We start from the raw sequence: 56,606 nt of genomic DNA, 5'->3' as shown, positions 1-56,606 counted from the left end.
ACGACCAGGCCCACGCCGTCGAGGAGGCCGGGCAGGTCCTCGATCGGCAGGCGGGAGGGGTTGGCGAAGCGGTACGGCACCGGACCGGCGGCCGCGCGAGCGCTGAGCAGGTCGGTGTCGGACGTCGACAGGAGCAGGATGCGGGGCTGCGCGGTGCGCTCCCCGGACGAATGCGGCATGCGTCGTCTGGCCTTCCTCGGGGTCCGCGCCCCGGGCGGTGAAAGACGGCGGGAGTTCCTGGCTCGTCCGGCCTCTTAGTGGCCGGATTCACAGTGGCGGGACCGCGCCGGGTTCGCACCGGGCTTCCTCCCCTGTCGCCGTCGTGGCGGCGGCGGACCGGACGATCCACCTGGTCAGCATAGTAAGGGGCGGCGCAAGAGGGCAGGGCATACAGCCGGTGTGATGGTCGGTATGCTCGCCGCCGTGTCCACTCCTCCCCCGCTTTCGTCCCCGCACGCCGCGCCGGTTCCGCGGCACCGCGGTGACGCCTGCCCGGGGTCGCTGCGGCTGCACGCCGCCGACGACGGCGCGCTGGCCCGGGTCCGCGTGCCCGGCGGTGTCCTGACCGTCCGGCAGGCGCACGCCCTCGCGGAGGCGGCCCGGCGACTGGGCGACGGGGAGCTGCACCTGACCTCCCGCGGCAACGTCCAGTTGCGCGGACTCGGCGACGCGTGCGGCGGCGAGTTGGCCGGTCTGCTGGACGAGGCCGGGCTCCTGCCGTCCCGTGGGCACGAGAGGGTGCGCAACATCGTGGCGTCGCCGCTGTCCGGGCTGGACGGCAACGGGGTGCGCGAGGTGCGGCCCTGGCTGTCGGCGCTGGACGCGGCGCTGTGCGCGAGCGGGGCGGCGCGCGGACTGTCGGGGCGGTTCCTGTTCGCGCTCGACGACGGGCGCGGCGACATGACCCCGCTCGGCGCCGACGTGACCGTGCGCGCGACGGCCGACGGCGGTGCGCTGATCCGCCTGGGCTCCGCGCCGGAAACGCTGCGGGTCGCCGGGGACGACGCTCCGCGAGCGGCGCTGCTGGCGGCCGAGGTGTTCCTGGAGTGTGCCGAGGGGTCCGCCGAGCGGGTCTGGCGCGTCGACGATCTGGGGCCGGCGCACACCGGGTTGGCTTCCGCCGTACGACACCGCCTCGCGGCGTCGGGGATCGACTGCACCCGGGGTCCGGGCGACGCGGCCGGGACCGACGCCACCCGGCCGCCGGGCAACACGGAGGCCACCGACACCACCCAGGACCCGAACGGCCCGGCCGGAACCGACGCCACCCGGGACCCGAGCCGTACGCCGGGCCCCGGCAGCGCCCGGGAACCGATCCCCGCGCCGGGCACCGTCGGCACCCGCCCCCCGGGCAGCCCGGCGGCCGCCGGCGGGCCCCGTCCCGGGATCGTCGGCTCGGCCCTGTCCGTCCATGTCCCGCTGGGGCGCCTGACCACCCCGCAGTGGCGGGAGTTGACCGCGGTCGCCCCCGGTGAACTGCGCCTCACCCCCTGGCGCGGCGTCGTCGTCCCCACCGCGGACATGACCGCGTCCGAGCGGAGCGCCGCCCTCTCCCGCCTGGCCGCCGCGGGCCTCGTCACCGACCCCGCCTCGCCCTGGCCGGGCGTCGGCGCGTGCATCGGGCGGCCGGGGTGCGGCAAGTCCCACGCGGACGTCCGAGCCGACGCGACCCGCGCCCTCGGCGCCGTGGGCGGTGCCCGCCTCCCGCTGTACTGGTCCGGCTGCGAGCGGCGGTGCGGGCACCCCCGGGGCGACCGCGTCGACGTGACCGCCGTACCGGGCGGCGGTTACCGCGTCACCCGGACCGACGGCGCCGGACGGCAGTCCCGCACCGTCGCGGTCCACGACCTGTCCGACCTCGCCACCGCCCTGGCGGCGATCACCTCATGAGCCGTACCACGACGACCGAGAGCAGCGAGACAGCACCGTGACCCCCTACGACTACGAGAAGGACGGCGCGGCCATCTACCGCGAGTCCTTCGCGACCATCCGCGCGGAGGCGGACCTCGCGGCGTTGCCCGCGGACGTCAGCCAGGTCGCGGTCCGGATGATCCACGCCTGCGGCATGGTGGACCTCGTGCGCGATCTCGCGTACTCGTCCGGCGTGGTGGCCCGCGCCCGCGAGGCCCTGCGCTCCGGTGCGCCCATCCTGTGCGACGTGCGGATGGTGGCGAGCGGCGTCACGCGCAAGCGGCTGCCCGCGGACAACGACGTGCTGTGCACCCTGTCGGACCCGGCCGTCCCCGAGCTGGCGGCCAGGCTCGGCACCACGCGCAGCGCCGCCGCCCTGGAGCTGTGGCGCGACCGGCTGGAGGGAGCCGTGGTCGCCGTCGGCAACGCGCCCACCGCGCTCTTCCGGCTGCTGGAGATGATCGAGGAGGGGGCGCCCCGCCCGGCCGCCGTCATCGGCGTGCCGGTCGGCTTCGTCGGCGCCGCCGAGTCCAAGGACGCCCTGGCCGCCCACCCGTCGGGCCTGGAACACCTGGTCGTCCGGGGCCGCCGCGGGGGCAGCGCCATCGCGGCCGCCGCGCTCAACGCGATCGCTAGCGAGGAAGAATGAGCGGCAAGCTGTACGGGGTAGGGCTCGGGCCCGGCGACCCCTCCCTGATGACCGTGCGGGCCGTCGAGGTCATCGCCGGGGCCGACGTGATCGCGTACCACAGCGCCCGGCACGGCCGGTCGATCGCGCGTTCCATCGCGGCCCGGCACATCCGCGCCGACCACGTCGAGGAGCCGCTGGTCTACCCGGTCACCACCGAGACCACCGACCACCCCGGCGGCTACCAGGGCGCCATGGACGACTTCTACGCCGAGGCGTCCGCCCGGCTCGCCGCCCACCTGGACGCGGGCCGGACGGTGGCGGTCCTGGCGGAGGGCGACCCGCTCTTCTACGGCTCGTACATGCACATGCACAAGCGGCTCGCCGGCCGCTACGACACCGAGGTCGTCCCGGGCGTCACCTCCGTCTCCGCCGCGGCGGCCCGCCTGGGCACGCCGCTGGCCGAGGGCGAGGAGGTGCTGACCGTCCTGCCCGGCACCCTGCCCGAGGAGGAGCTGACCGCGCGGCTCGCCTCGACGGACGCGGCGGTGGTGATGAAGATGGGGCGCACCTTCCCCAAGGTGCGGCGCGCGCTGGAGGCTTCCGGCCGGCTCGACGGGGCCCGGTACGTGGAGCGGGCCACCATGGCGGGGGAGCGTCTCGCGGAACTGGCCGAGGTGGACGCCGAGTCGGTGCCGTACTTCTCGGTGGCGGTGCTGCCGAGCCGGGCCGACGCCGTGGCGGCGGAGCCCGGGCCGGGTGCCGTGGGCGAGGTCGTCGTGGTGGGGACGGGGCCGGCCGGCCCGCTGTGGCTGACGCCCGAGACCCGCGGCGCGCTCGCCGCGGCGGACGACCTGGTCGGCTACACCACCTACCTGGACCGGGTCCCCGTGCGCTCCGGCCAGCGCCGGCACGGGTCCGACAACCGGGTCGAGTCCGAGCGTGCCGAGTTCGCCCTGCAACTCGCCCGGCAAGGGCGGCGCGTGGCCGTCGTCTCCGGAGGCGACCCGGGTGTCTTCGCCATGGCCACGGCGGTGCTGGAGGCCGCGTCGGCGGACGCGTACGCGGACGTGCCGGTGCGGGTCCTGCCGGGGGTGACGGCGGCCAACGCGGCGGCCGCGCGGGCGGGCGCCCCGCTCGGCCACGACTACGCCACGATCTCCCTGTCCGACCGCCTCAAGCCCTGGGAGGTCATCGCGGAGCGGCTGCGCGCCGCGGCCTCGGCGGACCTGGTGCTGGCGCTGTACAACCCCGGGTCGCGGAGCCGGACCTGGCAGGTGGGCAAGGCACGCGAACTGCTCCTGGAGCACCGGGCCCCGGACACGCCGGTCGTGGTCGCCCGGGACGTGGGCGGTGCCGACGAGCACGTGCGGATCGTGCGGCTGGCGGACCTGGACCCGGCCGAGGTCGACATGCGCACGATCCTGCTGGTCGGCTCCTCCCAGACGCGGACCGTACGGCGTGGGGACGGCGAGGAGATCGTCTGGACGCCCCGCCACTACCCGGAGACGTGAGGCCCGAGCCGCCCGGCGGAGGTCCGGTCCGCGTGGGCCTACCCGGAGACGTGAGGCCCGAGCCGCCCGGCGGAGGTCCGGTCCGCGTGGGTCTCCCGTACCCGGCGCACGGCCTGCTCGGGACCGGTCACCACCGGCACCCCCGCGGGCGCCGGGGGCCTGCGCACCACGACCACGGGCACGCCGGCCTCCCGGGCGGCCGTCAGCTTCGGCGCGGTGGCCGCTCCCCCGCTGTCCTTGGTGACCAGGACGTCGATCCGGTGCCGGCGCAGCAGCTCGCGTTCCCCGTCGAGGGTGAACGGGCCGCGGTCCAGCAGGACTTCCATGCGGGGCGGGTACGGCGGCTCGGGCGCGTCGACGGACCGGACCAGGAACCAGAGGCCGGCCAGGTCCGCGAAGGCGGACAGGTCCGTCCGGCCGGTGGTCAGGAAGACCCGCCGGCCGAGGGCGGGCAGCAGCTCGGCGGCCCGGGCCAGGGAGTCCGTCTCGTGCCAGACGTCGCCGTCGACCGGCTCCCAGCCGGGGCGGCGCAGCGCGAGCAGGGGAACATGGGCGGTGGCGGCGGCCCGTGCCGCGTTGAAGCTGATGGTTGCGGCGAAGGGATGCGTGGCGTCGATGAGCAGGTCGACCGTGTGCTCCCGCAGCCAGGCGGCGAGACCCTCCGCTCCCCCGAAGCCGCCGACGCGCACGTCGCCGGGCGGCGTGCGGGGCGCGGCGACCCGTCCCGCCAGCGAGTTCGTCACGCGCAGCCCGGGCAGCGCTTCGGCCGCCAGCCGTTCGGCGAGGCGGCGGGCCTCGGTGGTGCCGCCGAGGATCAGCACGTGCACGAGTGGTCCTTCATCCGAGTCCCTTCCTGGACGTGAGGCATGAGCGGCGAGGCCGAGGGCGGCCGCAGCGCCCAACTGAAGCACACCGGGCTGCGCCACGGCTGGACCACCGGTGCCTGCGCGACGGCGGCGACGACGGCCGCGTACACCGCGCTGCTGACCGGCGACTTCCCCGACCCCGTCACCATCACCCTGCCCAGGGGGCAGACACCGGCGTTCGCGCTGGCGACCGAGGAGCTGACCGACGCCCACGCGACGGCGGGGATCGTGAAGGACGCCGGTGACGATCCGGACGTCACCCACGGCGCGCTGGTCCGGGCGACGGTGCGACGGCTTCCCGCGGGCTCCGGCGTCGTCTTCCGGGCCGGGCCCGGCGTCGGCACCGTCACGCGGCCCGGTCTGCCCCTGCCCGTCGGCGAACCGGCCGTCAACCCGGTCCCGCGCCGGATGATGCGGGACCACGTCGCTCTCGTCGCCGAGCGGCACGGCGGCAGCGGCGACGTCGAGATCACCCTCTCCGTCGACCACGGCGAGGAGATCGCCCGGTCCACCTGGAACCCCCGTCTCGGCATCCTCGGCGGCCTCTCCGTCCTCGGCACCACCGGCATCGTCGTCCCCTACTCCTGCTCGGCGTGGATCGACTCGATCCGGCGCGGGGTGGACGTGGCGCGGGCCGCCGGCCGTACGCATGTCGCCGGGTGCACCGGGTCCACCTCGGAGAAGACGGTCGTCGCCGAGTACGGGCTGCCGGAGGACGCCCTGCTGGACATGGGGGACTTCGCGGGCGCCGTGCTGAAGTATGTCCGCCGGCACCCGGTGGACCGGCTCACCGTCTGCGGCGGCTTCGCCAAGCTGTCCAAGCTGGCCGCGGGCCACCTCGACCTGCACTCCGCACGCTCCCAGGTGGACAAGGGGTTCCTGGCCGGGCTGGCCCGGCGCGGCGGTGCGGGCGAGGCCCTGGCCCGGGAGGTGGCGGAGGCCAACACCGGCCTGGCGGCGCTCCAGCTGTGCCGGGCGGCCGGGGTGCCGCTGGGCGACCTGGTGGCGGTCGCCGCCCGTGACGAGGCGCTGTCCGTGCTGCGCGGGGCGCCCGTGGCGGTCGACGTGATCTGCATCGACCGGGCGGGCACGGTGGTGGGCCGCAGTGCCGTCGCCGGGGCGCCCGGCCCGGCTGCCCGGTGACCGGACCGACCCGCAGGCGGTTGCCGTCCGGGTCGCGCGGGGCCGGCTCCCGCCCCCACGGCAGCTCCTCGGGCCGGACACCGAACTCGGCGGCGACGGCGTCCAGGTCGGCGGCCCTCAGGTACACCAGGGTGTCCGGTCGCGCGTCCCCCTCGTGCTCCGACGGGTACAGCCGGACCCGGCCGCGGGTGACCTCCGTGAACACCGGGAGGCCCGGTTCGAAGCGGTGCTCCCACTGCTGGACGGAGCCCAGCCGCGCGTACCGGCCCACGGCCGCGGGGGCGTCCCGCACCCGCAGCACGGGGACGGCCTCCTCACCGGGCCCGGGGCTCAGCAGACATGGCGCTCCCGCTCGGGTGAGTACAGGTGGCTGTCGCGGAACTGTTCCGCTCCCAGGGTCCGCCCCACCATGATCACCGCGGTGCGCACGATCCCCGCCCCGGTCACCTTCCCGGCGATCTCGTCGAGGGTCCCGCGGATGATCAGTTCGTCGGGGCGGGAGGCGTTCGCGACGACGGCCGCGGGGCAGTCCGCCCCGTAGTGCGGCAGCAGTTCGCCGACCACCCGGTCCACGTACCTGGCGGCGAGGTGGAGCACGATCAGCGCACCGCTGCGGCCGAGGGTGGCGAGGTCCTCGCCCTCGGGCATGGCGGTGGCCTGCTGGGCGACCCTGGTGAGGATGACGGTCTGCCCGACCGTCGGGACCGTCAGCTCCCGCTTCAGCGAGGCCGCCGCAGCGGCGAACGCCGGCACGCCGGGGACGACCTCGTACGGCACCCGGGCCGCGTCCAGGCGCCGCATCTGCTCGGCGACCGCGCTGAAGACGGACGGGTCGCCGGAGTGCAGCCGGGCCACGTCGAGGCCCTGCTCGTGCGCGCGGACCAGCTCGGCGGTGATCTCGTCCAGGGTGAGCTGCGCCGTGTCCACCAGCCGGGCGCCGGGCGGGCATTCGGCCAGCAGCTCGCGCGGGACCAGGCTGCCCGCGTACAGGCACACCTGGCAGGCGGCGAGCGTCCGGGCGCCCCGCACCGTGATCAGGTCGGCGGCTCCGGGGCCGGCGCCGATGAAGTACACGGTCATGAGTCTGCTCCTGGGGAGGGGTGGAGGGGCTTGGTGACGGCCCACTGGGTCACGGGCATCGCCTGCCGCCACCCGGTGAAGCCGCCCACGGGAACGGCGTGCGCCACGGCGAGGCGCACCAGTTCGCCCCCGTGGCGGGTGCGGGCCTCGGCCAGCAGCGCCTCGGACTCCAGCGTCACGGTGTTGGCGACCAGCCGCCCGCCGGCGGGCAGCGCCTCCCAGCAGGCCCGGAGCAGTCCGGGCGCGGTGAGCCCGCCGCCGACGAACACGGCGTCCGGCCGGTCGAGGTCCGCGAGCGCGCCGGGCGCGGCACCGGTGACGACCCGCAGGCCGGGTACGCCGAGCCGGTCGGCGTTGCGGACGATGCGCTCGGCGCGGACCGGGTCGCGTTCGACGGTGACGGCCCGGCAGGAGGGGTGGGCGCGCATCCACTCGACGGCGATCGAACCGGAGCCGCCACCGATGTCCCACAGCAGCTCGCCGGGGGCCGGGGCGAGCGCGCCGAGGGTGGCGGCGCGGACGTGCCGCTTGGTGAGCTGCCCGTCGTGCTCGTACGCCTCGTCGGGCAGTCCGGGGACGGCGCCGAGGCGCAGCGCGCCGGGAGCGCGGCGGCACTCGACGGCGACGACGTTGAGCGGGTCGCCCGGGGCGTGCGGCGGCCAGGCGTCGGCGGTGACGGCCTCGGTCGTCCGTTCCCGCGGACCGCCGAGCTGCTCCAGCACCCGCATCGGGCTGGGTCCGAAGCCCCGGTCGCGCAGCAGGGCGGCGACCTCGGCGGGCGTGCCGGCGTCCGCGCTGAGCACGAGCAGCCGCCGGCCGTGGTGCAGGGCCGCGGCGAGGCGGGCGGCGGGGCGGCCGACGAGGGTGACGACCCGGACGTCCTCGACGGGCCAGCCGAGCCGGGCGCAGGCGTGGGAGACGGACGAGGGGTGCGGCAGCACGTGCACCGCGCCGGGGCCGAGCACCTCGGTCAGGGCGCGTCCGATGCCGTGGAACATGGGGTCGCCGCTGGCCAGGACGGTGAGGCGGCGGTCCGCGTGCGCGGCGAGCAGGCCGGGGAGCGCCGGACGCAGCGGGGAGGGCCAGGGCACGCGCTCGGCGGCGCACTGCGGCGGCAGCAGAGCGAGCTGACGCGGGCCGCCGACGACGGTCTCCGCGTCGAGCAGTGCCCGGCGCGCGGTGTCCGGCAGCCCGTCCCAGCCGTCGGCGCCGATCCCCACGACGGTCACTGCGGCGGGCGGGGCGGAACGGTCGGCGGTCACGGCTCGGTACCTCGGGGTTCCTCGCGGTCGAAGAGGGCGTCGGTCAGGCACTCTACGGGGCGGCCACCTGCGCGGAACCGTTCGGGTACGCATCCGCGGCGAAGTTGTTGCACACTGTGCGCAACAACTTATGCAGGGCAGGAAAGGGTGGTCGATGGGGTCTGCGGTGGTGCTGGGCATCGAGTCGTCCTGCGACGAGACCGGCGCGGGCCTGGTCCGCGACGGACGCCTGCTCGGGCACGCGCTGGCATCGAGCATGGACGAGCACGCCCGCTACGGCGGAGTGGTCCCCGAGATCGCCTCCCGCGCCCATCTGCACGCGCTGCGCCCGGTCGTCGGGCGGGCACTGGAGGAGGCCGGGCTGCGACCGTCCGACATCGGCGCGGTCGCCGTGACCACCGGCCCCGGACTCTCTGGGGCGTTGCAGGTGGGCCTGGCGGGCGCGAAGGGCATCGCCTACTCGCTCGGTGTCCCGCTGTACGGGGTGCACCACCTGGCCGGGCACGTCGCCGCCGACACCCTGGAGCACGGTCCGCTGCCCGACCCGTGCGCGGTACTGATCGTCTCCGGCGGCCACACCTCCCTGCTCCTGGTCCGCGACCTCGCCCGGGACCGGATCACCCACCTCGGGGACACGCTGGACGACGCGGCCGGGGAGTGCTTCGACAAGGTCGCGCGGGTCTTCGGGCTGCCGTATCCCGGCGGTCCGGCCATCGACCGGACAGCGCGAGCGGGGGATCCTCGCGCTGTCCCCTTCCCGCGCCCGCTGCCCGGCTCGTACGACTTCTCGTTCTCGGGGCTGAAGACGGCCGCCGCCCGCTGGGCCGAGGGTCACACGGGCCGCGCGCTGCCGGTGGCCGACGGGGCCGCCTCGCTCCAGGAGGCCGTCGCCGACGTCCTGACCCGCAAGGCGGTGGCCGCGTGCAAGGAGCACGGGGTGGGCACCCTGGTCGTGGTCGGCGGGGTCGCCGCCAACTCGCGGGTGCGGTCGCTGGCCGAGGAGCGCTGCCGGGCGGCGGGCATCGAGCTGCGGGTGCCGCCGCTGCGGCTGTGCACCGACAACGGCGCGATGATCGCCGCCGTCGGCGACCTCCTCGTCCGCGCCGGTGCCCCACCCGCCCCGCTGGACGTGTCGGTCGACCCGTCGGCGCCGCTGGAGTACGCCGCACTGCACCCCGTCGCCGCCCTGCACCCGGTCGCCGCCGGGCGGGCGGCGACCGCCTGACACCACCGGCGTCGCCACGGTCGTCACCGCCGCCCGGAGCGCGGCCGGGACGAACGTCTCCGTAACGGCGAAGCGGTGTGCTCCGACGGCAGGGACGGGGCTCCCCGGAGTGGAGTGCCCCCGGCGGGCTGCCCAGGTCGGCCGCCTGCCGGCCCACCCCGGGCAGCCCCTCCGCCCCTTCCCACCCGCCTTCCGACCCGCCCGTCGCCCGCCCGTCGCCCGCCCGTCGCCCGCCCGTCGCCGGCCCGACGTCGGCCCGACGTCGGCCCGTCGCCGTGCCGCGCCGCCCTGACCGACACCCCTGGACCGGATACCCCTAGGGGGTATACATTCGGGGCATGGACCACAGCGCGCACCACTCCGGTACCGGGCACCACCCCTCCACCCCCGCGGGCGGGCAGGATCACGGACACGCGCACGGGCACGCGCACGGCGCGACGTGGGCGACGGCGATGCGGGCGACGCTGCACTGCCTCACCGGGTGCGCCGTCGGCGAGATCCTCGGCATGGTCGTCGGCACCGCGCTGGCCTGGGGCAACGTGCCGACCATGGTGCTGGCCATCGCCCTGGCCTTCGTCTTCGGCTACTCCCTCACGCTCTACGCGGTACTGCGTGCCGGTGTGTCGCTGAAGGCCGCGCTCAAGGTGGCGCTGGCCGCCGACACCGTCTCCATCGCCGTGATGGAGCTGGTCGACAACGGGATCGTCGCCCTCGTGCCGGGCGCGATGGACGCGTACCTGTCGGACGGGCTGTTCTGGTACGCCCTGCTCGGCGGCTTCGCCGTGGCGTTCGTGATCACCACGCCGGTCAACCGGTGGATGATCGGCCGCGGCAAGGGCCACGCCGTCGTCCACGCCTACCACTGACCGTCCCCGGCCCGCCGCCGCTCACCCGTCGCCGGTCCCGGCCCGCGGGTCGGCCGTCAGGCGGTGGCGCGGGCCGGCGGCCCGGGTGATGGCCGACTCCACGGCGGCGACGCGGTCCGCGAGGAGGCCCAGCGCGGCGACGGCACGGGCGAGCGGGTCGTCGCCGGGCCCTCCGAGGGTGCGGGCGCGGACGTGGGCGGCACGCACCTCGGCCCAGCGGGCGGCCTCCTCGGAGGTGAGCGTGCCGCGCAGCTCGGCGAGCTTGAGCAAATTGGCCTCGGCGCCGTGGGTGAGGGTCTGCGCCTCGGCGGTGTAGTGGTCGTCGAGTACGGCGGCGCGTTCGGCGTCGTTCATGACGGGCCGGACGCGCTGGGCGATCTTGTTCATGTTGCGGTAGGAGCCCTGGAGCCGGAAGGCGGGCTCGGTACGGGTGTCGTCCGCCTGGGCGGCGGAGGCGATGTAGGCGGCGTTGACGGCCAGGACCGTCTCGCGGACGGCCACGAGGTGGCGCAGGACGGACAGGACGCGCTCCAGCTCGGCGGGCGGGTGGGCGAAGGCGAGGCGGTCGGCCCGGGCGGTGGGGTCCCCGGTGGCGAGGCGCACGAGCAGCTCCAGGTCGGCCCGGTCGCCGCCGGCCAGCGGTGCCAGGACCGGGTTCGCGGTGAGCGCGTTCTCCAGGAAGCTCAGCGCGAACGCCTCCTCCTTGCCGGTCAGGACGTCGCCCAGGTTCCACACGTCGGCCCGGTTGGCGAGCATGTCGGGGACCTGGAAGCGGGCGCCGGACTCGGTGTACGGGTTGCCGGCCATGCAGACGGCGAAGCGCTTGCCGCGCAGGTCGTAGCTGCGCGGGCGGCCGTCCCGCACGCCCTCCACCCGGCGGGTGGCGTCGCACAACGGGATGAACTGCTGGAGGAGTTCGGGGGACGTGTGCTGGATGTCGTCGAGGTACAGGAGGGTGTTGTTCGCGGCCGCCAGCGCGAAGTTGATCTTCTCGACCTCCCGGCGTGCGGTGGCGTTCGGGGCGTCGGCCGGGTCGAGCGAGGTGACGCCGTGGCCCAGTGCGGGGCCGCTGACCTTCACCAGCATCAGGCCGAGCCGCTCGGCGACGTACTCGACCAGGGTCGTCTTGCCGTAGCCGGGCGGGGAGAGCAGCAGCAGGAGCCCGCCGGTGCCGGTGCGCCTGCCGTCGCCGGTCGTGCCGAGCTGTTTGGCCAGGCTGTCCCCGACGAGCGGGAGGTAGACCTCGTCCACCAGCCGGTTGCGGACGAAGGCGGACATGACGCGCGGGCGGTGGTCGTCCAGGCGCAGGCGCTCGCGTTCGGCGTCCACCAGCGCGCCGCGGCGCCGCTGGTAGGCCCGGAACCCCGGCACGTCCTCGGCCGCGAAGCGCGCGGTACGGGCGAGGAACTCGTCGAGACGCAGCGGCAGCCGGCCCCCGGTGATGCGCGGGTGGGCGCCCAGCAGGCCCTCCGCGGTGGCCGTCGGAGCGGCGTCGCCCTCGTAGCGGGGCAGGTCGGGACAGAGTTCGGCGGCGACCGCCTCGGCCAGGTCACCGGCGGTGAGACCGGTGCCGGTCGCGGTGGCGTACGACGAGATCCACGCCCCGGCGAGCTGCCCGCGGGCGGCCAGGCCGTCGAGCGCGGCCAGGTCCTCGTCGTAGGCGGGGCTGCCCACCGTGCGGCGGAACTTGTCCAGGAGCGTGCGCGTCCCCGCCCCGAGGACGAACCCGTCGGGGGCGGTGGTCAGTTCGTGGAAGAGGTACGAGGCGGCGGCACGGGCGGCGTCCCCACCGGAGCCCGACGGCTCCACGAGGAGGCCGAGCACGCCGGCCTCGGGGCCGGAAGCCCCGGCACGGCTGACGTGACCTGCGTGGCTCTCGTGACCCGCGTGACCCGCGTGACCCGCATGGCCCCCGTGACCCGCGTGGTCTGCGCCCGACCGGGCCACGCCCCCGACGGCCCCCGCCGCCCCCTCGACGGCCCCCGCCGCGCCCCCGAGCGAACCGGCCGCTCCCGCCACCGGACCGGCGGCCCCGTCGGCCGGGTCCGTCCCGCGCGGCGCGCCGCCCGCACGGCCGGGCGCCGCCGATCCCCGCCCCGGACCCAGCCACGCCCCGACGGCCCGCGCCAGCTCCTCCTCCAGGTCGCCGATCGCCGCCGGGAGGCCGAAGGTGTCCCGGGCGCGGGCCAGGGAGCGGGCGCGTCGGGTCCACGCCTCGCGCGCGTCCGGCGTGGTGCCGTGCGCCCAGAAGAGCTGCGCGGCCGCCCGCGCGGCCGGTTCGTGGACGAGCGTCCCGGCCCTCTCGTACAGGGGCAGCAGCGCCCTGAGGACGACGGTCGCGTCGTGGTCGTGCACACCCCGCTCGTAGCCCTCGTCGTACGCCTCCCGCGCGGCCTCGCGGACCAGGGCGGCCAGGTCGTCGGCGCCGGCCAGGGTGCTCGCGCCGTGCTCCCGCAGCAGGCGGGCGGCGAGGTGCTCGGCGCGGTAGACGGCGGGGGACTCCGAGGGGAGGGTGCGGTCCCAGTGGGTGCGGCCGGCCGCGAGGTCCGGGTCGGTGACCGGTGAGCGGTAGTCGGTGCCGGTGAGGGCGAAGGCGAGCCCGTCGCCGTCGGGGACGAGGGTGAGGTCCAGGGGCTGGGTGTTGACGGCGAAGCGGTGGGCGCCCAGGCGCAGGGTGCGGCCGTCGTCGGCGTACAGGTCGGTGCGGTCGCGCAGGGCGCGGGCGGCCTCCTGCCGGGCGGAGGCGAGACGCCCGTCGAGTTCCTCCGCGCGGGCGGTGTCGCCGAGGGCGCGCAGTTCCTCGGCGGTGCGGCGGACCTTGGCCGGCATGGGGTCGGAGGCGAAGTAGGTGCTGACCGCGTCGGCGTCGGCCAGAGCGGCGCACCGCCGGGTGATCGTCTCCAGGATGCGGGCGGCGGAGGCGGCGAGCTGTTCGGCGCGGCGGGCCCGGGTGTCGGCGAGCGCCTGCTTGCGGGCGGTGAGCGCGTCGTACATCTCGGCGCGCTTGCCGGCGAGTTCGGTCAGGAAGCCGTCGAACTCCGCGAAGCGGGACTCCAGGTCCTCCAGGCGGGCGAGCAGCCGGGCCAGTTGGTCGTCGCAGCGCTCGGGGGTGTCGGCGGCGGCGAGCGCGGCGGTGACGGCCTGGCCGAGCAGCGCCGTCTCGGCGGCGAACTCGGCGCGGCCCTCCCGGCCGACGAGGGCGCGGCGGCGGGCGTCGAGGGTGGCGCGGGCGCGGTTGACGCCGCCGAGGACACCGGAGACGCGCTCCAGCAGGGCGGTGCGGACGGTAGCGTCGCCCGTGTCCAGCTCGGCGACGACGTCGGTGACCGTCCGCAGTCCGTCGGCGAGTTCGTCCAGCCGGGCGGCGACGGGCCCCGCCTCGGCGACGGTGCCGATGGCTCCCGCGTCCGCGACGAGCCGTTCGACGTCCTCACGCTGCGCGTCGAAGGCGTCCTCGCGGGTGAGGAAGGCGACGGCCCGCCGCCCCAGCTCGGCGAGGGACGCCTCGGTCTCCTCGGCGAGGACGTCGATGCCGGGCAGGTCGGCGTACCGCAGCTCCTTGACGTTCAGCAGGTGACCGTGGGCGTGCCGCAGCTCGGTCAGTCCCCGCACCCAGGCGGCGGCTTCCCGGGGCGCCTCGCCGCGCAGCCGCCGGACCACCGCCGCGATCCGTTCGGCGGCCTCGTCGCGGGCCTCGGCCGCCCGCCGGGTCAGGTCCCGTACGGTCTCGAACTCGGCCAGCACCTGCTCGGCCGTCTCCCGCACGGCGGCCAGCGCACCGGCCAGGCCGCCCAGCTCCTCCTCGCCCAGCCAGTGGTGGCCGTCGGCCGCGCGCACGCACGACGCGGCGAGCGCCCGGTAGCCCTCGGCCGTGGTGATCCCCTCGCCCGCCGCCCCGGCGACGGACAGACAGGCGGAGATGCCGCGCACGAGGTCGGCGTTGCCCACCCGGGCCAGCGGGCCGTCACCGGCGGGGGCGTCGGCGGCGTACGTGTCGGAGACGTACGGCGAGTGCCACAGCTGCACCGGGTGCACCTGGGCCGGTTCGTCGCCGTCCGCGCGCAGCACGGTGAAGGTGCCGTCCTCCGCCAGGGCCCAGCCCCGGCAGGCCAGCGGGTTCACGACCTCCTTGCGGATGGTGTTGTACGACAGCAGCAGGCCCCGGCTCTCGCCGCGCGCGTGGAAGGCGTACAGCACGTCCTCGCCGTTGGGCGAGCGCACCTCGCGCTCGAACTCCAGGCCCGTCGCGTCGAGTTCGTACGTCTTGTGGACGCCCGTGGCCAGGCAGTAGCCGCCGGGGAAGACGATGCCCTGGTCGTCGGGCAGCCGGCGGCAGGCCGCGCCGACGCCGTCCAGCCGGACCACCGACTTGGTGAGGGTGTTGAACACCAGGTGGCGGTCGGTGTCCTCCTTGTAGGGCCGGACGCGCAGCAGGATCAGCGCGCCGACCCGGGCGTGCGCGATGTCGGCGTCGGCCAGGGACTGGAGGGGCTCGTCGACGGGCTCGGAGTAGATGCCGTCGGCCGTCTCGGTGTCGTCCTCCAGCTTGACGGTGAGGGTGCCGCCCACCGCGCTGACGCAGAACTCGCCGCGCACGGAGACGTGCGGGTGGCGGCCCAGGACGTGGTCCTCCCGGGTGGCCCCGGTCCACTCGAAGTCGTACGGCGCGGGGAACACGTCGTCGCGTTCGCCCCGGGCGTCCAGGAAGGCCGCCCGCCCGTCGTCGGTCAGCTCCCAGCGCAGGACGCGGATGTCGTCGGCCTTCTCGCCGGTGCGGAAGACGGCCAGCAGCCTGCCGTCGACGGGGCGCAGCCGCAGCAGCCGGGCCTGCCGGTAGTAGCGGTGCAGGTCGGTGAACTCCCGTACGAAGGCGGGGTCGTCGAGCAGCCCGGGCACGGCCGACCCGGGCAGCGGGTTCAGGTCGCGGTCGTACAGGGTGAGGACGTCCGCCACCGCGGTCCCCTCGCGCCGGGCCGGGCGGCCGGTGGAGCCGAGGAGCAGGACGTCGCCGACGGCGACGACGTCGCAGGGCACGCCGGGGTGCTCGGTGCGCAGCCGCCCGGTGGAGGCCAGTTCGAGGCGAGCCGACCCGAACTCCTCGACACGGCGGGCGTTGAGGAGTCGGGCGCGGTGGGCGAGGTCGGCGGCCTGTGCGGCGAGCCGGTCGCGCAGCACCTCGTACGCGCCGGCGTCGGCGGCGTCGCGGGCTGCGTCGTCGGCTGCGTCGCGGGCGCCCGCGCCGGTGGTGGTCGGCGTGCCCGTCTCCGGAGCGGTGGCCATGAGCGGTCGGTCCCTTCCAGGATGCGGGGGGGGTGCCCGGTGCCGCCGATCCCCGCGCGGCGGCACCGGCACCCCGTCTGTGGTGGCCCGTCGGGCCGGCCGGTCAGGCCCTGGCCGTGCCGTTCAGGGCGGTGAGCGGCGTGTCGGCGAGGCCCAGTTCACCGGCGTGGTCGAGGAGACGCTGCACCTGCCCGGCGTCCGTACCGGCCGACTTCATCAGCTTCATCAGCAGCGCGGACACCGTCAGGTTCTGCACGTCGGACGTGGAGAACGAGCCCAGCACCCGGGTCAGGTCGTCGGTGAAGCCCGACGAGCCGTCCAGCCAGGGCCCGGCGAGGGCCTGCGCCGTCTCGGAGTGCTTGACGAACCCGTCGATCCCCTTGCCGAGCGAGACCGAGGACACCAGGCGGTCGAAGAAGACCGAGTCGCCGCCCACGATGTCGATGTCGGCGTTCTCCAGACCGGTGGCGAGCACCGTGGCCTGGGCCTCGGCGACCTGCCGCTGCACGTCCAGACCGGCCAGCCGGATGTCCTTCTCCGCCTCCAGGCGCAGCCGGTACTCCTCGTGGCCGCGCGAGGCGTCGTCCAGGGCGGCCATCGCCGCGGCCTTCTCGGTGAGTCCCGCGGCCTCCGCCTTGAGCCTGGTGCCGATGGCCTCCGCCTCGGCGAGGGCCTTGGCCCGCGCCCCCTCGGCCTCGGCGCGCATCCGGGCCCCGGTCGCCTCCGCCTCGGCACGGCCGGCCTTCTCGATGACCTCCGCCTCCTTGTCGCGGACCTGGACCGCGGCCAGCCCCGCCGCCGCGGCCTCCGCCTGGACGCCCTCGGCCATCCGCAGCTTGGCCCGCGCGTCCAGGTCGGCGCTCTTCAACCGGGCCTCGGCCAGGGTGAGTTCCTCGGCGGCGCGATGGGTGGCCGCCGCCTCCGCCGCCTCCGCGGCCTTGATGTCCTTGACCAGCCGCTCCTGCGCCTCCGCCTCGGCGGCGATGATCACGGCCTGCCGCTGCCGCTCCGCCTCCTCCACGGCGCGCAGCTTCTTGATGGACTCCTCCTGCTCGGCGACCGTACGGTCCACGGCGACCCGCTCGCGGACGACCTCGGCGATGTTCCGCTTCTCCGCCTCGACCTCCTTCTCGGCGGCGATCCGCGTCAGCTCGGTCTCCCGCTCGCGGCCGATGGCCTCCAGCATGCGGTCCTTCTCGATGCGCTCGTTCTCGACGGCGATGACCCGCTCGCGGTTCTTCGCGGCGACCGCGACCTCTCGGGCCTGGTTCTCGCGCTGCACGCCGAGCTGCTCCTCCGTGCGCAGGAAGGCGGTCTGCGCGCGCAGCCGCTCCTCCTCCACCACCCGGGCCGTCTCGGCCTCCTCGCGGGCCCGGCTCGTGTCGATCTCGCGCTTCTGCTTGATCTCGGCGTCCGCCTGCCGGCGCTCCAGCTCCAGCACGGCCTCGCGGGCGTCGACGTTCTGCCGGGTGATCTCCTTCTCCTCCGTGCGCCGCGCCTCGTTGGTGCGCACGTGCTCCACGGCCGTCAGCTCGGTGATCTTCCGGATGCCCTGGGCGTCGAGGACGTTGGCCGGGTCCAGCTGGGTCAGCGGCGTCTGCTCCAGGTAGTCGATCGCCGCGTCCTCCAGGTGGTACCCGTTGAGGTCCACGCCGATGACCTCGATGATCCGGTACCGCAGCTCCTCGCGCTTGGTGTAGAGGTCGGTGAAGTCCAGCTGCTTGCCGACGGTCTTGAGCGCCTCGGAGAACTTCGCGTGGAACAGCTCCTGCAGCGTGTCCCGGTCGCTGGCGCGGGCCGTGCCGACCGCCTGGGCGACCTTGACGACGTCTTCGACGGTCTTGTTGACCTTGACGAAGAACGAGATGCGGATGTCCGCGCGGATGTTGTCCCGGCAGATCAGCCCCTCCTTGCCGGCCCGGGTGATCTCGATCGTCTTCACCGAGATGTCCATCACCTCGGCCTTGTGCAGCACCGGCAGCACCATCTGACCCGTGAAGGTCACGTCCACCTTGCGCATCTTGGAGACGATCAGCGCCTTGCCCTGCTCCACCTTGCGGAAGAGGCGCGAGACGCCGAACAGCACGAGGGCGACGAGGAGAAGGCAGACGACAGCGAGGACACCGATGACTTCCATGGGACACGTCCTTACGGCAGGAGACGGCTGGGGCGGTGGCCGCCGGTGCGAACGCCGTGGCCGCGCGGTCCTGTCGGGACGCGGAGGCGGAGGCGAGAGGCGGACCGGTGGCGGCCGCCCGTGGTGCGACGGCATGTTCCGGCGGGCGACGGCGGGTCCGGGCCGTCGGCCGGGGTGAGGTGGTGACTCAGACGGTGGGCACGGCGGGGACGCCGCGGCCGGCGCGGCGCTCGTGCGCCGCGGCATCGGCGGGGCGGGGCCCACGGCCGGGTTCGTCGGGGTGGAGCCGGTGAAGCGGGCGGACGAAGGAACCGTTCGTCTTCTTCGTCGCCATCGTCCGCCCCCTCCAGCAGTGCTCCCCTTGGCCCCAGGATGCGCGAGAGCGGCCTCCGTGCGCATTGCCGGTTTCCGGAAATGTTCACCGGGGCTTGAATGCCGGTGAGCCGCCGACGGGTTGGTCGGAACCCGTCGACGGCTCAGGTGTGACTCGGGCGCCGCGCACACTCCGGCACCGTGGCCGGCCAGGTGCTCAGGGCGCCGGGCCCGGCCCGGGGACGCTCAGGGCGCCGGGCTCGGCCCCGGGACGCCCAGCGCGGCGAGCCGCTGCGCGAAGGGCGTGACCTCCTCGAAGGAGTCCCGCCGGGGCAGCGGACGGTCCGCCGACGGCCGTGACGACCCCGACAGCCCCGCCATCAGCGCCGCCAGCTCGCGCGCGGCCCGCCCGATCCGGGCGTCGAGCCCTTCCGCGCCCCAGTCCTCGGAGGCGGCGTACACCCCGGTGGGGACGACGACCGCCTTCAGGTAGGCGAACAGCGGCCGCAGCGCGTGGTCCAGCACCAGGGAGTGCCGGGCGGTGCCGCCGGTCGCGGCGATCAGCACCGGCTTCCCGGTCAGGGCGTCCTCGTCGGTGACGCTCAGCGCGTCGAAGAACGACTTGAACAGCCCGCTGTACGACGCCGAGAACACCGGCGTGACGACGATCAGCCCGTCGGCCGCCGCGACCGCCTCGAAGGCGTCGGCCAGCGCCCGCGCGGGGAACCCGTTGGTGAAGGTGTGCGCGATCTCCACGGCGAGGTCGCGCAGCTCGATCACCCGCACGTCGGCCGGGGCGGGCTCGGGCGCGGTGGCGGCCGGGGCGGCGACGGCGGCCAGCCGGTCGCCGAGCAGCCGGGTGGAGGACGGGACGCTCAGCCCCGCGGAGACGACGACGAGCTTCATGCGCGTGCTCCTTCCTTCTCCCGGCCTTCCCGGCCGGCGGCCTTCGCCGCCAGCAGGGACGCGTGGGTCGGCGCGTCCGGCACGTTCGCCGGACGGTTCTTGGCGAACTCCTCGCGCAGTACCGGGACGACCTCCTCGCCGAGCAGGTCGAGCTGCTCCAGGACGGTCTTCAGGGGCAGCCCGGCGTGGTCCATCAGGAACAGCTGGCGCTGGTAGTCACCGGCGTAGTCGCGGAAGGCGAGGGTTTTCTCGATCACCTGCTGCGGGGAACCGACGGTCAGCGGCGTCTGCTCGGTGAAGTCCTCCAGCGACGGCCCGTGCCCGTAGACGGGGGCGACGTCGAAGTACGGCCGGAACTCGCGCACCGCGTCCTGGCTGTTCTTCCGCATGAACACCTGGCCGCCGAGCCCGACGATCGCCTGCTCCGGCGTGCCGTGCCCGTAGTGGGCGTAGCGGGCCCGGTACAGCTCGACCATGCGCTTGGTGTGGTCGGCGGGCCAGAAGATGTTGTTGTGGAAGAAGCCGTCGCCGTAGTACGCGGCCTGCTCGGCGATCTCCGGGGAGCGGATGGAGCCGTGCCACACGAAGGGCGCGACGCCGTCCAGCGGACGCGGGGTGGACGTGAAGCCCTGGAGAGGGGTGCGGAACGTGCCCTCCCAGTTCACGACGTCCTCGCGCCACAGGCGGTGCAGCAGGTTGTAGTTCTCGACGGCGAGGTTGATCCCCTCGCGGATGTCCTTGCCGAACCAGGGGTAGACCGGCCCGGTGTTGCCGCGCCCCATCATCAGGTCCACCCGGCCGTCGGCCAGGTGCTGGAGCATCGCGAAGTCCTCGGCGATCTTCACCGGGTCGTTCGTGGTGATCAGGGTGGTGGAGGTGGAAAGCACGAGCCGCTCGGTGCGGGCCGCGATGTAGCCGAGCATGGTCGTCGGCGACGACGGCACGAAGGGCGGGTTGTGGTGCTCGCCGGTCGCGAAGACGTCGAGTCCGACCTCTTCGGCCTTGAGCGCGATGGCGACCATGGCCTTGATGCGCTCACGCTCGGTCGGCGTACGGCCCGTGGTCGGGTCGGGCGTGACGTCGCCGACGGTGAAGATGCCGAACTGCATGATCGCTCAACCTCCAGGTTGTTGACTGTTCAACTATACCCGTGGAACGGAGCGCCTCCGGTCGTTATTCCGCAGGTCCACCGCCCGGCGAGTACCCGGCGCGATCCCCGTGCGCCGGCGGCGTGCGAAGCTGCCCGCATGCTCGTCCTGCGCTCCGCCGCCCTCTTCGTCGTCGCCGCCCTCTTCGAGATCGGCGGCGCCTGGCTCGTCTGGCAGGGCGTGCGCGAGCAGCGCGGCTGGCTGTGGGCCGCGGGCGGGGTCCTCGCCCTCGGTGCCTACGGCTTCGTCGCCACCTTCCAGCCCGACGCCCACTTCGGCCGCATCCTCGCCGCCTACGGCGGCATCTTCGTGGCCGGCTCGATCCTGTGGGGCGTGGTCGCCGACGGCTACCGCCCGGACCGCTGGGACATCGCGGGGGCGCTGGTCTGCCTGGCCGGGATGGCGCTGATCATGTGGGCCCCGCGCAACGGCGGCTGACCACGGCTGACGGGCACAGCTCCGGTCACGACTGACGACCCGCCCCCGGGTCACGACTGACGACCCGCCCGCCGGCCACGGCTGACGGCCCCCGGGTCACGACTGACGGCCCCGCCCGCCGGCCGGGGAGACCCGCCACGGCGGCTGACTACCCTGGTCGGCGACCGTCGCACCGTCCTCCGTACGCACCAGGAGCAGCCCATGGCCACCGCAGCCGCCCCGTCCGCCGCCTCCCGTATCGCCGTCGTCACCGGCGCGAGCAGCGGCATCGGCGCCGCCACGGCCCGCCGGCTCGCCGCGGCCGGGTACCGCGTCGTCCTCACCGCGCGCCGCAAGGACCGCGTCGAGGCGCTGGCGGAGGAGATCCAGGCGGCCGGCCACCAGGCGACGGCGTACCCCCTGGACGTCACCGACCGCGAGGCGGTCGACGAGTTCGCGACGGCGTTCAGGACGATCGGCGTGCTGGTCAACAACGCGGGCGGCGCGCTCGGCGCGGACCCGGTGGCCACCGGCGACCCGGACGACTGGCGCCGCATGTACGAGACGAACGTCATCGGCACCCTGAACCTCACCCAGGCCCTGCTCCCCAAGCTGGAGGCGAGCGGCGACGGCACGGTCGTGGTCGTCTCCTCGACCGCGGGCCTGTCCACCTACGAGGGCGGCGCGGGCTACGTCGCCGCCAAGCACGGCGAGCACGTCCTCGCCGAGACCCTGCGCCTGGAGATCGTCGGCCGCCCGGTCCGCGTCGTCGAGATCGCGCCCGGCATGGTCAAGACCGACGAGTTCGCCCTGACCCGCTTCGGCGGCGACCAGGACAAGGCGGCCAAGGTCTACCAGGGCGTCGCCGACCCGCTGACCGCCGACGACGTCGCCGACACCATCACGTGGGCGGTCACCCGCCCCGCCCACGTCAACATCGACCTGCTGGTCGTCCGCCCCCGCGCCCAGGCCTCGAACACGAAGGTGCACCGGGAGGCGTAGGGGGCGTCGTCTGGATCTTGCCGAGGGCCGGCCGCGGGCCGACGACAGGGCCCCCGTCGCCCGGAGCCGGCCTGATCCGAACGGCACCCCCCAGGACCGGCCCGTGCGGGCCGGCCCGTCAGCCCTTCACGCAGACGACCTGCTTCAGCTTCGCCACGACCTCCACCAGGTCGCGCTGCTGGTCGATGACCTGCTCGATCGGCTTGTACGCGCTGGGGATCTCGTCCACGACACCGGAGTCCTTGCGGCACTCCACGCCCCGCGTCTGCTCCTCCAGGTCCTTGGTGGAGAAGCGGCGCTTGGCGGCGTTCCTGCTCATGCGCCGGCCCGCGCCGTGGGAGGCGGAGTTGAAGGACTTGGCGTTGCCGAGGCCCTTGACGATGTACGAACCGGTGCCCATGGAGCCGGGGATGATCCCGTACTCGCCGGACCCGGCCCGGATCGCCCCCTTGCGGGTGACGAGCAGGTCCATCCCCTCGTAGCGCTCCTCGGCCACGTAGTTGTGGTGGGCGCTGATCTCCGGCTCGAAGACCGGCTTGGCCTTCTTGAACTCCTTGCGGACCACGTCCTTCAGGAGCGCCATCATGAGGGTGCGGTTGTACTTCGCGTACTCCTGGGCCCAGAACAGGTCGTTGCGGTACGCCGCCATCTGCGGGGTGTCCGCGACGAACACCGCGAGGTCGCGGTCGATCAGGCCCTGGTTGTGCGGGAGCTTCTGGGCGATGCCGATGTGGTGCTCGGCCAGCTCCTTGCCGATGTTGCGGGAACCGGAGTGGAGCATCAGCCAGACAGAACCGGCCGTGTCCGTGCACACTTCGACGAAATGATTTCCGGATCCGAGCGTTCCCATCTGCTTTCCGGCCCGCTCATGACGGAACTTGACCGCCTCCGCCACCCCGTCGAAGCGCCCCCAGAAGTCGTCCCACCCGGCCGTCGCCAGCCCGTGGAAGCGGCCCGGGTCGACCGGGCTGTCGTGCATGCCCCGCCCCACCGGAATCGCCTGCTCGATCTTCGAGCGCAGCCGGGACAGGTCGCCCGGGAGGTCGTTCGCCGTCAGGGACGTCCTCACCGCCGACATGCCGCAGCCGATGTCGACGCCCACCGCCGCCGGACACACCGCGCCCCGCATCGCGATCACGGAACCGACCGTCGCGCCCTTGCCGTAGTGCACGTCCGGCATGACCGCCAGGCCCTTGATCCACGGCAGGGTCGCGACGTTGCGCAGCTGCTGGAGCGCGCCCTCCTCGACCGTCGCCGGGTCGGCCCACATCCGGATCGGCACCTTCGCGCCCGGCATCTCCACGTACGACATCTCGTCCTCATTCCCCCGGAAAACATACAGAAGTCTCGAAGCGCAGAACCGGCGCCAAGGGCAGCCAAAGGGACGACCGACCGGCGTTCACGGCAGCGCGTGCGATACACATTGTCTGCAGGGAGCGCCCCCGTGCGGCAAGCGAATAACCAGCGGGGACACTGGAGTCCCGACATCACAGCCACCCCGGCGAGAGGAGCCGCACCGTGCAGCGGAAGGCCTACGTACCCGGCGTCGCCGTCCTCCTGGCGGCGTTGCTGGCCGGCTGCACCGGCGGCTCGGAGGGCGGTGCCACGGCGGACAACTCGAACCCGGGGGAGCCGGGTGTGGCGACCGAGGCGGCCGAGCCCGGCAAGTACCGCACCCTTCCGGACCCGTGCGGCGCGGTCGGCCACAAGGCGCTCGACGCCCTCCTGCCCGGCATCGAGGAGATCACCGACGAGGAGCAGCGCGAGCGGGCGTACGCGGGTGAGCCGACGCTCGCCTACGACACCGACCGCAAGGTCGGCTGCCGCTGGAAGGTGGAGTCGGCGCAGGCCACCGACCACCTCTTCGTCGACTTCGAGCGGGTGGTGTCCTACGACGGCTCCGTGAGCGACGACAACGAGGCCGAGCAGCTCTTCGCGAAGCAGGTGGAGGCGGCCGACCTGCCCGAACCGGTCGTCTCCGAGTCCGGGTCCACCGCCTCGGACTCCCCCTCCGGCAGCCCGTCCGCGTCCTCGGGCGAGCCGTCCGCCGGGTCGGGCGGCACATCCTCCGCCCCCTCCTCGTCGGCCTCGTCCTCGTCGAGCGCGTCCCCCGGCACCCCGCCCGCCGAGGTCCAGCCGCGGCTCCTGGACGACCTGGGCGACGAGGCGTTCGTGGACGACGCGCTCAGCAGCTCCGGTTCGACGGCGAAGCGGCGCACCGTGACTGTGGCGTTCCGCACGTCGAACGTCATGGTGACCATCGAGTACGCGGAGCAGTCGGCGACGCTCGGTGTCGTGCCGGACAGCGGGGAAATGCAGGACAAGGCGCGGAAACTGGCCTCCCAGCTGGCGGATTCCCTGGGCGGCTGAGGCCCGCCGGGGCGCCCCCGCGCCCGCGCACGGCGCCCCGGAAGCGGGACCGCGCGTTTTACTCACCGCGTACCGTGGCCCCTCGGACCCGTTCCGAACGCAGGAACCACGAGTGCCATGAGTGAAGGAACCATGCAGCGACGAGCCCAGCGTGCCCAGCGAGACCCGCAAGCGAAGCGAGCCAAGCGACTCACCCGCGTCCTTGTCGGCGCGGCCGCCGTACCCGTGATGCTGGTGGCAGCCGGCTGCTCCTCGGACTCCGGCTCCGAGGACGGCAAGGACAAGGCGGCGCAGGAGTCGGCCGCGTCCAAGTCCGCGAGTCCGTCCCCGACGGTGCGCGCGGCGGCGTTCCGGAAGCTTCCGGAGCCGTGTTCGACGGTGACGAAGAAGACGCTGGACGACCTGGTGCCGAAGGGCGGAACCGGGGACGAGGGTTCGTCGAACGACACGACGACGCGGGCCGGTTGCTCCTGGGACAGCCTCGACGACAACGGCGTGAAGGGTTCTCAGTTCCGCTGGCTGAGCGTGTCGATGCTGCGCTTCGAGTCGGACGTGACGCGCGGCGAGGGCGACAAGCTGGCGCACGACTACTACCTCAAGCAGCTCAAGGACACGCAGGGTGCGGAGGGCGCGAAGAGCGTCAGGACCGACCCGGTGAGCGGCACGGGCGACGAGGCGTCGGTGGTGCGCTACGACCTGAAGAAGAAGGAAGGCACCTTCAAGCAGCAGACGGTCGTGGCGCGGGTCGAGAACGTCGTCGTCACCCTCGACTACAACGGTGCCGGCCTGGCGGGCGACAAGACCCCGGACGCCGACGACCTGGTGAAGGACGCCCAGAAGGCGGCCAAGGAGGCGGTGGCCGCGGTGACGAAGGCCAACGCCGCCGGCGGCGACGCCGGCAAGCCGAGCGGCTCGCCCTCCGGGTCGTCCAACAAGGCCCCGTCTAAGGCGCCGTCGGAGTCGTCTTCGACGTCGTCCTCGAAGGCGCCCGCGAAGGACAGCTGACGGACCCTACGACCCACCGGCCACCCGTCCCCCGCACACATGTGCCACTCTGTTGCGCGCAACAACACGCAATGGGAGGGGAGTACGGGTGGCCGCGCCACTTCAGCTGACACGGACGCATCGTGTTCTCATCGGCATGGTCGTCTTCGGTGCCGTCGTGATCGCCGGCATCGGCTTCGCGGGTTCGTACGCGGCGGTGCGCGAACTGGCCCTGAAGAAGGGGTTCGGGAACTTCAGCTACGTCTTCCCGGTCGGCATCGACGCGGGCATCTGCGTACTGCTGGCGCTGGACCTGCTGCTGACCTGGATCCGCATCCCCTTCCCGCTGCTGCGGCAGACGGCGTGGCTGCTGACGGCGGCGACGATCGCGTTCAACGGCGCGGCTGCCTGGCCCGACCCGCTGGGCGTGGGCATGCACGGGGTCATCCCGATCCTGTTCGTGGTGTCGGTGGAGGCCGCCCGGCACGCGGTCGGCCGGATCGCCGACATCACCGCCGACAAGCACATGGAGGGCGTCCGCCTCACCCGCTGGCTGCTCTCTCCGCTGCCGACGTTCCTGCTGTGGCGCCGTATGAAGCTGTGGGAGCTGCGCTCCTACGAGCAGGTGATCAAGCTGGAGCAGGAGCGGCTGGTCTACCAGGCCCGGCTGCGTTCGCGGTTCGGCCGCGCCTGGCGCCGCAAGGCGCCCGTGGAGTCCCTGATGCCGCTGCGGCTGGCCCGCTACGGCGTCCCGCTGGCGCAGACCGCCCCGTCCGGCCTGGCGGCGGCCGGTATCGAACCGGCCCTGCTCCCGCCCGCCCCGCGCCCCCAGGAGGCGGCCCCCCGGACGCCGCCCGCGGGCGGACAGCGGGCCGAGCTGGCGGGCGGCGGGGACGCGGAGCCGGTGCGGGAGGAAGGACCGGCAGCGGAGCAGAACCCGTGGCTGCACGCCCGGGACCCGCAGTCGGTCGAGTACCACGGCGACTACGACCCGACGTACGACCCGGACCAGTACGCCCAGTGGGAGGCGGAGCAGCGCCAGGCCGACCAGTACCGGCAGCAGTTCGAGGAGGAGCCTCCGGCGCAGGAGCCCGCCCCGGAGGAGACCGGCGGCTTCCCCATACCGGTCGGGCCGCACCGCACCCGCGAGCTGGGCGAGGGCGGCGGCACCCCGGAGCCGGAGGGCCCGGACGAGAACGACTACTACCAGGTCTTCAAGCAGTCGCTCGGCAACGGCAGCGGCTACCCCACCCCGCGCGAGTTCGCGTACGACGTCGAGGCCACGTTCGGCGTCTCCCTCCTGGACGCCGACGCCAAACGCATGGTCCTGCGGTTCCAGGAGCGCCACGGCGCGGAGCTGGAGGACGAGCACATCGCCTGAGCCCGGCGGCGCCGCGTACGGCGAAGGGGGGCGCCCGGTGATCACCGGGCGCCCCCCTTCCTCGTGCCGTCCGTCCGGGCTACTCCCCGAGCAGGGTCCGCACCCGGTCCTGCCCCACCGCGAGCAGCAGGGTGGGCAGGCGCGGGCCGGTGTCGCGGCCGACGAGCAGGTGGTACAGGAGCGCGAAGAACGTCCGCTGGGCGGTCTTGATCTCCGGGGGCAGCTCCTTGGGCGTGGCGTCGGCCGGGAAGCCCGCCTGGACCTTGGGGACGCCGTAGACGTGGTGGGTGAGACCGTCCAGGGACCAGTGGTCGGCCAGCCCGTCCAGCAGCAGCCGCAGCGACTGCCGGCTCGGCTCGTCGAGGGACTTGAGCAGCTCGGCGTCGGGCTCCCGGCGCACGACGGTGCGCTGGTCGGCGGGGACGTGCGTGTTGATCCACGCCTCGGCCTTGTCGTAGCGCGGCCGGGCCTCGTCCAGCGACGCGATCGGGTTCGCCGGGTCCAGCTCGCCGAGGATGCGCAGCGCCTGGTCCTCGTGTCCGGCGGTGATGTCGGCCACGGAGGCGAGCGTGCGGTACGGCAGCGGCCTGGGCGTGCGCGGCAGCTCACCGGCGGCGGTGCGGACGGCGCGGGCGTGCGCGGCGGCGTCGGCGGGCAGCGCGGTGCCGGCGGCGACCTTGGCGTCGAGGCGGTCCCACTCGTCGTACAGCCGCTGGATCTCCTGGTCGAAGGCGATCTTGAAGGACTGGTTGGGGCGGCGGCGGGCGTACAGCCAGCGCAGCAGCTGCGGCTCCATGATCTGCAGCGCGTCGGCCGGGGTGGGCACCCCGCCCTTGGACGAGGACATCTTGGCCATGCCGCTGATGCCGACGAAGGCGTACATCGGGCCGATCGGCTGCTCGCCGCCGAAGATGCCGACGATCTGCCCGCCGACCTGGAACGACGAGCCGGGCGAGGAGTGGTCCACGCCGCTCGGCTCGAAGACGACCCCCTCGTAGGCCCAGCGCATGGGCCAGTCGACCTTCCAGACCAGCTTGCCGCGGTTGAACTCGCTCAGCCGCACGGTCTCGGAGAAGCCGCAGGCGGTGCACGCGTACGTCAGCTCGGTCGAGTCGTCGTCGTAGGCGGTGACCGTCGTCAGGTCCTTCTCGCAGTTGCCGCAGTACGGCTTGTACGGGAAGTAGCCGGCGGAGCCGGAGCTGCCGTCGTCCTCGGCGGCGGCGCCGGAGCCCTCGGCGGCCTCCAGCTCGGCCTCGTCGACGGGCTTCTGCGACTGCTGCGGCTTCTTCGCCGGGGCCTTCCTGGTGCGGTACTGGTCGAGGATCGCGTCGATGTCCCGCCGGTGCTTCATGGCGTGCAGGATCTGCTCGCGGTAGACACCGGAGGTGTACTGCGCGGTCTGGCTGATGCCGTCGAACTCGACGCCCATCTCGGCGAGCGAGGCGACCATGGCGGCCTTGAAGTGCTCCGCCCAGTTCGCGTGCGGGGAGCCCTTCGGGGCGGGGACGGAGGTCAGGGGCTTGCCGATGTGCTCGGCCCAGGACTCGTCCACGCCGGGGACGCCGGCCGGCACCTTGCGGTAGCGGTCGTAGTCGTCCCAGGAGATCAGGTGCCGCACCTCGTGCCCGCGGCGGCGGATCTCGTCGGCGACCAGGTGCGGGGTCATGACCTCGCGCAGGTTGCCCAGGTGGATGGGGCCGGAGGGGGAGAGTCCGGAGGCGACGACGACGCCTGGTTTGCCCGGGGCACGACGCTCCGACTCGGCGATGACCTCGTCCGCGAAACGGGAGACCCAGTCGGTGGTCTCTGTGCTCTGAGCCACGATCGGCACGTCCTCTTCCCTGGAACTTCTCTGGAACTTCTCTGGAACTGCTGCGGAGACGGCCGCTACGGTCGCACGGCTGTCCGCCCCATTCTCCCAGCCCGGCGCGCATCCGCGAAAACCGCTTTTCACCGCGTGGGATACTCGGTTTCTGTACTACTCCCAGGAACCCGAGCAGAACGGCAGCCACTCCATGGCCTCGGTCACGTCCCTCACCGACTCCGTCCAGCAGCAGCTCGCGTCCGCGCTCACGGCCACCCGGCCGGAGGCCGCCGGCGCCGACCCGCTGCTGCGACGAAGCGACCGGGCGGACTACCAGGCCAACGGCATCCTGGCCCTGGCCAAGAAGGCGAAGGCCAACCCGCGGGAGCTGGCCACCGAGGTCGTCGCGCACCTCACCACCGGTGACGAGCTGATCAAGGACGTCGAGGTCTCCGGACCCGGCTTCCTCAACATCACCGTCGCCGACCGCGCGATCACCGCGAACCTCGCCGCGCGCCTCGCGGACGGCGAGCGCCTCGGCGTGCCGCTGAAGCAGGACGCGGGCACCACGGTCGTCGACTACGCCCAGCCGAACGTGGCGAAGGAGATGCACGTCGGCCACCTGCGCTCCGCCGTCATCGGCGACGCGCTGCGCGGGATGCTCGACTTCACCGGCGAGAAGACGATCGGCCGGCACCACATCGGCGACTGGGGCACCCAGTTCGGCATGCTCATCCAGTACCTGGTCGAGCACCCCGGCGAGCTGGCCCCGGCCGGTGACGTCGACGGCGAGCAGGCCATGTCGAACCTGAACCGGGTGTACAAGGCGTCGCGCGCGGTCTTCGACGCGGACGAGGAGTTCAAGGAGCGGGCCCGCAAGCGGGTCGTCGCCCTCCAGTCCGGCGACAAGGAGACGCTGGAGCTGTGGCAGCAGTTCGTCGACGAGTCGAAGGTCTACTTCTACTCGGTCTTCGAGAAGCTCGACATGGAGATCCGCGACGAGGAGATCGTCGGCGAGTCCGCGTACAACGAGGGCATGCCGGAGACCGCCCGCCTCCTGGAGGAGATGGGCGTCGCGGTGCGCTCCGAGGGCGCGCTGGTGGTGTTCTTCGACGAGATCCGCGGCAAGGACGACCAGCCGGTGCCGCTGATCGTGCAGAAGGCCGACGGCGGTTTCGGCTACGCGGCCTCCGACCTGACCGCGATCCGCAACCGCGTCCAGGACCTGCACGCCACCACGCTGCTGTACGTCGTCGACGTGCGCCAGTCGCTGCACTTCAGGATGGTCTTCGAGGCCGCCCGCCGGGCCGGCTGGCTCGGTGACGAGGTCACCGCGCACAACATGGCCTACGGCACGGTGCTCGGCGCCGACGGCAAGCCCTTCAAGACGCGCGCGGGCGAGACCGTGCGCCTGGAGGACCTGCTGGACGAGGCGGTGCAGCGGGCGGCGGAGGTCGTGCGGGAGAAGGCGCGGGACCTCACCGAGGACGAGATCCAGGAGCGGGCCGCGCAGGTCGGCATCGGCGCCGTGAAGTACGCGGACCTGTCGACGTCGCCGAGCCGCGACTACAAGTTCGACCTGGACCAGATGGTCTCGCTCAACGGCGACACCAGCGTCTACCTCCAGTACGCCTACGCCCGTATCCGGTCCATCCTGCGCAAGGCCGGCGAGGTCCGCCCCGCCGCCCACCCGGAGCTGGAGCTGCACGCGGCGGAGCGGGCCCTGGGCCTGCACCTGGACGCATTCGGGGACACGGTCTTCGAGGCGGCCGCCGAGTACGCCCCGCACAAGCTCGCCGCGTACCTGTACCAGCTGGCGTCGCTGTACACGACGTTCTACGACAAGTGCCCGGTCCTGAAGGCACAGACGCCGGAGCAGGTGGAGAACCGCCTGTTCCTGTGCGACCTCACCGCCCGCACCCTGCACCGCGGCATGGCCCTGCTGGGCATCCGGACGCCCGAGCGGCTCTGAGAACGCCCCGGAGGTGGGGGCCGGACAACGCTCCCGGCCCTCACCTCAGCAGCGTCAGCCCCTCGGGGGCGTCGATGCCGAACTCCTCCGCCAGCACCCGGCGGGCCCTGGCCTCGTCGGCCACCTTCTCCTCGGTGACCGTGCCGTCCCCGGTACGCGTCACGACGAGGCGGTCGCCGTCGAGGAGCAGGTGCGCGTCCGGGGTGAGGCGCTGGACGTAGGGGCGCCGGGCGAACGGGGACCGCGGGTTGGTGGCGACGTGCCAGTTGATCACCTCGTAGTCGGACGGCTCGAACGGCTCCGGGGTGAAGGCGTACTGCGCCTGCCAGCCGCCCGCGAGGTACGCCTCCAGCACCCACATCTCCAGTGGCCCCCGGTGCGGCGCGTGCACCAGCCGGTGCCGGCGTCCGGCGTCGTGGAACTCGGTGTCCGCCGTCAGCGGCACCGGTTCCAGCAGCGAGCCGAGGGCACCGAAGCCGACGTCGACCAGGTGGGGCCGCGGGTCGTCGGGCAGTTCGGCGAGGAGGGCCATGTGGGTGCGCGGGCGGTCCGCGAAGCGGTCGGCGCCGACGACGACCCGCGCGGTCAGCCGGGTCACCCGCACGCCGAGCGCCTCCAGGGCCGCCGCGAACAGCGTGTTGTGCTCGTAGCAGTAGCCACCGCGCCGCCGGCCGTGCACCAGCTTGGTCATCAGGTCGCCGAGGTCGAGGGAGGGGGCACGGCCGCCCAGGGCGTCGAGGTTCTCGAACGGGATGGCCCTCAGGTGGGCGAGCTGCACGCCCCGGAGCGTGTCCGGGTCGGGGCGCCGCCCGCCCGCCCAGCCGATGCGTCCGAGGTAGGCGTCCAGGGAGAAGGGTGCCGTCGTCCGTGCGCTGTCAGCCATGGCCTCACCGTACGTGCGGTGACGCCCCCCTATCCCTCCGCAATTGGTCCTAGGCCGCCGGTCCCGCCTCGGCCAGCCCCTCCGCCAGCCTCCGCAGCCCCTCCGCGATCTCGTCCGGGGTCTGCGTGACGAAGCAGAGCCGCAGCGTGGCGCGGTCGGGCTCGCCGGCGTGGAAGGGGGCGCCGGGGACGTAGGCCACGTCGTGCCGGACCACCTCGGGGAGGAGGGCGGTGGTGTCGTACCCGTCGGGCAGCCGGGCCCACAGGAACATGCCGCCCTCGGGACGGGTCCACGCCGAACCGGCCGGGAGCGCGTCCGGGAGGCCCGCGAGCATGGCGTCCCGGCGTGCCCCGTAGGCGGCGGCGACCCGGGCGACGTGGGCGTCCAGGTCCCGGTCGGCCAGGTAGCGGGCGGCGGCGAGCTGGTTGACGGTCGGGGTGTGCAGGTCGGCGGCCTGCTTGGCGACCGCGCAGGCCCGGCGCAGCTCGGCGGGCGCCCGCAGCCAGCCAAGGCGCAGACCCGGTGCCATCACCTTGGAGAAGGACCCCAGCAGCACGGTGCGGTCCCGGGCGCCCGGGTAGGAGGCGATCCACGGCACCCGCTCGCCCTCGAAGCGCAGCTCGCCGTAGGGGTCGTCCTCGACGATCCACAGCCCGCACCGTCCGGCGACCTCGGCGACGGCGGCGCGGCGGGCGGCCGGCAGGGTGCGGCCGGTGGGGTTGGAGAAGGTGGGGACCGTGTAAAGCAGCTTGGGACGCTCGCGCACCACCAGCTCTTCCAGCGCGCCGGGGTCGATCCCGTCCTCGTCCCCGGGCACGGCCACCACCCGGGCGCCCGCGAAGCCGAAGGCCTGGAGCGCGGCCAGGTAGCAGGGGCGCTCCACGAGGACGGTGTCGCCGGGTTCGAGCAGGGCGGTGGCGAGCAGCGACAGGGCCTGCTGGGAGCCGGTGGTGACGAGGAGGTCGTCGGCTTCGGTGGCCAGCCCGCGGGCCGAGGTGCGGGCGGCGAGCGCGGCCCGCAGGGCGGGCTCTCCCTCGGTGGTGGAGTACTGCAGCGCTCGTGCGGGCGTCTCGGCGAGCACGTCCCGGTACGCGGCGGCGATGCCGTCGGCGTCGAACAGCTCGGGGGCCGGCAGCCCGCCCGCGAAGTTGATCACCTCGGGGCGGGCGGTGACGGCGAGGATGTCCCGTACGGGCGATCCCCCGGTCGACCGGGCCCGCGCGGCCAGCGGCGGCAGTGGAGCGGGGACGGCGGCGGGAGCGGCGGGCGCGTTGTCGGTCACGGTCATGCGCGCAGCGTAGAGAAGTACGTGCCGTCTACAGGCGACTTTCCGCGATCCGGACACCCGTACGACCGGCGCCCCGGGCCCGGGCCCGGGTCCGGCGCGGTCGCCGGTCACCCGCTGGTCGTCGGTCGTCGGTCGCCGGTCGCCGGTCGCCGGTCGCCGGTCGCCGGTCGCCGCCGGAGCGTCAGGCCTTGGTGCCCAGTCCGCCGTACACGTTGATGTCCGCGTCCGTGACGTCGTTGATGTCCTTGTACCTGACCTTCTCGATGTCGTCGAGCGCGGCGAGGTACGACTCCTCCGGCTGGTCCGGCACCGGCGCCGCGTGGTCCGGCCGCCAGTGGTGCACCGGCACGATCCCGGGGTCGGCGAGCTTCAGCCCGCTCTCCGTGAAGAACCGCTCGACGTCGTCCCGGGAGCGCAGCACGAAGGTGAAACCCCGCTCGGTGTACGTCCGCTGCACCGCGCGCACGTTCTCCGGGTTGAGGTCGTCGGTGAGGTGGCTGAGCACGAGCCGGCTGCCGGCGGGCAGCGCGTCGACCAGTTCACGGACGATCGGGTAGGCCTGGTCGTCCTCGACGAAGTGCAGGATGGCTACCAGGCAGAGCGCCACCGGCCGGTCGAAGTCGATGACCTCGGCGGCCTGTTCGAGGATCCGCGCAGGCTGCTTCAGGTCGGCGTCGATGTAGTCCGTACGCCCCTCGGGACCGCTGGTGAGCAGGGCCCGGGCGTGGGCGAGCACGACGGGGTCGTTGTCGACGTACACGACGCGCGAGTCGGGGGCGATGCGCTGGGCGATCTGGTGCACGTTCTCGGCGGTCGGCAGCCCGGTGCCGATGTCGAGGAACTGCCGGATGCCGTCCTCGCCGGCCAGCGTGGTCACCGCGCGCCGCAGGAAGTCGCGGTTGTGCCGCACGTCGAGGTAGCCGCGCGGGTTGGCGGCGAGCCCGGCGGCCGCCGCGTCGAGGTCGGCGGGGTAGTGGTCCTTGCCGCCGAGGAAGACGTCGTAGACCCGCGCCGGGTGCGCCTTGCTGCTGTCGATCCTCCTGCGCAGCTCCGCGGGGTCCTGGCTGAGGGCGTCACCGGGCATGGGCGTACCGCCTTTCGGATGTCGCCTGACGAAGCGAACCGGTGTGATGGTCAACAACCTATCTCCCGACCGGACTTGCCGGCGCCCCGACGCCCCCGGAGCCGGGCGCTCCGGCCCTCCTCAGCCGCCCTCGACCAGCTCCCAGGCACTGCTGCCGAGGGGATAGGCGTAGTAGGAGTCGTCCCGGGAGGCGCTCGTGCGGAACGGCTTGCCGTTGTCGTCGATGCGCGTGGTGCCGTGCCGGCCGCCGCTGGACCACTCCAGTTCCAGCTCCCAGCTGACGTCGTGGCCGCTGGTGTGCGCGCTGACCTGGAAGACCTCGGGGTCGGACTCGCTGACGCTGTACGGGAAGTCCCGCTGGCCCCCGATCGGCGTCGCGGTCGGGGTACCGAGGTCCAGCGAGACGTCGAAGGCCGTGGTGTGCACCTGGCCGCCGCAGCCGTTGCCCATCACGTACTGGTTCCAGTCCAGCGCGGGACCAGTGCTCTTGACCCGCACGTGCAGGTCCTCCAGGACCACCGTCTGCGGGCCGGTGCCCTGCACGGTGAGGACGACCGTCTGCCGGTTCGCGGAGACCGCGCGCAGGGGGGTGGCCCAGCCGACGGCGTCCTGCTGGGGCGGGGGCTCGGGGACGTTCTTCGGGCTGCGGTCGACCAGGAAGGCGTGGTCGCAGGGCACGTCCCAGTAGTACGGGGTGGTCGACACGGTGAGCGGGGGCCCCGGTACGGGTGCCTTGCCGCCCGGGGTGGCGCCGACCCGGCGCGACGGTGCCGTGGAGGGAGGCCCGGGCGGGGACGTGGCGACGGACGGTGAGGACGTGGGGGACGTGGAGGCGCTCGCGCTCGGGGAGCCCGACCGGGTCGCCGGTCCGGACACCTTCGCGTTCACGGAGGTCTGCGCGGCGGCCCCGGCGGGACCGTGCCGGCCGTCGTCGCCCGGGTCTCCCACGAGGCTGGCCACGAGCGCCACGGCGGCGCTGACGGCGACGACGCCGGACGCCGCGTAGAGCGCGGCGCGCGGGACCCGTCGGCGGGGCGGGCCGGGCACGCCGAGGGCGGGCGGGTCCTCCGGTGCGGGCCGGGACGTCCGCGCGGGCGAGCCCTCCGGCACGGGCGCGACGGCCGAGGCCGACGCCGAGGCCGAGGGGACCGGCGAGGCCGGCGGGACGGCGCCGCCCGGGGTCGGCCCCGGCGCGTCCTGCGCACCGTCGGCGTCCTCCGTGCCCTCGGTCTCCCCCTTCTTCACGCCGCGCAGCGCGTCCGCGCGGATCCAGCGGCGGTGGAGTTCGAGCAGCTCCTCGGGCGTCGCCCGGCACACGCGGGCGAGGCGTTCGACGGGGGCGAACTCGACCGGCACCACCTCCCCGCTGACGTACCGGTGCAGGGTCGAGCCGCTCATGTGCAGCCGCTTGCCGAGTACCCCGTAACTGAGTCCGGACCGCTCCTTCAACTCCCGAAGCAGCCCCGCGAAGTCGTCCCCCGCCACCGTTCCTCCCTCTTCCCGTATCCCCGTACCGCATCCCAGAAGGACGTTGTTCCCGCAGGTCAGAGCGTTCCCGACGTCCCACCGTCCCGTATGTTCCCCCTCCGCTGGCGGCCGGGACGGTCAGGGCCGCAAGCTGTGGTCATCCAAGCAGCCGCTCCCGGTCGACGGTCGAGCGGCTCGACCAACTCTCGCATTCCCAGGGGGAACTGCCATGTCCGCACGCCGCATCACCCGTACCCGTCTGTTCGCCGCCACCACGGTCGCGCTGGCCGCGCTCTCCCTGACGGCCTGCGAGGGCGACGAACTCACGGGCTCCCCGGCGCCCGAGTCCTCCACCTCCGCGTCGGCGAACGGGAGCGACGCCCGGCCGGCGGGCAGCGCGAAGGACGACACCGCGAACACGGGGGACGCCGAGGACGCGGGAAACACCGGGAGCACCGGGACGACCGGCGGCGCGGGCTCGGCCGGATCCGCCGGAAAGGACAACGCATCCGGCGCGGGCTCCGGTTCCGGCTCCGGTTCGCACTCCGGCACCGGCGACGCCTCCGACGCCTCCGACTCGGACCTCCCCGGCGAGTGCTCGGCGTCGGACGTGCGGATCACCGCGGCGAACGCCCCCCGCCCGATCAACCACCTGCTGCTGACCGCCACCAACACCGGCTCGAAGACGTGCGCGCTGCCGCAGTACCCGGCGGCGCGGTTCGGCGAGGCCCAGTCGGTGCCGCCGGTCGCGGAGTCCAGCAAGCCGCAGTCGCTGACGACCCTGGCCCCCGGCGAGTCCGGCTACGCGGGCGTGCGCCTGTCGTCCGGCGACGGCAGCGGCGAGAACGGCTACGAGACGACCACCCTCACCATCCCGTTCGAGGACGGCTCCATCGCCAGGGTCAAGCTGCCCGCCGGCGGCGTGTACGTCGACACCGCGCTGACCGTCACCTACTGGCAGACCGACGCGTCGAACGCGCTCGAGTACTGAAGGGGTCAGCGGGCCCGCATCCCTTGCGTCAAGGGCAGGCACCGGTCGCTCAGCGCAGCGTGCGAGCGACCTCGGTCGCCCAGTACGTCAGGATGTTGCGCGCGCCCGCCCGCTTGATCCCGGTGAGACTCTCCAGGATGGCCCGGTCGCGGTCGATCCAGCCTTTCTCGGCGGCGGCCTCGATCATCGAGTACTCACCGGAGATCTGGTACGCGGCCACGGGCACGTCCGAGGCCTCGGCGACCTTGGCGAGGATGTCGAGGTAGGGCCCGGCCGGCTTGACCATCACCATGTCGGCCCCCTCCTCCAGGTCCAGCGCCAGCTCCCGCAGCGACTCCCGCGCGTTGGCGGCGTCCTGCTGGTAGGTCTTGCGGTCCCCCTTGAGCGAGGATCCCACGGCCTCGCGGAAGGGCCCGTAGAAGGCGGAGGCGTACTTGGCGGTGTACGCGAGGATCGCGACGTCCTCCCGCCCGATCTGGTCGAGGGCGTCGCGGACGACGCCGATCTGCCCGTCCATCATCCCGCTGGGACCGACGACATGGGCACCCGCGTCGGCCTGGACCTGCGCCATCTCCGCGTACCGCTCGAGGGTGGCGTCGTTGTCGACGCGCCCCTGGTCGTCGAGGACCCCGCAGTGCCCGTGGTCGGTGAACTCGTCGAGGCAGAGGTCGGACATGACGAGCAGCTCGTCCCCCACCTCGGCCCGCACGTCGCGCAGCGCGACCTGCAGGATCCCGTCCGGGTCGGTACCCGCCGTACCGACCGCGTCCTTGTTCCCCTCCTCCGGCACCCCGAAGAGCATGATCCCGGAGACCCCGGCCTCGACCGCCTCCGCGGCCGCCTTCTTCAGCGTGTCCCGCGTGTGCTGCACGACCCCGGGCATCGCCGCGATCGGCACCGGCTCGCTCACGCCCTCGCGGACGAAGGCGGGGAGGATGAAGTCGGCGGGGTGCAGCCGGGTCTCGGCGACCATCCGACGCATCACGGGGGTGGTCCTCAGCCGTCGGGGCCGGGTGCCGGGAAAGGATCCGTACGTCGTCATACCACCTACGCTACGCCCGCCCCGCCCGTGCCTTTGCCGACGGGGAGTCGGCCCGCGCGGCCTCCGGGCAGCGCTTGACCTCAACCAAACTTCAGCCTCTACGGTCGACGCCATGGACTACTCGCACAGCGACTCCGAACTCGTCCGCCAGCCCGTCGGTTACTGGGCCTGGGCCGCCTACAAGGCCGTCGTCACCCGCACCCGGGCCGCCCTCGCCGAACTCGGCACGACCCAGCCCCAGTGGTGGGTCCTCGCCCAGGTGGCCCGCGCGGGCGCCCCGAAGACCCGCGCCGAGGTCTCCGGCCTCCTGCGGAACTACCTCGACACGGGCCCGGAGACGATGGAGGCGGAGATCGACGCGACGATCACGGCGGGCTGGATCGTCGAGGCCCCGGACGACCGCCTCTCCCTGACCCCGGAGGGCCGCACGTTCTTCGAGAAGGCCGCCGCCCTCCAGGACGACCTGAGGACGGAGCGCCACGCGGGGATCTCCGACGAGGAGTACCTGACCACCATGAAGGTGCTCCAGCGCGTCATCCACAACACGGGCGGCCGCGCCCATCACCACTGAGCCGCGTCCGATTCCTTCAAGAGAACGGCGACGGCGGCCCGCTACCGTCACCGGCATGAACAGCACCGGCAACGAGTCACGCCACCTCGGCGTCCACATCGACCGCACGGCCGACGACGTCTACGCCTTCGCCTCGGACCCGGCCAACCTGCCGGCCTGGGCCCACGGCCTCGGCGGAACCGTCGAGCAGGCCGCCGACGGCGAGTGGATCGCGGACTCCTCCCCCCTGGGCCGGGTCAAGGTCACCTTCACACCGCGCAACGACCTGGGTGTGCTCGACCACTACGTCACGCTGCCCTCGGGCGAGACCGTCCACAACCCCGTCCGGGTGATCGCCGACGCCTCGGGATGCGAGGTGGTCTTCACCCTCCGCCGGCAACCCGGGACGACCGACGCCGACTTCGAACGCGACGCCGGTACGGTCACCGCCGACCTGTCCCGGCTCAAGGAGCTGCTGGAGTCCGACTGAGGCGGGCACGGCAGCCGGGGCCTGCGCGGCGCCCCGCAGGACGTGCTTGCCCCGGGCAGCCGCGGACATCGTCAAGGAGGCCCGCGCCGCCTTCCCGGCCTTCGCCGAGGACCTCTGGGCGCTCTGCCGGTGAGCGACCAACCGGGCACGCCCGCACGACCCGCGACTCAGGCCACGCGGGCGACCTCGCCGACGTCCTCGGGGGCCACGGCCGCGAGAGGATGTGCGTGACCGGGCCGATCGCGGCCCGGTCTCTCGGGGGCCGGCCCCTGCCGTCCGGGGTTCCCCGGCGGAGTCGACCGTGCCCTCAGTCGCCGGTGGTGCCGTCGAGCATCTCGCGCAGGATGTCCAGGTGGCCGTTGTGGCGGGCCGTCTCCTCCGTGAGGTGGAGCAGGATCCAGCGCAGGTCGACGTGGATGCCGTTCCTGACCGGCCGCCGGGCCCGCTCGTCCAGCCCGGTCCTGGCGACCAGCTCACGGTGCCGGGCACTGTGTTCGGCGTATTCGTCGAGCACCCGCGCGAGCGGGAAGTCGACGGCGATACGCATCTCCCGGTCGGGGTCCTCGTCGGTCCAGGGACCCTCGTCCTCCTCACCGAGGAAGACCACGCGGAACCAGTAGTACTCGACCCAGCGGAGGTGGTTGATCAGTCCGCTCATGGTCATCAGGGGTGATCCGGGCAGGATCGCCTTGCGCGCGTTCTCCTCGGAGACGCCGTCGCACTTGGCGCGCGCGGTGCCCCGCGCGTAGTCGAGGAAGGTGGTGAGCTGGGTGCGCTCGTCCCACGCGGACGGAGTGTCGTCGATTCTTGTCATCGCGCGAAGCGTCCCCGATCGCCGCGCCCGTGTCGAGGTGTTTTCCCACCGGCCCCGGCCCGCCCGCGGCGCCCCGCCCCTCGCCCGGCGCCAAGGGGCCGTACGGCGACGGGGCGCCCCGTTGCCGGAGCGCCCCGTTCCGCCTCAGGTCGAGGACCGTCGTCTCCGCGACCCCGGCCGCCGTTCGCTCGGCCTGGTCACCGGGTCCCCGGCCTCCAGGGCCGCCGCGCGGCGGCGCAGGCCGAAGTCGGCCAGGGCCTCCGCCAGCTTGAGGACGGACGGCTCGGGAGCCATGACGTCGACGCGCAGCCCGTGTTCCTCGGCCGTCTTGGCCGTGGCCGGGCCGATGCACGCGATCACCGTGACGTTGTGCGGCTTGCCCGCGATGCCGACCAGGTTGCGGACCGTGGACGACGACGTGAAGAGCACCGCGTCGAAGCCGCCGCCCTTGATCGCCTCCCGGGTCGTGGCCGGCGGCGGCGAGGCGCGCACCGTGCGGTAGGCGGTGACGTCGTCGACCTCCCAGCCCAGCTCGATCAGCCCGGCGACCAGGGTCTCCGTGGCGATGTCGGCACGGGGCAGGAAGACGCGGTCGATCGGGTCGAAGACCGGGTCGTACGGCGGCCAGTCCTCCAGGAGCCCGGCGGCCGACTGCTCGCCGCTCGGCACCAGGTCCGGCTTCACGCCGAAGGCGATCAGCGCGTTCGCCGTCTGCTCGCCCACCGCCGCGACCTTGATGCCGGCGAAGGCACGGGCGTCGAGACCGTACTCCTCGAACTTCTCCCGGACCGCCTTCACCGCGTTGACCGACGTGAACGCGATCCACTCGTAGCGGCCCGTCACCAGGCCCTTGACCGCGCGCTCCATCTGCTGCGGGGTGCGCGGCGGCTCCACCGCGATGGTCGGGACCTCGTGCGGCACCGCGCCGTAGGACCGGAGCTGGTCGGAGAGCGACGCCGCCTGCTCCTTCGTGCGCGGGACGAGGACCTTCCAGCCGAACAGCGGCTTGGACTCGAACCACGACAGCTGGTCGCGCCGGGCGGGGGCGCTGCGCTCGCCGACCACGGCTATCACCGGGCGGCCGCCGTCCGGGGACGGCAGCACCTTCGCCTGCTTCAGGGTCTGCGCGACCGTGCCGAGCGTCGCCGTCCAGGTCCGCTGCCGCGTCGTCGTACCGGCGATCGTCACGGTCAGCGGGGTGTCCGGCTTGCGTCCCGCCGACACCAGCTCGCCCGCGGCCGCCGCCACCGAGTCCAGCGTCGTCGACACGACCACCGTCCCGTCGGAGGCGCCCACCTCGGTCCAGCAGCGGTCCGACGCCGTGCGGGCGTCCACGAACCGCACGTCGGTGCCCTCCGCGTCGCGCAGCGGCACACCGGCGTAGGCGGGTACGCCGACGGCGTTCGCGACGCCGGGGACGACCTCGAAGGGCACCCCGGCCGCGGCGCACGCCAGCATCTCCTCGGCGGCGTACGTGTCGAGCCCGGGGTCCCCGGTCACCGCACGCACGACCCGCCTGCCGCCCCGCGCGGCCTCCATGACAAGATGTGCGGCATCCCGCACGGCGGGGACACCGACGGCCGTTGACGCACCGTCAACTACCGTCAGCTGGGGCGTGCCTGTGCCCGGTTCCGACGGATCGGCATCCGTGTGCACTTCCGACACGCCCTGCCGCGCATGCGTCCGTACGACGTCGAGCACCTCGTGCTCGGCGACCAGGACGTCCGCGTGGGACAGCGCCTCCACGGCGCGCAGAGTCAGCAGTCCCGGATCTCCGGGTCCGGCACCGAGGAAGGTGACGTGCCCGTGTTCCGGACCGGCGGGAAAGGCGGTGGGGCTCAATGTGCTCGCTCCCCCATCAGACCGGCCGCGCCCTGGGCGAGCATCTCGGTGGCGAGTTCGCGACCGAGCGCCAGCGCCGCTTCGTGCGTCTGGGGCACGGGACCGGTGGTGGACAGCTGCACCAGCGTCGAGCCGTCGGTCGTGCCGACGACGCCGCGCAGGCGCATTTCCTTGACAGTCTGCCCGTCGGCCAGGAGGTCGGCCAAGGCGCCCACGGGGGCGCTGCAGCCGGCCTCCAGGGCGGCGAGCAGTGACCGCTCGGCCGTGACGGCGGCCCGCGTGAACGGGTCGTCGAGTTCGGCGAGCGCGGCGATCAGGGCAGCGTCTTGGGCGGTGTGCCCCGCCCTGCACTCGATCGCCAGTGCCCCCTGGCCGGGGGCGGGCAGAACCGTGTCGACCGACAGGAAGTCGGTCACCTCGTCGACGCGTCCGACCCGGTTGAGCCCGGCGGCGGCCAGCACGACCGCGTCCAGCTCACCGCTGCGGACGTATCCGATGCGCGTGTCGACGTTGCCCCGGATCGGGACCGTCTCGATCTCCATGCCGTGGGTGCGGGCGTACGCGTTGAGCTGCGCCATGCGTCGCGGCGCCCCCGTGCCGATGCGCGCACCGCGCGGCAGGTCGGTCAGCTTGCGCGCGTCCCGGGCGACGACCACGTCCCGCGGGTCCTCGCGCTCCGGGATCGCGGCCACGACCAGGCCCTCGTGCTGCGCGGTGGGGAGGTCCTTGAGCGAGTGAACCGCGAAGTCCACCTCTCCCCGCAGCAGCGCGTCGCGCAGCGCGGCGACGAACACGCCCGTGCCGCCGATCTGCGCCAGGTGCTCCCGCGACGTGTCGCCGTACGTGGTGATCTCGACCAGCTCAACGGGCCGACCGGTCACCTGGCTCACGGCGTCCGCCACCTGCCCGGACTGGGCCATGGCGAGCTTGCTGCGCCTGGTCCCCAGCCTCAGTGCCTTCTCAGTCATGCCGGCCCTCGGTTCTTCTCAGTGGTGCTGTTCCCGGCGCGGGAGACGGAGGCCACCGTCTCCTGGTCGAGGTCGAACAGGGTGCGCAGCGCGTCCGCGTACCCGGCGCCGCCGGGTTCGGCGGCGAGCTGCTTGACCCGCACCGTCGGCGCGTGCAGCAGCTTGTCCACCACACGCTTGACGGTCTGGGTGATCTCGGCGCGGTGCTTGTCGTCGAGCCCCGGCAGCCGCCCTTCCAGCCGGGCGATCTCTCCGGCCACGACCTCGGCGGCCATGCTGCGCAGCGCGACCACGGTGGGCGTGATGTGCGCGGCGCGCTGGGCGGCGCCGAAGGCGGTGACCTCGTCGGCGACGATCCGGCGGACCATGTCCACGTCGGCGGCCATCGGGGCGTCGGCGGAGGCGTCCGCGAGCGACTCGATGTCGACCAGGCGCACCCCGGCCAGCCGGTGCACGGCGGCGTCGACGTCACGCGGCATCGCGAGGTCGAGCAGGAAGAGCACGGGCTCGGGACGCGGCGGCTCGGCGACCGGCTCCGGGCGGCGGCGCTCGGGGATGCGGCCGGTGCGCGTCGCCGTCGCGGCGAGCGCCCCGATCAGTTCGGCGTCCGCCTCCGGTCCGGTCCGGCCCGTCTCGCGCGAGCGGTCCACCGCCGTGCCGCCCGCGGCCCACGCCCCGTGCTGCTCCAGCGTCGCGGCGTCCATGCCGGCCACGGCGGCCTCGCCCATGACGGAGAAGCCGGACGGCACGGAGGACAGGTCCAGGGGGCAGTTCTCGTCGCCACCGGTGACGGCTCCCGTGGCCGGAAGTGGCGTTTCGGCGCTCTGCCGGTCCTCCCGCACACCGGCCGCGGGGGCGCCGGCCGCGACGACGGGCGCGCCGGTGCGGCCCTCCACCGAGGCCACCACCGCGTCGGCCGTGAGCACGAGTCCGGTCGCGCCGGTGCAGGAGACGGCCACGTCGGCACGTGTCAGCTCGCCCGGCACCGAGTCCATCGGTACCGCGCGGGCCAGCACGTCCGTGTCGTCGCCCTCGGAGAGGATCCGGGCCAGGCGCTCGGCGCGCTCGAAGGTGCGGTTGGCGACCACGATCTCGGCGACCCCGGCGCGCGCCAGCGTCGCGGCGGCCAGCGAGGACATCGAACCGGCGCCGATCACCAGGGCCTTCTTGCCCCGCGCCCACTGCTGGACGTCGGCTCCGGCGGACAGCTGCTCCAGGCCGAAGGTGACCAGGGACTGTCCGGCGCGGTCGATGCCGGTCTCGGAGTGGGCGCGCTTGCCGACCCGCAGCGCCTGCTGGAAGAGGTCGTTGAGGAGCCGCCCGGCGGTGTGCAGGTCCTGGGCGCGGGCCAGGGAGTCCTTTATCTGGCCGAGGATCTGCCCCTCGCCGACCACCATCGAGTCGAGTCCGCAGGCCACCGAGAAGAGGTGGTGGACGGCCCGGTCCTCGTAGTGCACGTAGAGATGGGGGGTGAGCTCCTCCAGGCCGACCCCACTGTGCTGGGCGAGCAGCGTGGACAGCTCGGCGACACCGGCGTGGAACTTGTCCACGTCGGCGTACAGCTCGATGCGGTTGCAGGTGGCCAGGAGGGCGGCCTCGGCGGCCGGTTCGGCGGCGACCGTGTCCTGGAGCAGCTTGAGCTGCGCGTCCGCGTTCAGCGAGGCCCGCTCCAGCACGCTGACGGGGGCGCTGCGGTGGCTCAGCCCGACGACGAGGAGGCTCATGCCGGCATCACGGCGGGTACGTCCCCGTCGGGTCCCTGGTCGGCGGACGGCTGCCGCTTGCGCGCGGCGACGGGCGGCACGGCACCGGCGTCGGCCGCGGCCTCCTCGCCGGCCTTGCGCTGCTCGTGGAAGGCGAGGATCTGCAGCTCGATGGAGAGGTCGACCTTGCGCACGTCGACGCCCTCGGGGACGTTCAGCACGGTCGGCGCGAAGTTCAGGATGGAGGTGACACCGGCGGCCACGAGGCGGTCGCAGACCTGCTGGGCGGCACCGGCGGGGGTCGCGATCACACCGATCGAGACACCGTCGTCCTGAATGATCTTCTCCAGCTCGTCGGTGTGCTGCACCGGGATGCCGGCGACGGGCTTTCCGGCCATCGCCGGATCGGCGTCGATGAGCGCGGCGACCCGGAAGCCGCGGGAGGCGAAGCCGCCGTAGTTGGCGAGCGCGGCGCCGAGGTTACCGATACCGACGATCACGACCGGCCAGTCCTGGGTCAGCCCCAGCTCGCGGGAGATCTGGTAGACGAGATACTCGACGTCGTAGCCGACGCCCCGCGTTCCGTAGGAGCCGAGGTAGGAGAAGTCCTTGCGCAGCTTCGCGGAGTTGACTCCCGCGGCGGCCGCCAGCTCCTCGGAGGAGACCGTGGGCACCGAGCGCTCGGAGAGCGCGGTCAGCGCGCGGAGGTACAGCGGAAGCCTGGCGACGGTGGCCTCGGGAATCCCTCGGCTGCGGGTCGCCGGTCGGTGTGTTCGGCCAGTTGCCACGGTGCTCCTGCGGGTAGAGCGGGGCTGTAGGCGGTCATACGTCCCTACATGACCGCCCCGTCGAATGCAGGCTATGTCTTTGTGAACGCGTGCACAAAGATGGTGTCCGATTTGCCCGGCCAACGTGACCGGGGTCACGCGCCCCCGGCGCACCGAACGGGAACCGGCGCACACACGCCCTCGTCCCTCACTCATCGGGGGCAAAGCCGTACACGCTCCTCACGATCAACGCCCCCGAGACCTGGTCACCATCGATCCTAAGCGACCATACGGACTACTTGTACTGATCGGTCAGTGCCTTGCGCAGCCGTTCCTCGTTCACACGCCAGAAGGTGTGCTGCCGGCCGTCGACCAGCACGACCGGAATCTGCTCCCAGTACTGGTCGTGGAGCCGGGGGTCCTCGGTGATGTCCTTTCCCTCCCAGGGAACGCCGAGTTCGGCGCAGACCTTCTCGACGACGAGCTGTGCGTCATCACACAGATGACAGCCGGGTTTGCGAATGAGGGTGACGAGATGGTTCTCGGAGTGCTCAGGGGACTCGGGCTGCGCGGGCCCGCGGCGGAAGAGGGGACTCATGCCGGCCATTCTCGCGCGCACGGCAGACTGCCGGCAGTGAGGCCGTTCCACGGCACCGCCACCCGGAGTTCACGGTCTGCGAACCTCTCGGCTCCGAAGCGCCCGAACAGACTGGCTATGCTCACGGGCATGGCCGCTCTTCGATGGCTCACCCCCCGTAGGCGCTCCGCCACGGCGCGGAGCGTGTTGGCAGGCGAGGCCTCGGCGGAAGCGGCGCGCAAGTCCGCGGAAGCCGCCGGGACCCTGGAGACCACGCCCGACTCCGGCGCCGCGGAGCCCGAGTTCCCGGTGCACGGCGACGAGAGCGCGGCCGCGTTCTTCGACCTCGACAACACCGTCATGCAGGGCGCCGCGATCTTCCACTTCGGCCGGGGTCTGTACAAGAGGAAGTTCTTCGAGACCCGCGACCTGGCCCGCTTCGCCTGGCAGCAGGCGTGGTTCCGGCTGGCCGGGTTCGAGGACCCGGAGCACATGCAGGACGCGCGCGACTCCGCACTCTCGATCGTCAAGGGCCACCGCGTCTCCGAACTGAAGTCGATCGGCGAGGAGATCTACGACGAGTACATGGCCGAGCGGATCTGGCCCGGCACCCGCGCCCTCGCCCAGGCCCACCTGGACGCCGGGCAGAAGGTCTGGCTGGTCACGGCGGCCCCGGTGGAGATCGCCCAGGTGATCGCCCGCCGCCTGGGCCTGACCGGCGCGCTCGGCACCGTGGCCGAGTCGATCGGCGGCGTCTACACGGGCAAGCTGGTCGGCGAACCGCTGCACGGCCCGGCGAAGGCCGAGGCGGTCCGGGCGCTGGCCGTCGCCGAGGCACTGGACCTGTCCCGCTGCGCCGCCTACAGCGACTCGCACAACGACATCCCGATGCTGTCGCTGGTCGGACACCCCTACGCGATCAATCCGGACTCCAAGCTGCGCAAGCACGCCCGCGAGCTGGAGTGGCGGCTGCGCGACTACCGCACCGGCCGCAAGGCGGCCAGGGTCGGCATCCCCGCGGCGGCGGGCGTCGGCGCGGTGGCGGGCGGCACCGCGGCGGCCATCGCGCTGCACCGCCGGCGCCGTTGACCCAATCGGGATGACGTACCCCCGGGACGTCCGCTCCAGTCCCCTCGGACCGCTTTTCCTCACATCGACCACAACACGCTCTGTAGTCACACGGAATTCGAACCGATTCGGTCATCTACTGATCACTCTGCGGCAGTCGACCGAGCGTCAATCGGGCACAGAAGCGACGTAATCGATGATTTGAGCAACTGGGCGTAGCAGTGCCTGCACGAAGCGTTATTCTCCTCAGACGCAATCCGGTACCCCACCTTCGCTACGACGGGTGAATGGTTCCGTACTGCACGTGATGGAAGCTCTGCCTCTGGGAGTCCCGTGTACCCACACGTCGGGGTTGACGCCTCGGGCCTGGCTACGCTGCGCGCAACGGTCAAATCAGCCCAAGACCTGTTGCGCGGCTTCGTCCCCACCGCGTATGCCGTCCCCGCCCTCGCCGCGGCCGCCGCGCCCGCCGGTCCGTGCTACGCACTGGCCGAAGGAAGCGCCGCCGTCGGCAGACGCGCGCGGTCGTCCTCGTCCGGGGCCGCCGCCACCACCCACCGCCGCCCCGCCGCGGACAGCGACAGCGCCCGCATGATGGAGCTGGTCGAGCGGGCCCAGGCCGGCGAGGCCGACGCCTTCGGCCGGCTCTACGACCAGTACAGCGACACCGTGTACCGCTACATCTACTACCGCGTGGGCGGCAAGGCCACCGCCGAGGATCTCACCAGCGAGACCTTTCTGCGGGCCCTGCGGCGCATCGGCACCTTCACCTGGCAGGGGCGGGACTTCGGCGCCTGGCTGGTGACCATCGCCCGCAACCTGGTCGCCGACCACTTCAAGTCCAGCCGCTTCCGGCTCGAGGTCACCACCGGCGAGATGCTCGACGCCAACGAGGTCGAGCGGTCCCCGGAGGACTCCGTCCTCGAGTCGCTGTCCAACGCCGCCCTGCTGGAGGCCGTACGGCGGCTCAACCCGCAGCAGCAGGAGTGCGTGACCCTGCGCTTCCTCCAGGGCCTCTCGGTCGCCGAGACCGCGCGCGTCATGGGCAAGAACGAGGGTGCCATCAAGACGCTCCAGTACCGGGCCGTGCGCACCCTCGCCCGACTGCTCCCGGACGACGCCCGCTGAGGCGTTCACCCTTCGCAATCCCCAAGTCACCATCGGTGAGAGTCTGTTGAGTTCGCGGTCCGATCATCCGCCGTCCGTAACCCAAGTGCCACGCCGCTCGTTGTGCGGGATGCAGGCTCCCTGTGGTCACCTCCTGGCCGACTCCGATCACCCGATCGGGGGGTTTCGATCAGGGCGTGCAACCCTCAGGACCCCCTGGGGAGTCGACCGTGATGACGAGAGGAGGTGCCGCCAGTGATCGCGAACGTATCGGCACACCGGCGGGCGAACGCCTTCGCCCAGGCCCTGGAGGAGCAGTCCGACCTCGGGGCGGCGGCCGAGCAGTCCGGAGGACCGGCACCCGCCGGGGCCACCGCGGAACCGACCGAGCAGGGTCACCTGGTGACCCTCGCCCATGGTCTGGAGACGCTGCCCCGGCCCGAGCTGGACCCCGAGGTCAAGGTCGTCCAGCGGGCCCAGCTCGTGGCCGCCTTCGAGGCCATGCTGCAGGAGGGCACCGCGAGCGGCGGGGCGGCGGCGGACACGTCGGTACCGGAGCAGCGCCGCGCGCGCGGCACGCATCGGGCGGCCCCGCTGAGCAGGTTCCGGCCCCGCTCCCGGCTGGCCAAGGGCCTCACCGCGGGCGGACTGAGCGTGAGCGTGGCCGCCGGTGCCTTCGGCGGCGTCGCCGCCGCCAGCTCGGACGCCCTGCCCGGTGACTCGCTCTACGGCCTCAAGCGCGGCATAGAGGACTTCCGCCTCGGCCTCGCCGACGGCAACGACGAGCGGGGCCGGGCCTACCTGGACCTCGCCTCGACCCGGCTCAACGAGGCACGCCGGCTGATGGAGCGCGGTCGCAGTGGTCCCCTCGACCACGAGTCCCTCGGCGAGATCCGGCGCGCCCTGTCCGGCATGCGGCACGACGCCTCCGAGGGCCACCGCCTGCTCAGCGCGGCGTACGCCCACGACCCCGAATCGCTCGCCCCCATGCAGGCCCTCTCCGCGTTCTCCCAGTCCCACCGGGAGACCTGGGGAGAGCTGCGCGAGCGGCTGCCCGTGCAGCTCGGGGACGTCAGTGAGCAGGTGTCGTCGGTGTTCGACGCCATAGACGACGATGTGGCCCCGCTGGAGTCCCTGCTACCGGGGCCACCGGCCCAGGACGACGAGGGCGGGGACGGCGGCCGGCCGAGCGGGTCCGGTTCGACGACCACCGACGCGCCCGGCTCCGGTCACTCGTCGCCCCCGCGCACCGGCGACGACGGCACGTCCGAGCGCGGACGTTCCCAGTCGCACCGGCCCAGCGAGTCCGCCGACTCCGGCGACGAGAGCGACGGTCTGCTCGGCGGCGACACCGGTGGTCTGCTCGACCCGCCGGAGGACGACAGCCGCACCGCGTCCCCGCCCGCCGGCGGCATCACCCCGCCCGCGAAGCCGGACGTCACCCTCCCGCCCCTCCTCCCGGGCCTCCTGCCCGGCCTGGGCATCGAGGCGGACGACGCGGACTGAGCCGAAGCGGTGCGCGTACGGCGGTGGGGTGCCCCTGGACTCCGGGGACACCCCACCGCCGTGCCGCCGTGCCGCCGTCACAGGGGCGTCAGAAGAACACCGACCGCCGCTGCACCAGCAGTTTGCAGAGCGTGTGCTGGAGCCCATCCACACCGCCGGCCTCGCACCGCTCCGCGGGCTTCGACCGGCTGCGCCGGACTCCGTCCGCCGACCCACCGCACCCCGCCGTCGACACCCCGCTCCGCCTCAGAAGAACACTGACCGCCGCTGCACCAGCAGTTTGTAGAGCGTGTGCTGGATCTGCTCTCTCACCTGGTCGGTCAGGTTGAACATCAGCACCGGATCCTCGGCCGCCTCCGGCGCGTAGCCGTCCGTCGGGATCGGCTCGCCGAACTGGATCGTCCACTTCGTCGGGAGCGGCACCGCGCCCAGTGGCCCCAGCCACGGGAAGGTCGGCGTGAGCGGGAAGTACGGGAAGCCCAGCAGCCGCGCCAGGGTCTTGGAGTTGCCGATCATCGGGTAGATCTCCTCGGCCCCGACGATCGAGCACGGGATGATCGGCGCTCCCTGCCGCAGGGCCGTGGACACGAAGCCGCCCCGCCCGAAGCGCTGGAGCTTGTAGCGCTCCCCGAACGGCTTGCCGATGCCCTTGAAGCCCTCCGGCATCACACCGACCAGCTCGCCCTGGCGGAGCAGCCGTTCGGCGTCCTCCGCGCAGGCCAGGGTGTGCCCGAGCTTGCGCGCCAGTTCGTTGACCACCGGCAGCACGAACACCAGGTCAGCCGCCAGCAGCCGCAGGTGCCGGTCGGCCGGATGGTGGTCGTGCACGGCGACCTGCATCATCAGCCCGTCCAGCGGCAGCGTCCCCGAGTGGTTGGCGACGATCAGCGCGCCGCCCCGGGCCGGGATGTTCTCCACGCCCTTCACGTCGACCCGGAAGTACTTCTCGTACACCGGCCGCAGCAGGGACATCAGCACCTGGTCGGTCAGCTCGGCGTCGTAGCCGAAGTCGTCGACCTCGTAGTCCCCGGTGAGCCGGCGGCGCAGGAAGGACAGCCCGCTCGCGATACGCCGCTCCAGGCCGCCGTCCTCGTCGCCTTCGCCGTCATCGCCCGCGTCCGGCCGCGGCCCGGGCGGCTCCTGCGGCGCCGGGCCGGGGTCCTGAGGGGCGGCTCCCCGCAGGGGCAGCGGCTGCACCTCGCCGGCCGGCGCCGGCTCCGCCTTGCTCTTGCGCCGGCTTCCCCGCGACCGGTCGTCGTCGAACGGAATGACCTTGGCGTCCGCCATCGTTGATGCGCTCCTCAGTTGGCGCTCTGCGTCGGGAGGTGGCCGCTGCCGGGCAGGGACAGCTCCGCGATCCGGTCGACGGCCCCCGCGAGGGCCTCGGGCGGCAGCAGCCCGGCTCCACGGCCGCGTGCGAAGTCCGCGAACGCCTCGGCCGTCGAGTGCCTGGGCTCGAATCCCAGCGTCTCGCGCATCTGCGTGGTGTCCACCACCCGGCCGTGGGTGAGCAGCCGGATCTGCTCGGGGGAGAAGTCCGTCATCCCCAGCGTACGCACGAGCGAACCCGCCCAGGTGACGGCCGGCAGCAGCAACGGCACCGTGGGACGGCCCAGGCGCCGCGAGCACTGGGAGAGCAGCAGCACACCGTCCCCGGCGATGTTGAAGGTTCCGCTGTTCAGCGTGGACCGCCGCGGCTCGTGCGAGCAGACCCGCAGGACCTCGATCACGTCGTCCTCGTGCACGAACTGCAGCCGCGGGTCGTAGCCGAACACCGTCGGCAGCACCGGCAGCCCGAAGTACGAGGCGAGCGGCGTCTCCGCGGCCGGCCCGAGGATGTTGGCGAACCGCAGCACGGTCACCGACACGTCGGGGCGGCGGCGCGCGAAGCCCCGCACGTACCCCTCGACCTCGACCGCGTCCTTGGCGAAGCCGCCGCTGGGCAGGGACTTGGGCGCGGTCGTCTCGGTGCAGACGGCCGGGTCGCGCGGCGCGGACCCGTAGACGTTCGTACTGGACTTCACCACCAGCCGCTGCACCGTCGGCGACTTCTGGCAGGCGCCCAGCAGCTGCATCGTGCCGATGACGTTGGTCTCCTTCACCGACGTGCGGCTGCCGCTGACCAGCGGCGTCCCCGTCACGTCCAGGTGCACGACCGTGTCCGCCCGCGTCTCGGCGAGCACCCGCCCGATGGCCGACTGCCGGATGTCCGCCTGGACGAAGTCGGCGCCGCCCAGATGGTGCTCCGGCGCGACGGCGTCCACCCCGACGACCCGCTCCACGTCGGGGTCACGCTGGATCCGCCGGACGAACCGGCCGCCCAGCTGCCGGGCCACCCCGGTCACGAGCACGACCTTGCCCAAGATCAGCGCCTTCCTTCCGCCTGCTCCGTAGCCTGCCGCGTTCCCCGTCTGCGGGCCAACTTAGCCGGTGGGTGTTGCACCGTGATGACCGCCGGACGCGGCACGTGACGAAAAATGACGGCATTACGGCTGTGGCCCCCCACCGGATGCGGTGGGGGGCCACAGACCACGCTGACGGCGCAGCGTCGCTTACTTCTTGTTGCGACGCTGAACGCGCGTGCGCTTCAGCAGCTTGCGGTGCTTCTTCTTGGCCATCCGCTTGCGCCGCTTCTTGATAACAGAGCCCACGACTACCCTCGCTCACTTCTCATCACTCGGTTGGTGAGCGCCATGGGCCCACACGACCTACGAGGGGTCAGCCTACCGGTCCGAGCGCTGAGGTCGTAATCGAGGTCCGTCAGGCCGTTTCCACCCCCACGTAGCTCTCGCGGAGGTACTCGTGAACCGCTTGCTCCGGGACGCGGAACGACCGTCCCACCCGGATCGCGGGCAGATGACCGCTGTGCACCAACCGGTACACGGTCATCTTGGACACGCGCATCACCGAGGCGACCTCCGCCACGGTAAGGAACTGAACCTCGTTCAGAGGCCTTTCGTCAGCTGCAGCCATGACACACCTGAACCTTCCGCACTCGACGGCCACCGGCTTCCCCTTCCGGTGACTCTTCGTCGTTGCGTGCTCACTCCCCAATGTAGGGGCGGGTGATGCGAGTGGGGAAGAGGTGCACCCATCACTTCCCTACCGTGACAGACACGCCCGATTGAGTACGTAGCGGGTGAGCGGTCCGTAGTACGAGGACCGCACCGCGTCATCAACCGGAACGACGACGGACACGAGCCCTTCGGCCTCCCCCACGAACGGCGCCGGATCGTCCGTATCGGCCGGGCCGATGGCCTCGAACCCCAGCTGACCTGCCCCGCAGACCCACCCGTGGTCCCCGATCACCAACTCGGGCAGCGGTCCGCCCCCCTCGGCCGCGGCAGCCAGGGCCGTACGAACCGGCAACGGAGAATGGGTGTGTGCGCCCGGCTCACCACCGGCGCACCCGGCCCCGGCCTCCCGCACCAGCGCGACTCCGCGGACGTAGTCGAGGCGGTACGTGCGTAGACCGAACCGGGTCGTTATGTCGACAGAGCGACCCTGCGCCGGGGTGAGAACAGCACATCCCGCCGCCGACAGCGCCTCGGCCAAGGCGACGTAGAAGCCGAGCAGTCGATGCGGGTGCCCGGTGCCGAGCAGCACCGGGGCACGCCGCCCGGCCACCGCCGCGAGCCGGCCCGCGAAGGCGTCAAGCGCCGCGAGGGTCCGGTCGGGGTCGATCATGTCCTGGCCGGAGGTGTCGCGAGGATCGGCCGAAACACCACACCTCCGCGCCATCAGTCCCAGCAGCTCCCGCTGCCCCCACTCGCCCTCCGGATCGATCCCGAGGAGCACCCTGGGGTCCCGCGCGGCGAACAGACGGTAACTCCGCAGACTCACCTCCCGGGAGGTCGCCACCACCCCGGCCAGCCGGACATCGAGAAGATGAGCCCGAAGAGCTCCACGGGTCAGCACCCGACCGATGCTGCCGGGTCCCACGCCGGAACGGAGAGAAACAAAGAAACCTACGCACAGTCGGCGTAACAACCGCACCCCCCGACCGCGGACACCCACCACACACCGCCCCCGCCGCCAGCCACCACACACCGCCCCCGCCGCCAGCCGCCACACACCGCCCCCGCAGACAGCCACCACACGCCGCCGCCGCTGCGGGCAGTCGTGGGTGGGCGCCGGGGGTACCTCCCAGGCCGTTCAGGCACTGGGGGAGGCACCCCGCAACGCCGGGCAGCGCACGCACCCCGGGCCCACTCCGACGCCGGTTCACCGAACAGCGACGCCCACTGCCGTCACGGCAACAGCCCCCGCAACGGAAACACCGCCCGCCGGGCCGCCCGCACCGCCTGATCCACCCGATCCGCAGGGTCGTACCCCGCCTCCCACGAGGCCCAGGACACCGGCCACCGCCCATCGGTCATCCGCATCGGCCCCAGCTGCCGCGTCCGCGCGAACACCTCCTGCCGCCACCCCTCCGGGATCACCGTCTCCGGCTCCACCGGCCGTCCCGCCGCGATTCCCACCAGATGCGCCCACGACCGCGGCACCACGTCCACCACGGCGTACCCGCCACCCCCGAGCGCGACCCACCGCCCCCCGGCGTACTCGTGCGCCAGTTCGTGGCACGCCACCTGCACCGCCCGCTGCGCGTCCAGCGACACCGCCAGATGCGCCAGCGGATCCTCGAAGTGCGTGTCGGCGCCGTGCTGCGTCACCAGCACCTGCGGCCGGAACTCCGCGAGCACCTCCGGCACCACCGCGTGGAACGCCCGCAGCCACCCCGCGTCGCCGGTGCCCGCCGGCAACGCGACGTTCACCGCCGACCCCTCCGCGCTGTCGGCGCCCGTCTCCTCCGGCCACCCGGTCTGCGGGAACAGGGTCGACGGATGCTCGTGCAGCGACACCGTCAGCACCCGCGGGTCCTCCCAGAACGCCGCCTGCACCCCGTCCCCGTGGTGCACGTCCACATCCGCGTACGCGACCCGCTCCGCGCCCAGCTCCAGCAGCCGCGCGATCGCCAGCGCCGCGTCGTTGTACACGCAGAACCCGGACGCCGCGCCCGGCATCGCGTGGTGCAGCCCGCCCGCGAAGTTCACCGCGTGCAGCGCGTCCCCGCGCCACACCGCCTCCGCCGCCCCCACCGACTGCCCGGCGATCAGCGCGGACACCTCGTGCATCCTCGCGAAGGCGGGATCGTCGACCGTTCCGAGCCCGTACGACCCGTCGGCCGCGCCGGGGTCGGACGATGCCGCCTTCACCGCGTCGATGTAGTCCTGCCGGTGCACGAGCCGCAGCGTCGACTCCCCGGCGGGCCGCGCCGCGACGACCTCCGCCTCCCGGTCGAGCCCGAGGGCGCCGACCAGGCTGCGCGTCAGGGCGAGCCGGACCGGATCCATCGGGTGCTCAGGACCGAAGTCATAGCCCGTTACTGCCTCGTCCCACATCAGCTGTGCGCGGCCGCTCATGCCCGACACCGTATCGGTCCGGCCGATCCCCGAACGACCTGGCGTACACGACCGTCACCAGCACCAACACCATCGGCACGAGCATCGCCCCGCGATAGCTCCAGGCATCCCCGAGCGCACCCACCAACGGCGAACCGATCAGGAAACCGACGTAGTTGAACACGTTGAGCCGCGCCACGGCCGCGTCGGAGGCACCCGGACGACCGTCCCGCTCCGCCGCCAGCCGCCCCGCCGCCGCGAACGTCTGCGGCACCAGCACGCACAGCCCGAACCCCAGCAGCGTGAACCCGAGCATCCCCGCCCAGGCCCCCGGCGCCGACGCCACCACGGCGAACCCGCCCGCCGCGACCACCGCTCCGCCGCGCACCACCGCCACGGCCCCGAACCGCCGCACCCCGAAGTCCCCGACGGCCCGCCCCACCAGGGTGGTCACCATGTAGACGTTGTACGGCACGGTGGCCAGCTGCTCCGAACTCCCCAGCACGTCCTGGAGATACTTCGCGCTCCAGTTGGAGACGGTCGAGTCCCCGATGTACGCGAACGTCATCACCAGACACAGCGGCAGCAGCACCTTGAACCCCACACCGGCACCGACGCCGCCACCGGCCGCGTCCTTGCCCGCGTCCTCCACCGCGCCCCCGCCGCCCCCGTCGGCGTACCACCGGCTCCCCACCAGCGCGGCCGGCAACAGCACGACCACCACCGGCAGATACGACACCCACAGCGCCAGGTCCCAGTGCGCCCCGGCCCACGCCAGCGAGGCCCCCAGGATCCCGCCGAGACTGTACGTCGCGTGGAACCCGAGCATGATGCTGCGCCCGTACGCCCGTTGCAGACTCACCCCGAGCATGTTCATCGAGGCGTCCAACGCCCCCACGGCCAGCCCGAAGACGGCCAGTGCCACGGCCAGTTCCGCCACCCGGTCCCCCGCCCCGACACCCAGCAGCGCCAGCAGCACCACCGGCTGGGACCAGCGCAGCAGACGGCTCGGCCGCACCCTGCGCACCAGACGCTCGCTCACCACGCTCCCTACGCCGGCCAGGATCGGCACGGCGGCGAGGAAGACGGGCAGCAGCGCGTCGGAGACGCCGTAACGGTCCTGGATGGCGGGGATGCGCGTCACCAGCAGCGCGAAGGCGACCCCCTGGGCGAAGAAACCGAACGCGAGCGAGGCCCTACCGCGCCGCAGCACATCAGTCATGGCGGCGAGCGTAGGGCCCCGGCTTACCCGTGGGTAGATCCAGCCAAAGGTGAATTCTTCTCAGCTTCCCCGGTCGGGGCGCCGGCGAGGTCGCTCTCGGAGGCACGGGCCGAGGCCACCGCCGCCTCGATCATGTGGGCCATGGGTCCCGCCCCCAGCGCACCGCTGACCACGAACGCGAAGACCATCGTGACGATCATGACCACGGTTCCGAGCCAGACCATCGTGTCGACCGGGAACGTGTAGACCCCCACCACCCGCAGCGCGCACTCACCGACGAAGGCGATCCCCCACACCGCGGTGAAGCGCAGCTCCGCCCGCCGGAACCCGGGCGACTCCCGCCGCAGCCTCGCCCACGCCGCTTCCCTGCCCTCGTCCCCCTTCACCAGCCACGGCTTGAGCGTCGCCGTCATCATCGGACGCCCCAGCACCACCGACCCCACCATCGCGAACCCGACCAGGCTGCCGACCGCGCTGTCCTTGACCAGCATCAGCCGAGCGTCCCCGGTGCCGAAGCTGAGGAGCAGCCCCACCAGGTTGGCCAGGAGGATCAGCAGCGGAAGCACGTTGACCTCCCGCTGCCTGAACACACCCCACCCGGTCCGCAGCACGGGCCCCACACTGCTCCAGCCCAGCGCCGCGACCGCACTCATCCCGAACACGCCCTTGAGCACGTAGTACGACCCGACGGGCACTCCCACGTCCAGGAGCAGCGACACGAAGGTACGAGACTTACGAGGCTTGGTCATGCACACAGCTTCGCGTCCGGACGGGGTCCCGCAGTAGAAACAACCGTCCGGTACCGCGCATGACAAATGTCAGGGGTCAGTCGCGCAGCAGGTCGGCCAGCTCCCCCATGTCCGCGAAGAGCCGGGTGGCCCCCGAGAGTTTCGCGGCCGGTGTCATCGCGGTGAAGCCGAACACGTCCATACCGGCGGCGACGGCGGCCTGTACGCCGAGGGCACTGTCCTCGATCACGACGCACCGCTCCGGCGCCACACCCATCCGGTCGGCCGCGTGCAGGAAGAGATCCGGCGCCGGCTTGCCCCGACCCACGTCCTGGGAACTGAAGATCCGCTCGTCGTCGAACCACCGGTCGAGCCCGGCCTTGCGATGCCCCACCCGGATCCGTTCATGGCTCCCGGAGGAGGCCACGCAGTACACCACCCCGTCCGCGTCCAGCTTCTCCAGTACGTCGACGGCTCCGTGGACGGGCTCCAGCTCACGCTCGAAGGCGGCGAACACCCGCTCGTGGAAGACGTCGTCGAAGTCGTCCGGCAACCGGCGCCCCGTCCGCTCCAGGACGAGGTCGTGCACGCGGTGCATCGCGCCACCCATGTAGTCCCTGAGGGACTCCTCGTACGAGGTCGGGTGCCCCAGCTCGGTCAGGTAGCCGGCGAGCAGCCGATTGGAAATCGGCTCGCTGTCGACGAGAACACCGTCGTTGTCGAATACAACCAGGTCGTAGCGCATACAAAGACCCTAAACGCAGAAAACCCCGCACCGTTCCCGGTGCGGGGTTTTCTCCAATAATTGTTCGGCGGCGTCCTACTCTCCCACAGGGTCCCCCCTGCAGTACCATCGGCGCTGTAAGGCTTAGCTTCCGGGTTCGAAATGTAACCGGGCG

General features: G+C 73.2%; 49 protein-coding genes, 1 rRNA gene, 1 pseudogene and 1 riboswitch (1 of these 52 running past the window's edge). Of the genes and pseudogenes, 18 read left to right on the top strand and 33 right to left on the bottom strand.

Annotated features, from left to right (window positions below; all coding sequences use genetic code 11):
* A protein-coding gene (gene cobN, locus EV562_RS16190) for a cobaltochelatase subunit CobN (protein WP_133887526.1) crosses the window boundary here: on the bottom strand, positions 1 to 179 show its start. It extends 3,445 nt beyond the left edge of the window; only the first 179 of its 3,624 coding nucleotides appear in the window; the start codon lies at positions 177 to 179; the stop codon falls past the left edge of the window.
* 29 nt (positions 180 to 208) lie between these two features.
* Positions 209 to 356: riboswitch (cobalamin riboswitch) on the bottom strand.
* Positions 357 to 411: 55 nt separating this feature from the next.
* Here cobN and EV562_RS16185 point away from each other — a divergent pair.
* The 3 genes from EV562_RS16185 to EV562_RS16175 are packed head-to-tail and all read left to right on the top strand — an operon-like array spanning position 412 to position 4,053.
* On the top strand, positions 412 to 1,890 hold the full coding sequence (locus tag EV562_RS16185) for a cobalamin biosynthesis protein CobG (RefSeq protein WP_208298370.1): 1,479 nt from the start codon (positions 412 to 414) through the stop codon (positions 1,888 to 1,890).
* Between the two features lie 37 nt (positions 1,891 to 1,927).
* Complete coding sequence (locus EV562_RS16180) at positions 1,928 to 2,560, top strand: precorrin-8X methylmutase (protein WP_133887524.1); 633 nt, start codon at positions 1,928 to 1,930, stop codon at positions 2,558 to 2,560.
* On the top strand, positions 2,557 to 4,053 hold the full coding sequence (locus tag EV562_RS16175) for a precorrin-2 C(20)-methyltransferase (RefSeq protein WP_133887523.1): 1,497 nt from the start codon (positions 2,557 to 2,559) through the stop codon (positions 4,051 to 4,053). Before EV562_RS16180 ends, EV562_RS16175 begins: the two co-directional genes overlap by 4 nt.
* A 38-nt stretch (positions 4,054 to 4,091) precedes the next feature.
* Here the strand turns inward: EV562_RS16175 and EV562_RS16170 are convergent, their stop codons facing one another.
* Positions 4,092 to 4,880 (bottom strand): cobalt-precorrin-6A reductase, encoded by a 789-nt coding sequence (locus EV562_RS16170; RefSeq protein WP_133887522.1) that lies wholly within the window; start codon positions 4,878 to 4,880, stop codon positions 4,092 to 4,094.
* 39 nt (positions 4,881 to 4,919) lie between these two features.
* Here EV562_RS16170 and EV562_RS16165 point away from each other — a divergent pair, with 39 nt between their 5' ends.
* The gene (locus EV562_RS16165; RefSeq protein WP_133887521.1) at positions 4,920 to 6,062 is read left to right on the top strand and encodes a cobalt-precorrin-5B (C(1))-methyltransferase; all 1,143 of its coding nucleotides are present in this window, start codon (positions 4,920 to 4,922) and stop codon (positions 6,060 to 6,062) included.
* Here the strand turns inward: EV562_RS16165 and EV562_RS35590 are convergent.
* The 3 genes and pseudogenes from EV562_RS35590 to cbiE all read right to left on the bottom strand — a co-directional run.
* Positions 6,061 to 6,396, bottom strand: a pseudogene (locus EV562_RS35590) (glyoxalase superfamily protein); the annotation flags it as partial. The gene EV562_RS16165 and the pseudogene EV562_RS35590 overlap by 2 nt on opposite strands.
* On the bottom strand, positions 6,393 to 7,142 hold the full coding sequence (gene cobM, locus EV562_RS16155; protein ID WP_133887520.1) for a precorrin-4 C(11)-methyltransferase: 750 nt from the start codon (positions 7,140 to 7,142) through the stop codon (positions 6,393 to 6,395). The gene cobM and the pseudogene EV562_RS35590, both read right to left, overlap by 4 nt.
* Complete coding sequence (cbiE, locus tag EV562_RS16150) at positions 7,139 to 8,404, bottom strand: precorrin-6y C5,15-methyltransferase (decarboxylating) subunit CbiE (RefSeq protein ID WP_243860068.1); 1,266 nt, start codon at positions 8,402 to 8,404, stop codon at positions 7,139 to 7,141. Before cbiE ends, cobM begins: the two co-directional genes overlap by 4 nt.
* 154 nt (positions 8,405 to 8,558) lie before the next feature.
* On the opposite strand from cbiE, the gene tsaD reads away from it, so the two are divergent.
* Together tsaD and EV562_RS16140 are read left to right on the top strand one after the other, a co-directional pair.
* Entirely contained in the window at positions 8,559 to 9,629 is a 1,071-nt protein-coding gene (tsaD, locus tag EV562_RS16145; RefSeq protein ID WP_133887518.1) for a tRNA (adenosine(37)-N6)-threonylcarbamoyltransferase complex transferase subunit TsaD, read from the top strand.
* Between the two features lie 338 nt (positions 9,630 to 9,967).
* Positions 9,968 to 10,495, top strand: a complete 528-nt coding sequence (locus EV562_RS16140; protein ID WP_133887517.1) for a DUF4396 domain-containing protein — start codon at positions 9,968 to 9,970, stop codon at positions 10,493 to 10,495.
* A 21-nt stretch (positions 10,496 to 10,516) separates the two neighbouring features.
* Here EV562_RS16140 and EV562_RS16135 read toward each other — a convergent pair whose 3' ends face one another.
* The 5 genes from EV562_RS16135 to EV562_RS16120 form a co-directional block, all read right to left on the bottom strand.
* Complete coding sequence (locus EV562_RS16135) at positions 10,517 to 15,775, bottom strand: DNA repair ATPase (protein ID WP_243860067.1); 5,259 nt, start codon at positions 15,773 to 15,775, stop codon at positions 10,517 to 10,519.
* Positions 15,776 to 15,878: 103 nt separating this feature from the next.
* A complete protein-coding gene (locus EV562_RS16130) occupies positions 15,879 to 17,912 on the bottom strand; it encodes a flotillin family protein (RefSeq protein ID WP_133887516.1) in 2,034 nt (677 codons plus the stop codon).
* A gap of 187 nt (positions 17,913 to 18,099) precedes the next feature.
* Positions 18,100 to 18,246 (bottom strand): hypothetical protein, encoded by a 147-nt coding sequence (locus EV562_RS35105; RefSeq protein WP_166661827.1) that lies wholly within the window; start codon positions 18,244 to 18,246, stop codon positions 18,100 to 18,102.
* A gap of 224 nt (positions 18,247 to 18,470) precedes the next feature.
* Positions 18,471 to 19,130 (bottom strand): CE1759 family FMN reductase, encoded by a 660-nt coding sequence (locus EV562_RS16125; protein ID WP_133887515.1) that lies wholly within the window; start codon positions 19,128 to 19,130, stop codon positions 18,471 to 18,473.
* Positions 19,127 to 20,239 (bottom strand): LLM class flavin-dependent oxidoreductase, encoded by a 1,113-nt coding sequence (locus EV562_RS16120; protein ID WP_133887514.1) that lies wholly within the window; start codon positions 20,237 to 20,239, stop codon positions 19,127 to 19,129. The genes EV562_RS16125 and EV562_RS16120 overlap by 4 nt, the downstream gene beginning before the upstream one ends.
* 138 nt (positions 20,240 to 20,377) lie before the next feature.
* On the opposite strand from EV562_RS16120, the gene EV562_RS16115 reads away from it, so the two are divergent.
* Positions 20,378 to 20,716, top strand: coding sequence for a YnfA family protein (locus EV562_RS16115; RefSeq protein WP_030145264.1), 339 nt, complete (start codon positions 20,378 to 20,380; stop codon positions 20,714 to 20,716).
* A 201-nt stretch (positions 20,717 to 20,917) separates the two neighbouring features.
* Entirely contained in the window at positions 20,918 to 21,697 is a 780-nt protein-coding gene (locus EV562_RS16110; RefSeq protein ID WP_133887513.1) for an SDR family NAD(P)-dependent oxidoreductase, read from the top strand.
* Positions 21,698 to 21,815: 118 nt separating this feature from the next.
* Here EV562_RS16110 and EV562_RS16105 read toward each other — a convergent pair whose 3' ends face one another.
* Positions 21,816 to 23,009: an RtcB family protein gene (locus EV562_RS16105; RefSeq protein ID WP_133887512.1), complete on the bottom strand. Its 1,194-nt coding sequence runs from the start codon at positions 23,007 to 23,009 to the stop codon at positions 21,816 to 21,818.
* A 206-nt stretch (positions 23,010 to 23,215) separates the two neighbouring features.
* Here EV562_RS16105 and EV562_RS16100 point away from each other — a divergent pair, with 206 nt between their 5' ends.
* The 3 genes from EV562_RS16100 (at position 23,216) to EV562_RS16090 (ending at position 26,432) form a co-directional block, all read left to right on the top strand.
* The gene (locus EV562_RS16100) at positions 23,216 to 24,067 is read left to right on the top strand and encodes a DUF3558 domain-containing protein (protein ID WP_133887511.1); all 852 of its coding nucleotides are present in this window, start codon (positions 23,216 to 23,218) and stop codon (positions 24,065 to 24,067) included.
* Positions 24,068 to 24,199: 132 nt separating this feature from the next.
* The gene (locus EV562_RS16095) at positions 24,200 to 25,072 is read left to right on the top strand and encodes a DUF3558 family protein (RefSeq protein WP_133887510.1); all 873 of its coding nucleotides are present in this window, start codon (positions 24,200 to 24,202) and stop codon (positions 25,070 to 25,072) included.
* An 88-nt stretch (positions 25,073 to 25,160) separates the two neighbouring features.
* Positions 25,161 to 26,432: a DUF2637 domain-containing protein gene (locus EV562_RS16090; RefSeq protein WP_166661825.1), complete on the top strand. Its 1,272-nt coding sequence runs from the start codon at positions 25,161 to 25,163 to the stop codon at positions 26,430 to 26,432.
* A 79-nt stretch (positions 26,433 to 26,511) separates the two neighbouring features.
* Here EV562_RS16090 and lysS read toward each other — a convergent pair whose 3' ends face one another.
* A complete protein-coding gene (gene lysS, locus EV562_RS16085) occupies positions 26,512 to 28,263 on the bottom strand; it encodes a lysine--tRNA ligase (protein WP_133887509.1) in 1,752 nt (583 codons plus the stop codon).
* Positions 28,264 to 28,447: 184 nt separating this feature from the next.
* Here lysS and argS point away from each other — a divergent pair, with 184 nt between their 5' ends.
* On the top strand, positions 28,448 to 30,208 hold the full coding sequence (gene argS / locus EV562_RS16080) for an arginine--tRNA ligase (protein ID WP_133887508.1): 1,761 nt from the start codon (positions 28,448 to 28,450) through the stop codon (positions 30,206 to 30,208).
* A gap of 40 nt (positions 30,209 to 30,248) precedes the next feature.
* Here the strand turns inward: argS and EV562_RS16075 are convergent, their stop codons facing one another.
* The 4 genes from EV562_RS16075 to EV562_RS16055 form a co-directional block, all read right to left on the bottom strand.
* Entirely contained in the window at positions 30,249 to 31,091 is an 843-nt protein-coding gene (locus tag EV562_RS16075; protein WP_133887507.1) for an arylamine N-acetyltransferase, read from the bottom strand.
* A 49-nt stretch (positions 31,092 to 31,140) separates the two neighbouring features.
* Positions 31,141 to 32,379: a PLP-dependent aminotransferase family protein gene (locus EV562_RS16070; protein ID WP_133887506.1), complete on the bottom strand. Its 1,239-nt coding sequence runs from the start codon at positions 32,377 to 32,379 to the stop codon at positions 31,141 to 31,143.
* 181 nt (positions 32,380 to 32,560) lie between these two features.
* Positions 32,561 to 33,463, bottom strand: coding sequence for an SAM-dependent methyltransferase (locus tag EV562_RS16060; protein ID WP_133887505.1), 903 nt, complete (start codon positions 33,461 to 33,463; stop codon positions 32,561 to 32,563).
* Positions 33,464 to 33,583: 120 nt separating this feature from the next.
* Positions 33,584 to 34,948: a helix-turn-helix transcriptional regulator gene (locus EV562_RS16055; protein WP_133887504.1), complete on the bottom strand. Its 1,365-nt coding sequence runs from the start codon at positions 34,946 to 34,948 to the stop codon at positions 33,584 to 33,586.
* A gap of 211 nt (positions 34,949 to 35,159) precedes the next feature.
* Between EV562_RS16055 and EV562_RS35100 the strand changes: the two genes are divergently transcribed.
* Entirely contained in the window at positions 35,160 to 35,921 is a 762-nt protein-coding gene (locus EV562_RS35100) for a DUF4232 domain-containing protein (protein WP_166661824.1), read from the top strand.
* 49 nt (positions 35,922 to 35,970) lie between these two features.
* Here EV562_RS35100 and hemB read toward each other — a convergent pair whose 3' ends face one another.
* On the bottom strand, positions 35,971 to 36,963 hold the full coding sequence (gene hemB / locus EV562_RS16040; RefSeq protein ID WP_133887502.1) for a porphobilinogen synthase: 993 nt from the start codon (positions 36,961 to 36,963) through the stop codon (positions 35,971 to 35,973).
* Between the two features lie 112 nt (positions 36,964 to 37,075).
* On the opposite strand from hemB, the gene EV562_RS16035 reads away from it, so the two are divergent.
* Positions 37,076 to 37,534: a MarR family winged helix-turn-helix transcriptional regulator gene (locus EV562_RS16035; RefSeq protein ID WP_133887501.1), complete on the top strand. Its 459-nt coding sequence runs from the start codon at positions 37,076 to 37,078 to the stop codon at positions 37,532 to 37,534.
* 55 nt (positions 37,535 to 37,589) lie between these two features.
* The gene (locus EV562_RS16030) at positions 37,590 to 38,003 is read left to right on the top strand and encodes an SRPBCC family protein (RefSeq protein ID WP_133887500.1); all 414 of its coding nucleotides are present in this window, start codon (positions 37,590 to 37,592) and stop codon (positions 38,001 to 38,003) included.
* Between the two features lie 307 nt (positions 38,004 to 38,310).
* Here the strand turns inward: EV562_RS16030 and EV562_RS16025 are convergent, their stop codons facing one another.
* From EV562_RS16025 to EV562_RS16000, 6 genes are all read right to left on the bottom strand, one after another.
* Positions 38,311 to 38,817, bottom strand: a complete 507-nt coding sequence (locus tag EV562_RS16025; protein ID WP_133887499.1) for a DinB family protein — start codon at positions 38,815 to 38,817, stop codon at positions 38,311 to 38,313.
* A 144-nt stretch (positions 38,818 to 38,961) separates the two neighbouring features.
* Positions 38,962 to 40,659, bottom strand: a complete 1,698-nt coding sequence (locus EV562_RS16020; protein ID WP_133887498.1) for a uroporphyrinogen-III synthase — start codon at positions 40,657 to 40,659, stop codon at positions 38,962 to 38,964.
* Positions 40,656 to 41,627, bottom strand: coding sequence for a hydroxymethylbilane synthase (gene hemC / locus EV562_RS16015; RefSeq protein ID WP_133887497.1), 972 nt, complete (start codon positions 41,625 to 41,627; stop codon positions 40,656 to 40,658). The genes EV562_RS16020 and hemC overlap by 4 nt, the downstream gene beginning before the upstream one ends.
* Positions 41,624 to 43,351: a glutamyl-tRNA reductase gene (locus EV562_RS16010; RefSeq protein ID WP_133887496.1), complete on the bottom strand. Its 1,728-nt coding sequence runs from the start codon at positions 43,349 to 43,351 to the stop codon at positions 41,624 to 41,626. Before EV562_RS16010 ends, hemC begins: the two co-directional genes overlap by 4 nt.
* The gene (locus EV562_RS16005; RefSeq protein WP_133887495.1) at positions 43,348 to 44,118 is read right to left on the bottom strand and encodes a redox-sensing transcriptional repressor Rex; all 771 of its coding nucleotides are present in this window, start codon (positions 44,116 to 44,118) and stop codon (positions 43,348 to 43,350) included. Before EV562_RS16005 ends, EV562_RS16010 begins: the two co-directional genes overlap by 4 nt.
* Positions 44,119 to 44,392: 274 nt before the next feature.
* A complete protein-coding gene (locus EV562_RS16000; protein ID WP_166661823.1) occupies positions 44,393 to 44,695 on the bottom strand; it encodes a glutaredoxin family protein in 303 nt (100 codons plus the stop codon).
* 129 nt (positions 44,696 to 44,824) lie between these two features.
* On the opposite strand from EV562_RS16000, the gene EV562_RS15995 reads away from it, so the two are divergent.
* From EV562_RS15995 to EV562_RS15985, 3 genes are all read left to right on the top strand, one after another.
* On the top strand, positions 44,825 to 45,763 hold the full coding sequence (locus tag EV562_RS15995) for an HAD-IB family hydrolase (protein WP_166661822.1): 939 nt from the start codon (positions 44,825 to 44,827) through the stop codon (positions 45,761 to 45,763).
* Between the two features lie 312 nt (positions 45,764 to 46,075).
* On the top strand, positions 46,076 to 46,870 hold the full coding sequence (locus EV562_RS15990) for an ECF subfamily RNA polymerase sigma factor, BldN family (RefSeq protein WP_059299812.1): 795 nt from the start codon (positions 46,076 to 46,078) through the stop codon (positions 46,868 to 46,870).
* Positions 46,871 to 47,104: 234 nt separating this feature from the next.
* The gene (locus EV562_RS15985) at positions 47,105 to 48,355 is read left to right on the top strand and encodes a DUF5667 domain-containing protein (protein WP_166661821.1); all 1,251 of its coding nucleotides are present in this window, start codon (positions 47,105 to 47,107) and stop codon (positions 48,353 to 48,355) included.
* A gap of 246 nt (positions 48,356 to 48,601) precedes the next feature.
* On the opposite strand, the gene EV562_RS15980 is transcribed toward EV562_RS15985, so the two are convergent.
* The 10 genes from EV562_RS15980 to rrf all read right to left on the bottom strand — a co-directional run.
* The gene (locus tag EV562_RS15980; RefSeq protein WP_133887492.1) at positions 48,602 to 49,642 is read right to left on the bottom strand and encodes a lysophospholipid acyltransferase family protein; all 1,041 of its coding nucleotides are present in this window, start codon (positions 49,640 to 49,642) and stop codon (positions 48,602 to 48,604) included.
* A gap of 14 nt (positions 49,643 to 49,656) precedes the next feature.
* The gene (locus EV562_RS15975) at positions 49,657 to 50,718 is read right to left on the bottom strand and encodes an NAD-dependent epimerase/dehydratase family protein (RefSeq protein WP_133887491.1); all 1,062 of its coding nucleotides are present in this window, start codon (positions 50,716 to 50,718) and stop codon (positions 49,657 to 49,659) included.
* A gap of 189 nt (positions 50,719 to 50,907) precedes the next feature.
* Positions 50,908 to 51,006 carry an AURKAIP1/COX24 domain-containing protein gene (locus tag EV562_RS15970; RefSeq protein ID WP_003948845.1) on the bottom strand — a complete coding sequence of 33 codons (99 nt, stop codon included), beginning with the start codon at positions 51,004 to 51,006 and terminating at the stop codon, positions 50,908 to 50,910.
* Between the two features lie 109 nt (positions 51,007 to 51,115).
* Positions 51,116 to 51,328 carry a helix-turn-helix domain-containing protein gene (locus EV562_RS15965; protein ID WP_166661820.1) on the bottom strand — a complete coding sequence of 71 codons (213 nt, stop codon included), beginning with the start codon at positions 51,326 to 51,328 and terminating at the stop codon, positions 51,116 to 51,118.
* Positions 51,329 to 51,457: 129 nt separating this feature from the next.
* Complete coding sequence (locus EV562_RS15960; protein ID WP_133887849.1) at positions 51,458 to 52,273, bottom strand: phosphatase; 816 nt, start codon at positions 52,271 to 52,273, stop codon at positions 51,458 to 51,460.
* A 332-nt stretch (positions 52,274 to 52,605) separates the two neighbouring features.
* Positions 52,606 to 53,778 carry an acetoin utilization protein AcuC gene (locus EV562_RS15955; protein WP_133887489.1) on the bottom strand — a complete coding sequence of 391 codons (1,173 nt, stop codon included), beginning with the start codon at positions 53,776 to 53,778 and terminating at the stop codon, positions 52,606 to 52,608.
* A complete protein-coding gene (locus EV562_RS15950) occupies positions 53,729 to 54,979 on the bottom strand; it encodes an MFS transporter (RefSeq protein ID WP_133887488.1) in 1,251 nt (416 codons plus the stop codon). The genes EV562_RS15955 and EV562_RS15950 overlap by 50 nt, the downstream gene beginning before the upstream one ends.
* A gap of 23 nt (positions 54,980 to 55,002) precedes the next feature.
* Positions 55,003 to 55,728, bottom strand: coding sequence for a VC0807 family protein (locus EV562_RS15945; RefSeq protein WP_133887487.1), 726 nt, complete (start codon positions 55,726 to 55,728; stop codon positions 55,003 to 55,005).
* 76 nt (positions 55,729 to 55,804) lie between these two features.
* On the bottom strand, positions 55,805 to 56,452 hold the full coding sequence (locus EV562_RS15940; RefSeq protein ID WP_133887486.1) for an HAD family hydrolase: 648 nt from the start codon (positions 56,450 to 56,452) through the stop codon (positions 55,805 to 55,807).
* Positions 56,453 to 56,514: 62 nt separating this feature from the next.
* Positions 56,515 to 56,606 (bottom strand): 5S ribosomal RNA (rrf, locus tag EV562_RS15935); the annotation flags it as partial.

It is taken from the genome of Streptomyces sp. BK208, assembly GCF_004364245.1.
Taxonomy (GTDB): domain Bacteria; phylum Actinomycetota; class Actinomycetes; order Streptomycetales; family Streptomycetaceae; genus Streptomyces.
Note: the sequence above shows the minus strand (reverse complement) of the source record. Positions and strands in the feature narration are given on the sequence as shown.

Coding starts and splice junctions, on each gene's coding strand:
- EV562_RS15980 (WP_133887492.1), bottom strand. CDS start 49,642: ATGGCGGACGCCAAGGTCATTCCGTTCGACGACGACCGGTCGCGGGGA.
- EV562_RS35105 (WP_166661827.1), bottom strand. CDS start 18,246: ATGGCGACGAAGAAGACGAACGGTTCCTTCGTCCGCCCGCTTCACCGG.
- EV562_RS16135 (WP_243860067.1), bottom strand. CDS start 15,775: ATGGCCACCGCTCCGGAGACGGGCACGCCGACCACCACCGGCGCGGGC.
- EV562_RS16185 (WP_208298370.1), top strand. CDS start 412: ATGCTCGCCGCCGTGTCCACTCCTCCCCCGCTTTCGTCCCCGCACGCC.
- EV562_RS16025 (WP_133887499.1), bottom strand. CDS start 38,817: ATGACAAGAATCGACGACACTCCGTCCGCGTGGGACGAGCGCACCCAG.
- EV562_RS16095 (WP_133887510.1), top strand. CDS start 24,200: ATGCAGCGACGAGCCCAGCGTGCCCAGCGAGACCCGCAAGCGAAGCGA.
- EV562_RS16105 (WP_133887512.1), bottom strand. CDS start 23,009: ATGTCGTACGTGGAGATGCCGGGCGCGAAGGTGCCGATCCGGATGTGG.
- EV562_RS16070 (WP_133887506.1), bottom strand. CDS start 32,379: ATGACCGTGACCGACAACGCGCCCGCCGCTCCCGCCGCCGTCCCCGCT.
- EV562_RS16175 (WP_133887523.1), top strand. CDS start 2,557: ATGAGCGGCAAGCTGTACGGGGTAGGGCTCGGGCCCGGCGACCCCTCC.
- tsaD (WP_133887518.1), top strand. CDS start 8,559: ATGGGGTCTGCGGTGGTGCTGGGCATCGAGTCGTCCTGCGACGAGACC.
- EV562_RS16000 (WP_166661823.1), bottom strand. CDS start 44,695: ATGAGTCCCCTCTTCCGCCGCGGGCCCGCGCAGCCCGAGTCCCCTGAG.
- EV562_RS16010 (WP_133887496.1), bottom strand. CDS start 43,351: ATGAGCCTCCTCGTCGTCGGGCTGAGCCACCGCAGCGCCCCCGTCAGC.
- EV562_RS16120 (WP_133887514.1), bottom strand. CDS start 20,239: ATGCAGTTCGGCATCTTCACCGTCGGCGACGTCACGCCCGACCCGACC.
- EV562_RS15995 (WP_166661822.1), top strand. CDS start 44,825: ATGGCCGCTCTTCGATGGCTCACCCCCCGTAGGCGCTCCGCCACGGCG.
- EV562_RS15945 (WP_133887487.1), bottom strand. CDS start 55,728: ATGACCAAGCCTCGTAAGTCTCGTACCTTCGTGTCGCTGCTCCTGGAC.
- EV562_RS16165 (WP_133887521.1), top strand. CDS start 4,920: ATGAGCGGCGAGGCCGAGGGCGGCCGCAGCGCCCAACTGAAGCACACC.
- EV562_RS16035 (WP_133887501.1), top strand. CDS start 37,076: ATGGACTACTCGCACAGCGACTCCGAACTCGTCCGCCAGCCCGTCGGT.
- EV562_RS16110 (WP_133887513.1), top strand. CDS start 20,918: ATGGCCACCGCAGCCGCCCCGTCCGCCGCCTCCCGTATCGCCGTCGTC.
- cobM (WP_133887520.1), bottom strand. CDS start 7,142: ATGACCGTGTACTTCATCGGCGCCGGCCCCGGAGCCGCCGACCTGATC.
- EV562_RS16075 (WP_133887507.1), bottom strand. CDS start 31,091: ATGGCTGACAGCGCACGGACGACGGCACCCTTCTCCCTGGACGCCTAC.
- hemB (WP_133887502.1), bottom strand. CDS start 36,963: ATGACGACGTACGGATCCTTTCCCGGCACCCGGCCCCGACGGCTGAGG.
- EV562_RS15940 (WP_133887486.1), bottom strand. CDS start 56,452: ATGCGCTACGACCTGGTTGTATTCGACAACGACGGTGTTCTCGTCGAC.
- EV562_RS15950 (WP_133887488.1), bottom strand. CDS start 54,979: ATGACTGATGTGCTGCGGCGCGGTAGGGCCTCGCTCGCGTTCGGTTTC.
- EV562_RS16125 (WP_133887515.1), bottom strand. CDS start 19,130: ATGAAGCTCGTCGTCGTCTCCGCGGGGCTGAGCGTCCCGTCCTCCACC.
- EV562_RS16060 (WP_133887505.1), bottom strand. CDS start 33,463: ATGCCCGGTGACGCCCTCAGCCAGGACCCCGCGGAGCTGCGCAGGAGG.
- EV562_RS16130 (WP_133887516.1), bottom strand. CDS start 17,912: ATGGAAGTCATCGGTGTCCTCGCTGTCGTCTGCCTTCTCCTCGTCGCC.
- EV562_RS35100 (WP_166661824.1), top strand. CDS start 35,160: ATGTCCGCACGCCGCATCACCCGTACCCGTCTGTTCGCCGCCACCACG.
- argS (WP_133887508.1), top strand. CDS start 28,448: ATGGCCTCGGTCACGTCCCTCACCGACTCCGTCCAGCAGCAGCTCGCG.
- EV562_RS16115 (WP_030145264.1), top strand. CDS start 20,378: ATGCTCGTCCTGCGCTCCGCCGCCCTCTTCGTCGTCGCCGCCCTCTTC.
- hemC (WP_133887497.1), bottom strand. CDS start 41,627: ATGACTGAGAAGGCACTGAGGCTGGGGACCAGGCGCAGCAAGCTCGCC.
- EV562_RS15965 (WP_166661820.1), bottom strand. CDS start 51,328: ATGGCTGCAGCTGACGAAAGGCCTCTGAACGAGGTTCAGTTCCTTACC.
- EV562_RS16030 (WP_133887500.1), top strand. CDS start 37,590: ATGAACAGCACCGGCAACGAGTCACGCCACCTCGGCGTCCACATCGAC.
- EV562_RS16140 (WP_133887517.1), top strand. CDS start 9,968: ATGGACCACAGCGCGCACCACTCCGGTACCGGGCACCACCCCTCCACC.
- EV562_RS15955 (WP_133887489.1), bottom strand. CDS start 53,778: ATGAGCGGCCGCGCACAGCTGATGTGGGACGAGGCAGTAACGGGCTAT.